This window comes from Streptomyces sp. NPDC048639, from assembly GCF_043199075.1.
In the GTDB taxonomy this organism is placed as follows: domain Bacteria; phylum Actinomycetota; class Actinomycetes; order Streptomycetales; family Streptomycetaceae; genus Streptomyces.
This window is the reverse complement of the sequence record NZ_JBICVP010000001.1, coordinates 285,701-343,371: the sequence shown is the minus strand read 5'-3', so window position 1 is coordinate 343,371 and position 57,671 is coordinate 285,701. Positions and strand designations below refer to the sequence as shown.

At 71.4% G+C, this 57,671-nt stretch carries 50 protein-coding genes and 1 riboswitch (1 of these 51 cut by a window edge); of the genes, 32 read left to right on the top strand and 18 right to left on the bottom strand.

Annotation, left to right across the window (positions count from 1 at the left end; genetic code table 11):
- From ACGFNH_RS01475 to thiO, 3 genes are all read right to left on the bottom strand, one after another.
- On the bottom strand, positions 1-665 hold the 5' portion of the coding sequence (locus tag ACGFNH_RS01475) for a thiazole synthase (RefSeq protein WP_393651466.1). The gene continues 118 nt to the left of window position 1, outside the view; the window shows 665 of its 783 coding nt (coding positions 1-665); it begins with the start codon at positions 663-665; its stop codon lies off the left edge, out of view.
- 89 nt (positions 666-754) lie between these two features.
- Complete coding sequence (gene thiS, locus ACGFNH_RS01470) at positions 755-955, bottom strand: sulfur carrier protein ThiS (protein WP_393650928.1); 201 nt, start codon at positions 953-955, stop codon at positions 755-757.
- Positions 952-2,172 carry a glycine oxidase ThiO gene (thiO, locus tag ACGFNH_RS01465; protein ID WP_393650927.1) on the bottom strand — a complete coding sequence of 407 codons (1,221 nt, stop codon included), beginning with the start codon at positions 2,170-2,172 and terminating at the stop codon, positions 952-954. The genes thiS and thiO overlap by 4 nt, the downstream gene beginning before the upstream one ends.
- Positions 2,173-2,183: 11 nt before the next feature.
- Positions 2,184-2,275, bottom strand: a riboswitch (TPP riboswitch).
- A 223-nt stretch (positions 2,276-2,498) separates the two neighbouring features.
- On the opposite strand from thiO, the gene ACGFNH_RS01460 reads away from it, so the two are divergent.
- From ACGFNH_RS01460 to ACGFNH_RS01440, 5 genes are all read left to right on the top strand, one after another.
- On the top strand, positions 2,499-3,671 hold the full coding sequence (locus ACGFNH_RS01460; RefSeq protein WP_393651465.1) for an NAD(P)/FAD-dependent oxidoreductase: 1,173 nt from the start codon (positions 2,499-2,501) through the stop codon (positions 3,669-3,671).
- An 89-nt stretch (positions 3,672-3,760) separates the two neighbouring features.
- On the top strand, positions 3,761-4,126 hold the full coding sequence (locus ACGFNH_RS01455; protein WP_393650926.1) for an Rv2175c family DNA-binding protein: 366 nt from the start codon (positions 3,761-3,763) through the stop codon (positions 4,124-4,126).
- 341 nt (positions 4,127-4,467) lie between these two features.
- Positions 4,468-5,130 carry a thiamine phosphate synthase gene (gene thiE / locus ACGFNH_RS01450; RefSeq protein ID WP_393650925.1) on the top strand — a complete coding sequence of 221 codons (663 nt, stop codon included), beginning with the start codon at positions 4,468-4,470 and terminating at the stop codon, positions 5,128-5,130.
- Between the two features lie 145 nt (positions 5,131-5,275).
- Positions 5,276-6,193: a methylenetetrahydrofolate reductase [NAD(P)H] gene (gene metF, locus ACGFNH_RS01445; protein WP_393650924.1), complete on the top strand. Its 918-nt coding sequence runs from the start codon at positions 5,276-5,278 to the stop codon at positions 6,191-6,193.
- Between the two features lie 35 nt (positions 6,194-6,228).
- A complete protein-coding gene (locus ACGFNH_RS01440) occupies positions 6,229-7,200 on the top strand; it encodes a hypothetical protein (protein WP_393650923.1) in 972 nt (323 codons plus the stop codon).
- Between the two features lie 59 nt (positions 7,201-7,259).
- Here the strand turns inward: ACGFNH_RS01440 and ACGFNH_RS01435 are convergent, their stop codons facing one another.
- The 4 genes from ACGFNH_RS01435 to ACGFNH_RS01420 all read right to left on the bottom strand — a co-directional run bounded on the left by ACGFNH_RS01435 (position 7,260) and on the right by ACGFNH_RS01420 (position 12,854).
- Positions 7,260-8,816, bottom strand: coding sequence for a phytoene desaturase family protein (locus ACGFNH_RS01435; RefSeq protein WP_393650922.1), 1,557 nt, complete (start codon positions 8,814-8,816; stop codon positions 7,260-7,262).
- Between the two features lie 372 nt (positions 8,817-9,188).
- A complete protein-coding gene (locus ACGFNH_RS01430) occupies positions 9,189-9,800 on the bottom strand; it encodes a TetR/AcrR family transcriptional regulator (RefSeq protein ID WP_393650921.1) in 612 nt (203 codons plus the stop codon).
- A gap of 44 nt (positions 9,801-9,844) precedes the next feature.
- Complete coding sequence (locus ACGFNH_RS01425; RefSeq protein WP_393650920.1) at positions 9,845-11,932, bottom strand: YhgE/Pip family protein; 2,088 nt, start codon at positions 11,930-11,932, stop codon at positions 9,845-9,847.
- The gene (locus ACGFNH_RS01420; RefSeq protein ID WP_393650919.1) at positions 11,904-12,854 is read right to left on the bottom strand and encodes an ATP-binding cassette domain-containing protein; all 951 of its coding nucleotides are present in this window, start codon (positions 12,852-12,854) and stop codon (positions 11,904-11,906) included. The genes ACGFNH_RS01425 and ACGFNH_RS01420 overlap by 29 nt, the downstream gene beginning before the upstream one ends.
- A gap of 286 nt (positions 12,855-13,140) precedes the next feature.
- Here ACGFNH_RS01420 and ACGFNH_RS01415 point away from each other — a divergent pair, with 286 nt between their 5' ends.
- From ACGFNH_RS01415 to ACGFNH_RS01405, 3 genes are all read left to right on the top strand, one after another.
- A complete protein-coding gene (locus tag ACGFNH_RS01415; protein ID WP_393650918.1) occupies positions 13,141-13,764 on the top strand; it encodes an SAV_6107 family HEPN domain-containing protein in 624 nt (207 codons plus the stop codon).
- A 136-nt stretch (positions 13,765-13,900) separates the two neighbouring features.
- A complete protein-coding gene (locus ACGFNH_RS01410; RefSeq protein WP_393650917.1) occupies positions 13,901-14,662 on the top strand; it encodes a methyltransferase in 762 nt (253 codons plus the stop codon).
- 514 nt (positions 14,663-15,176) lie between these two features.
- Positions 15,177-15,593 (top strand): DUF3040 domain-containing protein, encoded by a 417-nt coding sequence (locus tag ACGFNH_RS01405; RefSeq protein ID WP_393650916.1) that lies wholly within the window; start codon positions 15,177-15,179, stop codon positions 15,591-15,593.
- A gap of 623 nt (positions 15,594-16,216) precedes the next feature.
- Here ACGFNH_RS01405 and ACGFNH_RS01400 read toward each other — a convergent pair.
- The 4 genes from ACGFNH_RS01400 to ACGFNH_RS01385 form a co-directional block, all read right to left on the bottom strand.
- Entirely contained in the window at positions 16,217-18,685 is a 2,469-nt protein-coding gene (locus ACGFNH_RS01400; RefSeq protein ID WP_393650915.1) for a DUF3488 and DUF4129 domain-containing transglutaminase family protein, read from the bottom strand.
- A gap of 49 nt (positions 18,686-18,734) precedes the next feature.
- Entirely contained in the window at positions 18,735-20,087 is a 1,353-nt protein-coding gene (locus ACGFNH_RS01395; RefSeq protein WP_393650914.1) for a DUF58 domain-containing protein, read from the bottom strand.
- A complete protein-coding gene (locus ACGFNH_RS01390; protein ID WP_393650913.1) occupies positions 20,087-21,124 on the bottom strand; it encodes an AAA family ATPase in 1,038 nt (345 codons plus the stop codon). The genes ACGFNH_RS01395 and ACGFNH_RS01390 overlap by 1 nt, the downstream gene beginning before the upstream one ends.
- Before the next feature lie 194 nt (positions 21,125-21,318).
- Positions 21,319-21,870: a beta-class carbonic anhydrase gene (locus ACGFNH_RS01385; RefSeq protein ID WP_393650912.1), complete on the bottom strand. Its 552-nt coding sequence runs from the start codon at positions 21,868-21,870 to the stop codon at positions 21,319-21,321.
- Positions 21,871-22,246: 376 nt separating this feature from the next.
- On the opposite strand from ACGFNH_RS01385, the gene rsmH reads away from it, so the two are divergent.
- From rsmH to ACGFNH_RS01300, 17 genes are all read left to right on the top strand, one after another.
- The gene (gene rsmH, locus ACGFNH_RS01380; RefSeq protein WP_393650911.1) at positions 22,247-23,260 is read left to right on the top strand and encodes a 16S rRNA (cytosine(1402)-N(4))-methyltransferase RsmH; all 1,014 of its coding nucleotides are present in this window, start codon (positions 22,247-22,249) and stop codon (positions 23,258-23,260) included.
- Positions 23,257-23,643, top strand: coding sequence for a septum formation initiator family protein (locus tag ACGFNH_RS01375; RefSeq protein ID WP_393650910.1), 387 nt, complete (start codon positions 23,257-23,259; stop codon positions 23,641-23,643). The genes rsmH and ACGFNH_RS01375 overlap by 4 nt, the downstream gene beginning before the upstream one ends.
- A 34-nt stretch (positions 23,644-23,677) precedes the next feature.
- Positions 23,678-25,588 (top strand): peptidoglycan D,D-transpeptidase FtsI family protein, encoded by a 1,911-nt coding sequence (locus ACGFNH_RS01370; RefSeq protein ID WP_393650909.1) that lies wholly within the window; start codon positions 23,678-23,680, stop codon positions 25,586-25,588.
- A 12-nt stretch (positions 25,589-25,600) separates the two neighbouring features.
- The gene (locus ACGFNH_RS01365; protein WP_393650908.1) at positions 25,601-27,382 is read left to right on the top strand and encodes a UDP-N-acetylmuramoyl-L-alanyl-D-glutamate--2,6-diaminopimelate ligase; all 1,782 of its coding nucleotides are present in this window, start codon (positions 25,601-25,603) and stop codon (positions 27,380-27,382) included.
- Between the two features lie 62 nt (positions 27,383-27,444).
- Positions 27,445-28,875, top strand: a complete 1,431-nt coding sequence (gene murF / locus ACGFNH_RS01360) for a UDP-N-acetylmuramoyl-tripeptide--D-alanyl-D-alanine ligase (protein ID WP_393650907.1) — start codon at positions 27,445-27,447, stop codon at positions 28,873-28,875.
- Positions 28,872-29,942: a phospho-N-acetylmuramoyl-pentapeptide-transferase gene (gene mraY / locus ACGFNH_RS01355; protein ID WP_393650906.1), complete on the top strand. Its 1,071-nt coding sequence runs from the start codon at positions 28,872-28,874 to the stop codon at positions 29,940-29,942. The genes murF and mraY overlap by 4 nt, the downstream gene beginning before the upstream one ends.
- Positions 29,939-31,402, top strand: a complete 1,464-nt coding sequence (murD, locus tag ACGFNH_RS01350; protein ID WP_393650905.1) for a UDP-N-acetylmuramoyl-L-alanine--D-glutamate ligase — start codon at positions 29,939-29,941, stop codon at positions 31,400-31,402. The genes mraY and murD overlap by 4 nt, the downstream gene beginning before the upstream one ends.
- A 55-nt stretch (positions 31,403-31,457) precedes the next feature.
- Positions 31,458-32,945 (top strand): putative lipid II flippase FtsW, encoded by a 1,488-nt coding sequence (gene ftsW, locus ACGFNH_RS01345; protein WP_393650904.1) that lies wholly within the window; start codon positions 31,458-31,460, stop codon positions 32,943-32,945.
- 6 nt (positions 32,946-32,951) lie between these two features.
- Positions 32,952-34,046, top strand: a complete 1,095-nt coding sequence (gene murG, locus ACGFNH_RS01340; protein ID WP_393650903.1) for an undecaprenyldiphospho-muramoylpentapeptide beta-N-acetylglucosaminyltransferase — start codon at positions 32,952-32,954, stop codon at positions 34,044-34,046.
- 50 nt (positions 34,047-34,096) lie between these two features.
- Entirely contained in the window at positions 34,097-34,894 is a 798-nt protein-coding gene (locus ACGFNH_RS01335; RefSeq protein ID WP_393650902.1) for a cell division protein FtsQ/DivIB, read from the top strand.
- A gap of 278 nt (positions 34,895-35,172) precedes the next feature.
- A complete protein-coding gene (gene ftsZ / locus ACGFNH_RS01330) occupies positions 35,173-36,408 on the top strand; it encodes a cell division protein FtsZ (protein ID WP_393650901.1) in 1,236 nt (411 codons plus the stop codon).
- A 10-nt stretch (positions 36,409-36,418) separates the two neighbouring features.
- Positions 36,419-37,150, top strand: a complete 732-nt coding sequence (gene pgeF / locus ACGFNH_RS01325; protein WP_393650900.1) for a peptidoglycan editing factor PgeF — start codon at positions 36,419-36,421, stop codon at positions 37,148-37,150.
- Positions 37,151-37,160: 10 nt separating this feature from the next.
- On the top strand, positions 37,161-37,880 hold the full coding sequence (locus ACGFNH_RS01320; protein WP_393650899.1) for a YggS family pyridoxal phosphate-dependent enzyme: 720 nt from the start codon (positions 37,161-37,163) through the stop codon (positions 37,878-37,880).
- Between the two features lie 124 nt (positions 37,881-38,004).
- Entirely contained in the window at positions 38,005-38,616 is a 612-nt protein-coding gene (locus tag ACGFNH_RS01315; RefSeq protein WP_393650898.1) for a cell division protein SepF, read from the top strand.
- 61 nt (positions 38,617-38,677) lie between these two features.
- Positions 38,678-38,962, top strand: a complete 285-nt coding sequence (locus ACGFNH_RS01310; protein ID WP_365256042.1) for a YggT family protein — start codon at positions 38,678-38,680, stop codon at positions 38,960-38,962.
- Between the two features lie 46 nt (positions 38,963-39,008).
- Positions 39,009-40,082, top strand: a complete 1,074-nt coding sequence (locus ACGFNH_RS01305; protein ID WP_393650897.1) for a DivIVA domain-containing protein — start codon at positions 39,009-39,011, stop codon at positions 40,080-40,082.
- Positions 40,083-40,182: 100 nt separating this feature from the next.
- Complete coding sequence (locus tag ACGFNH_RS01300) at positions 40,183-40,611, top strand: hypothetical protein (protein WP_393650896.1); 429 nt, start codon at positions 40,183-40,185, stop codon at positions 40,609-40,611.
- A gap of 120 nt (positions 40,612-40,731) precedes the next feature.
- Here the strand turns inward: ACGFNH_RS01300 and ileS are convergent, their stop codons facing one another.
- On the bottom strand, positions 40,732-43,872 hold the full coding sequence (gene ileS / locus ACGFNH_RS01295; RefSeq protein ID WP_393650895.1) for an isoleucine--tRNA ligase: 3,141 nt from the start codon (positions 43,870-43,872) through the stop codon (positions 40,732-40,734).
- A gap of 518 nt (positions 43,873-44,390) precedes the next feature.
- A complete protein-coding gene (locus ACGFNH_RS01290) occupies positions 44,391-44,519 on the bottom strand; it encodes a hypothetical protein (RefSeq protein WP_393650894.1) in 129 nt (42 codons plus the stop codon).
- Between ACGFNH_RS01290 and ACGFNH_RS01285 the strand changes: the two genes are divergently transcribed.
- From ACGFNH_RS01285 to ACGFNH_RS01260, 6 genes are all read left to right on the top strand, one after another.
- Positions 44,506-45,600: a TraR/DksA C4-type zinc finger protein gene (locus ACGFNH_RS01285; RefSeq protein WP_393650893.1), complete on the top strand. Its 1,095-nt coding sequence runs from the start codon at positions 44,506-44,508 to the stop codon at positions 45,598-45,600. The two genes, ACGFNH_RS01290 and ACGFNH_RS01285, sit on opposite strands and share 14 nt — an antisense overlap.
- 82 nt (positions 45,601-45,682) lie before the next feature.
- Positions 45,683-46,255 (top strand): signal peptidase II, encoded by a 573-nt coding sequence (locus tag ACGFNH_RS01280; RefSeq protein WP_393650892.1) that lies wholly within the window; start codon positions 45,683-45,685, stop codon positions 46,253-46,255.
- A 108-nt stretch (positions 46,256-46,363) separates the two neighbouring features.
- Entirely contained in the window at positions 46,364-47,305 is a 942-nt protein-coding gene (locus ACGFNH_RS01275; protein WP_393650891.1) for an RluA family pseudouridine synthase, read from the top strand.
- Between the two features lie 53 nt (positions 47,306-47,358).
- Entirely contained in the window at positions 47,359-47,823 is a 465-nt protein-coding gene (locus ACGFNH_RS01270; protein ID WP_393651464.1) for a GNAT family N-acetyltransferase, read from the top strand.
- Between the two features lie 355 nt (positions 47,824-48,178).
- Positions 48,179-49,777 (top strand): Na+/H+ antiporter, encoded by a 1,599-nt coding sequence (locus ACGFNH_RS01265; protein ID WP_393650890.1) that lies wholly within the window; start codon positions 48,179-48,181, stop codon positions 49,775-49,777.
- A 60-nt stretch (positions 49,778-49,837) separates the two neighbouring features.
- The gene (locus tag ACGFNH_RS01260; RefSeq protein WP_393650889.1) at positions 49,838-50,584 is read left to right on the top strand and encodes an SDR family NAD(P)-dependent oxidoreductase; all 747 of its coding nucleotides are present in this window, start codon (positions 49,838-49,840) and stop codon (positions 50,582-50,584) included.
- A gap of 90 nt (positions 50,585-50,674) precedes the next feature.
- On the opposite strand, the gene ACGFNH_RS01255 is transcribed toward ACGFNH_RS01260, so the two are convergent.
- Positions 50,675-51,799, bottom strand: a complete 1,125-nt coding sequence (locus ACGFNH_RS01255) for a mechanosensitive ion channel family protein (RefSeq protein WP_393651463.1) — start codon at positions 51,797-51,799, stop codon at positions 50,675-50,677.
- Positions 51,800-51,925: 126 nt separating this feature from the next.
- Between ACGFNH_RS01255 and ACGFNH_RS01250 the strand changes: the two genes are divergently transcribed.
- Positions 51,926-52,504, top strand: coding sequence for a dienelactone hydrolase family protein (locus ACGFNH_RS01250; protein WP_393650888.1), 579 nt, complete (start codon positions 51,926-51,928; stop codon positions 52,502-52,504).
- A 148-nt stretch (positions 52,505-52,652) separates the two neighbouring features.
- Here the strand turns inward: ACGFNH_RS01250 and ACGFNH_RS01245 are convergent, their stop codons facing one another.
- The 4 genes from ACGFNH_RS01245 to ACGFNH_RS01230 all read right to left on the bottom strand — a co-directional run bounded on the left by ACGFNH_RS01245 (position 52,653) and on the right by ACGFNH_RS01230 (position 57,552).
- Entirely contained in the window at positions 52,653-53,675 is a 1,023-nt protein-coding gene (locus tag ACGFNH_RS01245) for a zinc metalloprotease (protein WP_393650887.1), read from the bottom strand.
- A 286-nt stretch (positions 53,676-53,961) separates the two neighbouring features.
- Positions 53,962-55,605 (bottom strand): alkaline phosphatase D family protein, encoded by a 1,644-nt coding sequence (locus ACGFNH_RS01240; RefSeq protein WP_393650886.1) that lies wholly within the window; start codon positions 55,603-55,605, stop codon positions 53,962-53,964.
- A 350-nt stretch (positions 55,606-55,955) separates the two neighbouring features.
- Positions 55,956-56,810: a thioredoxin domain-containing protein gene (locus ACGFNH_RS01235; RefSeq protein WP_393650885.1), complete on the bottom strand. Its 855-nt coding sequence runs from the start codon at positions 56,808-56,810 to the stop codon at positions 55,956-55,958.
- 61 nt (positions 56,811-56,871) lie between these two features.
- Positions 56,872-57,552: a hypothetical protein gene (locus ACGFNH_RS01230; protein ID WP_393650884.1), complete on the bottom strand. Its 681-nt coding sequence runs from the start codon at positions 57,550-57,552 to the stop codon at positions 56,872-56,874.
- Between the last annotated feature and the right edge of the window lie 119 nt (positions 57,553-57,671).

Genomic DNA, 57,671 nt, shown 5'->3' with positions numbered 1-57,671 from the left:
GCGTGCCGCATCGCCTCCGCCATCAGCAACGGCTCCTGGGCCCGGGTCACGGCCGACGCGAGCATGACCGCCGCGCATCCCAGCTCCATGGCGAGCGCCGCGTCCGAGGCGGTGCCCGCTCCCGCGTCGAGAATGACGGGGACGCGCGCGTGCTCGGTGATCAGCTGGAAGTTGTGCGGGTTGCGGATGCCGAGTCCGGAGCCGATGGGGGAGCCCAGCGGCATGATCGCGGCGCAGCCCGCGTCCTCCAGCTTCCGCGCCAGGACCGGGTCGTCGCTGGTGTACGGGAGCACGGTGAAGCCGTCGTCGACCAGGGTCTCCGCCGCGTCCAGCAGCTCGACCGGGTCGGGCAGCAGGGTCCGCTCGTCGGCCACGACCTCCAGCTTGATCCAGTCGGTGCCGAGCGCCTCCCGGGCGAGGCGGGCGGTGAGCACGGCCTCGCCCGCGGTGAAGCAGCCTGCGGTGTTCGGCAGGACGCGGATGCCGAGCCGGTTCAGTACGGACAGCACCGAACCGTGGACGGTCGGGTCCAGGCGACGCATCGCCACCGTGGTCAGCTCGGTGCCGGAGGCGACCAGCGCGCGCTCGAGCACCTCCAGGCTCGGCGCACCGCCCGTGCCCATGATCAGCCGGGAGGCGAACGCGCTGTCGCCGATGGTCAGCATGTCGGCACCGGGGGCCGCCCCGGTGCCGGTGCCCCCGGACGTGCTGTTGGCCGCCGTGTCGCGGAATGCGGTGTCGGTCATCGTCCGGATCAGCCTCCTTGGACCGCGGTGAGCACCTCGACACGATCGCCGTCGCCCAGCGCCGTGCCGGACCACCGGCCGCGCGGCACGACGGTCTCGTTCAGTGCGGCGGCGACACCCGACGGTGCCGTGGTCAGCGTTGCGACCACCTCGTCGAGGGTGGTCCCCGCGGGGACGTCCCGCGGCTCCCCGTTCACAGAGACGGTCATACGGGCAACTCCTGGAGTCGGCGGGGTGCGGACAGAAAACGCTGTGGGGTGAACGGGCGGGCCTCCTGGGGGAGTTCGCCGGTGGCCAGCACCTCGGCCATCGCATCGCCCGTGACCGGCGTGAGCAGCACGCCGTTGCGGTAGTGACCGGTCGCCAGATGCAGGCCCGGCAGCTCGGTCGGCCCCAGCAGGGGCGCGTTGTCCGGGGAACCGGGACGCAGCCCCGCGCGGGTCTCGACGAGCGGGAGTTCGGTGAGGCCGGGCACCAACTCGTGGGCGTCACGCAGCAGTTCGTAGACCCCTCCCGCGGTGACCGTGGTGTCCCACCCGAGCTCCTCGCTCGTGGCGCCGATCACCAGCTCACCGCTCTCCCGCGGTACGAGGTAGACCTGCCCGCCGCGCACCACGGCCCGTACGGTCCGCGACAGGAACGGCCGGTACGCCTCGGGAACGCGCAGCCGCAGCACCTGCCCCTTGACCGGCCGGACCGGCGGCACCACGTCCTCCGGCACTCCGTCGAGCTTCCCGCTCCGGCTCCCCGCCGCGAGGACGGTCTGCTCCGCGGAGAGTTCGCTGCCGTCGTCGAGCACCGCGCCCACGGCCCGGTCCCGTACGACCGTGAGCCGCCGGGTCCAGGAGCGGTGCAGCTCCACACCGGCGCGCTCGCAGGCCCGCAGGAGGGCGGCGGCGAGGCGGCGCGGGTCGGTCTGGTGGTCGCCGTCCACGCGGAGGCCGCCGCGTACGCCGGGCGCGAGCATGGGCTCCAGGCGGCGGCATTCGCGCCCGGTCAGCCACTGCGAGTCGAGCCCGTACCGGAGCTGGAGTGCGTGCAGCTCGCGCATATGGGCGCGGTCGTCGGCGTCCAGCGCGACGGCGAGGGTGCCGCAGGCGCGGTAGCCGATGTCCAGCCCGCTCGCCTCCCGCAGCTCGGCCGCGAAGTCCGGATAGCGCTCGGCGGAGGCGAGATTGAGCCCGAGGAGGGTCTCCTCGCCGTAGTGGAGCTCGGTGACGGCCGCCAGCATGCCGGCGGCGACCTGCGCGGCGCCGCCGCCCGGCGACGGATCGGCGACCGCCGTGCGCAGGCCCCGCTGGGCCGCGCGCCAGGCCGTGACGAGGCCGATGATCCCGCCCCCGACGACGAGGACGTCGTAGCCCGCGGGCGCGGGTCCGTCCCGCCCGCCAGGACCGTGTGAACTGCTGGTGTCGGATGCGTGCATGGGCGCCCGGCCCCTCCCTTCGCCGGCATGACCCGGATCAGGTTCGTACGGTCGGAGGCCGTCCAGCCTCCCTCTCAGCCCGGTGCGTCCGGGCTCCCGCGAGTGCTCTCGATCCGCCACCATAGTCCCTGGCTCCGACGGGGAGTAAGGGAGCGGCACCGGGTGTGCGCGGGGGGCGCCCGGCCCGCGGCACACTCCGGCGTACGTGATGCTGTGTCAGAGATCTCGACGCGCGCGTCTGCGGCCCGCCCCCGAAGCCGTCCTAGAGTGATCGTGTGAGCGATGACAAGCAGCCAGAGCAGCGGGTCGTGATCGTCGGCGCCGGAATGGCCGGGGTGCAGACGGCGGTCGCCCTGCGCGAGCGGGGCTGGAGGGGCTCGATCACACTGCTGGGGGCCGAGTCGCACGAGCCGTACGACCGGCCGCCGCTCTCCAAGGCCGTGCTCCTCGGCAAGGCCGACGGATCCGCCCTCGAGATCGACTTCCCGGCCCTGGGCATCGACCTGCTGCTGAGCCGACACGTCACCAGACTCCGCCCCGACCGGCACGTCCTGGAGACCGCCGACGGGCCCGTCCCGTACGACACGCTGGTCATCGCCACCGGCGCCGAACCGGTCACCCTCCCCGGCACCGAGGCCGAACCCGGCGTATACGTGCTGCGCACCCTCGACGACGCGGAGCGGCTGCGCCCCGTGCTCGAGGGCCGGCAGGAGGTCGTGGTGGTCGGCGCGGGCTGGATCGGAGCGGAGTTCGCGACCGCCGCGCTGGAGGCCGGCTGCCCGGTGACCGTCGTCGAGGCCGCGGACCGGCCGCTCGCCGGGGCCCTCCCGGCGGAGGTCGCCGAGCACATGGCCGCCTGGTACACGGACAACGGCGCCCGGCTGATCACCGGCGCCCGGGTGGCGGCGGTCGAGGCGGGCGCGGTGGTGCTGGAGGACGGACAGCGGCTGCGCGCGGACGCCGTGCTCGTCGGCATCGGGGCCCGCCCCACCACGGCCTGGCTGACCAACTCCGATGTGGAGCTGTGCCCGGACGGCTCCGTCCGTGCCGACGAGCGTCTGCGCACCTCGCAGCCCGACGTCTACGCGGTCGGCGACTGCGCGTCCTTCCCGTCCGGCCGCTACGGGGTGCGCCTTCTCGTGCACCACTGGGACAACGCGCTGCAGGGGCCGCGCACGGTCGCCGCGAACATCGTCGGCGAGGAGACCGCGGGATCCGTCTACGACCCGGTGCCCTACTTCTGGTCCGAGCAGTTCGGCCGGTTCGTGCAGTACGCGGGGCATCACTCCGGCGCCGACACCACGGTCTGGCGGGGCGACCCGACCAGCGCCTCGTGGTCGGTCTGCTGGCTGCGCGACGGGGTCCTGGTGGCGCTGCTGGCCGTGGGCCGGCCGCGGGATCTGGCGCAGGGGCGACGGTTGATCGAACAGGGCGCGCGGCTCGACCCGGAACGGGCCGCGGACCAGTCCGTACCGCTCAAGACGGCCGTCCTGGGCTGAGGCGGAGCCACCGGCGGAGGGCCGACGATCAGCCCCGCCCGGCCGCGCTCTGCTACCGGCTGTCAGTCCGGGATGGCAGGCTGGTGTCCGTGACCGAGATTGACACCAAGACCGATGCGCTTGTTCCCGCCTGGCTCACCCTCCCCGACGTCGCCGAACGGCTGGGCGTCGAGGTGACCCGTGTCAGGCAGCTCGTCAAGGAGGGCCAGCTCATCGCGGTCCGCCGCGGAGAGAACCGGGTTCTGCAGGTGCCGGCCGAATTCGTCGGTGACGGCAAGGTCGTCAAGGGCCTCGCCGGGACGCTGACGCTCCTCAGGGACGACGGCTTCACCGACGAGGAGATGCTGGAGTGGCTCTTCACGCCGGACCCGACCCTGCCAGGCACGCCGGCCCAGGCGCTGCGTGAGAACCGCGGCACGGAGGTGAAGCGCCGCGCCCAGGCGCTCGCCGTCTGACCGCATCGCACCGCAGGGCACCGCGCCCGCAGCGGGTCCTTCACCGCACCGGTGTCCGTACGCCCGGCCGCACGGCGTCCGGGCGCGAGCGTCCGGGCCTTGCCGCCCGGGCGTGAAGTACCGCCTGCCCGCAGCGCGGTGGCCTCCGGCGCGGTGAGGTGGGCCTCCCGCGCGGTGCGGCAGCTTCCCGTGCGGTTGCGCAGCCTCCCTGCGCGGCGCGGGGATGGACGCGCGCACGCGTCCTCCCCGGTGACCGCGCCTCGATGCCCCGACCGGCAACCCCGTACGGTGTGCGGGCCGGACCTCCGGCCCGCACACCGCCGACCCGGGGAGGGGAACCCATGGCCGCCGCAGCCCCCACCGCCCGCGACCAGCTCGCCGACGCCCTGCTCTATCTCTGCACCGACGCGCGCAAGCGCCAGGGCGATCTGCCCGAGTTCCTCGACGCGGTGCTGGCCTCCGGGGTGGACATCGTGCAACTCCGCGACAAGGGCATGGAGGCCGCGGAGGAGCTGGAGCATCTCGAGGTCTTCGCGGACGCCTGCCGCCGCCACGGCAAGCTCCTCGCCGTCAACGACCGGGCCGATGTGGCCCATGCGAGCCGCTCCGCCGTACTGCATCTGGGCCAGGGCGACCTGCCCGTGCCCGCCGCCCGCGCGCTCCTCGGCGACTCCGTGGTCATCGGGCGCTCCACGCACGCCGAGGCGGAGGTCGACGCGGCGGTGGCCGAGCCCGGTGTGGACTACTTCTGCACCGGTCCGTGCTGGCCCACCCCCACCAAGGCCGGCCGCCATGCCCCCGGTCTGCCGCTCGTGCGGTATGCGGCGTCGCTGGAGCCCGTACGGCCCTGGTTCGCGATCGGGGGCATCGACGCGTCCCGTCTGGACGAGGTGCTGGACGCCGGGGCGCGGCGGGTCGTCGTCGTCCGGGCGATCACGGACGCGGACGACCCCGGCGCGGCGGCGGCGGATCTGGCGAAGCGGCTGCGCGAACGCGGGGCGTGAGCGGAGCATCAGCAGGCCGTCACCGTCGCGGCGAGCGCGGTGCGTAACCGGACGGGTTGTCCGAGTGGTGGACGGGATCCGGGCCAACCCGGCATATCGTCGGCTTTTGTTGGGGCTGTGCCCGGCCGCTGGTTAACCTGCCCCTATGGCCCTTGGCACTGCGTCCACCAGAATGGACCGCGCGCGTACCGTCCGTGACCTGCTTGCCTCAGGCAAGCGGTCCTATTCCTTCGAGTTTGCCGCCCCGAAAACGGAGAAGGGCGAGCGGACCCTCTGGAACGCCATCCGCCGCATCGAGGCGGTCGCCCCCACCTTCGTCTCCGTGACGTACGGCGCGGGCGGCTCGTCCCGCGACGGCACCGTACGGGCCACCGAGCGCATCGCGACCGACACCACCCTCACCCCCGTCGCCCATCTCACCGCCGTCGACCACTCCCTCGCCGAGCTTCGCAATGTCATCGGCCGCTACGCCGACGCCGGGATCCGCAACATGCTGGCGCTGCGCGGGGACCCGCCGGGCGACCCGATGGGGGAGTGGGTGGCCCATCCCCAGGGTGTCCAGTACGCCGCCGATCTCGTCCGGCTCATCAAGGAGTCGGGCGACTTCTGTGTCGGCGTCGCCGCCTTCCCCGAGATGCACCCCCGCTCCGCGGACTGGGATTCCGACGTACGTCACTTCGTGGACAAATGCCGTGCGGGTGCGGACTTCGCGATCACGCAGATGTTCTTCTACGCCGACGACTACCTCCGGCTGCGGGACCGCGTCGAGGCCGCGGGCTGCAGCACGCCGATCATCCCGGAGATCATGCCGGTCACCAACGTCCGGCAGATCGAGCGATTCGCCCAGCTCAGCAACGCTGCCTTCCCGCCCGAGCTGGCGGAAAGAATCCTTTCGGTCAAAGACGACCCGGCGGCTGTACGCTCGGTGGGGATCGAGTACGCGACGGAGCTGTGCGCCCGGCTGATGTCCGAGGACATCCCCGGGTTGCATTTCATTACGTTGAACCACTCCACAGCGACTCTGGAAATCTACGAGAATCTGGGACTGTCCCAACAGTCCTGACGGCTAGGCCGAAAAGCGGCGGAAGAGGGGCGGACATGGGCTGGACGGTCCTCTACATCGCATTTGGCGTCGTCGCGCTGTGGTTGCTCGGCGAGGTCCTCCTGCAGTACAAGGCGCGACTGCGATGGCGCCTGCTCGCCTTCGTGGGCTTCCTCGGCGTGGTCATCGGCGTGCTGACGCAGTCGGTCGTCGTCATCGGGGCGGGCGCGGCCGCCTTCGCGGTCGGCCAGACCTACGTCACGCTCTCCTTCCGGCGCGGCTTCTCCACCGGCTGGGCGCTCCGCAACGGCATCGTCGAGAACCGGCGCCGCAAGGACGAGGAGGAGGACGTCGCCGAGTACGCCGACCCCACGCTCGAGGTCTCCGGTCTCGAAGCACCCGGGGACGAGCAGTACCAGCAGCAGTACCAGCCGTACGAGCAGTACCAGCAGGAGGCCGGGCAGGACCCCCGCGACGTCTACCAGCCGCAGCCGATGCCGGACGACACCGGCCAGTACGGCATCTACAGCGACGCGGCGTACGACGGTCTGGGCGCCGGCCAGGACAACCGCGGCGCGTACGCGGCGACCTCCGCCTACGCGACCACGCCCGCCTACGGCGACTACGGCCAGCAGCAGGACCCGCTGGGCGACCCGGGCAGCTATGCGGCCGCGGGGCAGTACGACTACGGGACGGGGCAGTACCAGGCGTACACCGACCCGTATCCGGGCACCGACACCGGCGCCCAGAACTACGACCCGTACGCGTCCTACGGCGGGCAGGGCTACGACTACGGCCAGTACGCCGACCCGTACGGCACCAACTCCCAGGGCCAGTACGGCGACACCCCGCCCGGCGGGGTGTGGGCGCCGCAGCAGGGCACCGGCGACCAGCAGCAGCCCGGCGAACTGCCGGACGAGCAGGCGTACCCGTACCAGCAGGGCTACGGCAACGGCTACGGGAACGGGAACGGGAACGGCTACAGCAACGGCAACGGAAACGGCTACGACGACCAGTACCGGTACTGACCGGGACACGGCACCGCGACGGGCGCGCGACGCGGCCCGAACCGGTCAGGGCGCGCCGCTCACTGTGAGCCGCGCCAGTCGTCACCCTCGACGATGAGTCCGGCCACCAGCGCGCCCGACATCCCGGCGTGCGCGAGCCCGCCGCCCGGGTGGTACCAGCCGCCGACCGTGTAGAGCCCCGGCAGCCGGGTGCGGTTGGCCGCGCGGAGCTGCTCCCCGCGAGCCCCCGCAAGGGAGGGCCCCGGCACGGCTCCGCCCGCCACCCCCGTCTCGTCGGCAGCGTCCGCGGGCGTACGGATCTCGCGCCAGAGGAGCCGCTCGCGCAGATCCGGTATCGCCGCCTCGGCGACCGAGACCATCCGCTCCGCGAAGTCCTCGGCGACGCCGTCGGCCGCCCAGTCGATCGCATCCGGTGCGTCCTCGGCATGGCCGGGCACGGTCACCGCCAGGGTGACCGCCTCGTGCGCGTCGTCGGGGCGCTGCGCGGGGTCGTCGGGGCGCAGCACCGTGACCGTCGGCCGTTCGCACGGGGCGCGCCGCGCGGCCGGGCCGCCGCCGGTGCCGAAGACCGAGGCCAACTCCGCGTCGCGGTCGGCCGTGTGCACCACGGTGCGGTGAGCGGCTCCGGAGGGCCGGGCACCCCGGAGAGCGAGCAGCACGGTGAAGCGGGCGCGGGGACGGCGCAGCCGGGGCAGCACGTCGCGCGCCTCGTACAGCCTGGTGAAGGCGACGGGGGAGTCGCCCACCATGACCGCGAGCACCCAGGGGTCCACGCCCGCGACGACCAGATCGGCGCCCACCTCGGTGCCGTCCACCAGCAGCAGGCCGGAGACCCGCCCGTCCTTCTCGGTGATGACGTCGACCTCGGCGCCGAAGGTGAACTCCACCTTCCGGGCCAGGCAGCGCTCGTAGAGGGAGTGCGCGAGCGCCCGCATGCCGCCGCGGACGTACCAGCTCCCGAAGGTCTGCTCCACGTACGGCAGGACCACGGCGCTCGGCGGGGCGTCGCGCGGATCGATCCCGTACGCCAGCGCGTGGCTCTCCAGCAGCGCACCCAGCCGCGGATCCTCCAGTTCCCGGTGGGCGACCTCGGCGAGCGTGCGGGCACCGCGGCGCAGCAGCCCCCGGCGCACGGCCGGGTACGGATCCCGGGTCAGCGTCCGCCAGTCGTCGTGCAGCGGCTCCTCCAGCAGCGGGCGGCGGGTGGCGTCCCAGACGTCCCGCGCGCGGTTGACCAGATCGCTCCAGCGCTCACCGGCGCCCGCGCCGAGCGCGGTGTCGAGGGCGGAGACGACGCCCGCGCGCGAGGCGTTCGGCAGCGAGACGTCGGTGCCGTCGGCGAAGACGTGCCGGCTCGCGGGGTCGACCTGGGAGAGCTCCACACAGCTCTCCAGCGGCTCCTTGCCGGTCTTGAGGAACAAGTCGCGGTAGACGGCGGGCAGATGGAGGAGGCCGGGGCCGGTGTCGAAACCGAACCCCTCGCGCTCGAAGCGGCGCACACCGCCCCCGTAGGTCTCCCCGCGTTCGTACACCGCCACCCGGTGGCCTGCCACGGCCAGCCTGGCCGCGGCCGCCATCGCGCCCATGCCGGCGCCGATCACCGCAATCCGTGCCATGGGACGAGACCCTACCGAGGCTCCCCGCGTGCGCGTGAGGACGGGAGCGGAGGGACTGAGTAGGGGTACCTATCCGCCGGGTTGAGTAGCCGCGCGGATGGGCGCCGACCTGCGCGAACGAAAGAGTGGACATCACGGAAGGGGCGCGGCGCCGGCACTGCCGGCACGGGGCGGCGGAACGGCGCGGCTCCCCGGACGGAGGGGAAATCGCGGGGGTGATGCCCGGGGCCACGGGGGGCCCGGGAGGAACGCCCGCGATACGGGGGAACGGGGGATCACGGGGGAAGCGCCGCCATGTCACGGCTCGGGGGGATCGAGCCGCGGCGGGCGGCGCTTGTCTTTGCTGTATACGGGACGGCCCCCCGTACGCCCCTATCCGCCGCTGACCCGGCCCTGGAGGAGCCGGGACAGCGCCGCGTGCACATCGTCCAGCGACCGCTCCGGCTGGAACGCCTGCCAGTCCAGTGCCGCCACCAGCACCATGCCCACCAGGGCCGCGGCCGTCAGCTGTACGTCGATCTCGTCGTTGAGCTCCCCGTTCTCGACGGCCTCGCGCAGCACGTTCTCCACCACCGCGACGGCCTGCTGCCGCACCACCATCAGCGTCGACTGCCAGGCGCGGTTGGTCCGCCACAGCTCGGCGACGTAGAGCTGGGTGAAGGCCGGGTAGCGGTCGATGAAGACCAGTCCGGCGCGGATCATCGCGTCCAGCGCGTCCACCCGGCTGCCGCCGCTCTCGGCCACCTCGTCCGCGGCCTGCTGCAGCGAGCCGGTGAGCAGGCCCACCCCGTGCCGCAACAGTTCCTCGAAGAGCTCGGTCTTGCTGGCGAAGTTGTAGTAGACCGTGCCCTTCGCGACGCCCGCGCGGTCGGCGATCTCGTCCACCGTGGTGGCGGAGAAGCCCTTCTCGGCGATGAGGGTGACGGCCGCCTCGTAGAGCTTCGCGCGAGTCGCCTGGCGGCGTCGCGTAGTGCTGCTGTTCATGCCGTCGATTCTGCCCGCCGCGGGGCGGGTTCCGGTGGCGGACATCACAGACTCAGCTCCGGGTGCAGCCGGTCGAGGGTCCACACCTGCTTGCGCCGGGCGGACCACGCCGTGAGGGCGAGCGCCCCGAGGGTGTACGCGAGCAGCACCGCGGTCCCCTGCCACACCGGCTCCAGCCCGCCACCGCTGATGAGGCGCCGCAGGCCCTCGACGACATGCGTCATCGGGAGGAACGGGTGGACGGCGTTGAAGAAGCCCGGACTCGTCTGCACGGGATACGTGCCGCCCGCCGAGGTGAGCTGGAGCATCAGCAGCGCCAGGACGAGGATCCGCCCCGCCGGCCCGAAGCGTGCGTTGAGCCACTGCACGATGGCGGCGAAGCAGGCCGTGGTCAGGAGCAGGAAGCCGACCGTGCCGGCCGCGCGCGCCATCTCCAGGCCGAGTCCCCAGTGCAGTACGGACATCAGGGCCCCCGTCTGCAGCATGCCGAGCGCGGCCACCGGCAGCCAGCCGGCCAGGGCGATGCGCCAGGGCGAGGAGCCGACGGCCAGCGCGCGGCGGTTCAGCGGCTGGATGATCATGTAGGCGACCATCGCGCCGACCCACAGGGACAGCGGGATGAAGTACGGGGCGAAGCCGGTGCCGTAGTTGGGCGCCTGGTGCATGGACTGCGAGGCGAGCTGCACGGGGTCGGACATCACGGCCGTACGGGCGTCCCGGTCCTGCTCGTCGTAGTCGGGGATCTTCTTCGCGCCGTCGTGCAGTCCGCCAGCCAGCTTGCCGGAGCCGTCCTCGAGCTTGAACATCCCGCCGCCGAGGGTGTTCGCGCCCTGCGACAGCTCCTTGATGCCGCTGTCGAGCTCGGTGGAGCCGTCCTGGGCGGAACCGAGGCCGGTGTGAAGGCGGTTGGCGCCCTTGGCGACCGCCTGGGCCCCCTTGTCGAGCGCGTTGACCTTCGCGACGGCGGAGTCGAGGTCCTTGCCCAGGGTGGGGGCGCGGTCGGCGAGGTCGAGGGCCATGCGGTTGAGGTCGTCGAGATGGGTGCCCAGCTCGTCCAGGTCCTTGTGGTCCTGGACCAGGTCGTTGAAGTCCTCCGCCGCGTCCGCCGCCTTGTCGGCCGCGTCCACCAGCTTCTTCTGGTCCGCGCAGTCGGCGAGGAGGTCGAGCTTGATCGTGCCCTTGCAGTTCTGCTCGTACCGTTCCGCCACCCGGTCGGATATCCGGCGGGTCTCCTCGGCCGCGGTGGCGGCCCGGGTGGGCAGGCTGTCGAGGTCCTTCTTGAGCACCCGGCTCGCCTCGGCGACGTGCCGGGCACCGGTGGCGATCTCGTCGCCGTGGTCCTTCAGGAACGGACCGGCTTTGTCCGCCGCCACGTTGACCTTGCCGGCCAGGGTGTGGGTGCCGTCGGCGACCTTCCGCGAACCGTCCTTGAGCTTGCGCGATCCGGTGTGCAGCTCGGTGACACCGTTCTTGAGGTCGCGGCTGCCGTCCTTCGCGTCCGTCAGGCCGTTCGCGAGCTTGTCCGTGCCCTTCTTGGCCTTGCCGATCCCGCCGTCGAGGGTGTCGGCGCCCTGCGCGGCCTTCTGCGTCGCCCCGTGGATGTCGGAGAAGGAGATGAAGATCCTGTCGAGGAAGGTCCGGGCGGACTTCACCGACGCCGCCGACCGCACCTCGGAGAACACACTCCGGGAGATCTGCCCGACGATGTAGTTGTTCGCATCATTGGTGCGGACCTTGAGCGCGCCGGTCTCCGGGTGGTCGCCCGAGCTCGACGCGATGCGCTTGCTGAAGTCGGAGGGCACGGTGAGGGAGAGGTAGTACGTACCCGACTCGACACCCTTGCGCGCCTCGTCCGCGCTCACCTCGTGCCACTCGAAGGTCTCACTGTCGCGCAGACCCTTGACGATCTCGTCGCCCGCGGTGACCTGGCGGCCCTGGGCGGTGGCGCCCTGATCGGAGTTGACGAGGGCGACGGGGATCCGGTCCAGGCGGCCGTACGGGTCCCAGAACGACCACAGGTACAGGGCTCCGTAGAGCAGGGGCAGGAGCAGCAGGGCCACGAGTGCGGCGCGCGGCAGCTTGCCCCTGCCGAAGCGCTTGAGCTCAAGCGCGGCCAGTTTCGGCGAACGCATCGGCCGCCCCCTCCTCGGTCTTGGTGTCCTTCGTGTGCGGGTGGCCCGGGGATGCTGCGTCGGCGTCCGAGCCGGCTCCTGCGTCGGCGTCCGGGTCGGCGTCCGTGCCGGGTGGGGTCCCGGCAGTTCTGTCGCTGTCGCTGTCGCCGTCGCCGTCGTCGGAACGGGCGCCGGGCCGTGCGTCCGCGGACTGCGGTGCGCCGTCGGCGAGTTCGGTGGACTCCGGTGCCGCGGTCGAGACGACCACCGCACCCTCCGGTGCCTGGCTGCAGACGGCCAGGACCGTCGTCCCCGCCTCCGTCACGGTGCGGAGCATCGCCCACGCCTGCTCGCGCTCGTCGTCGGAGAGCTTCATGTCCGTGTCGTCGACGGCCAGCAGACGGGGCCGCTCGATCAGCGCGAGGGCGACCGAGAGGCGCAGGGCCTCCAGCCGCTCCAGATCCCGTACGGCCGTGCGCGGACCCTTGGGGAGCGGGTCCAGGTCCAGGCCGGCCGCCGCGAGCGCGGCGTCGATCAAGTGCTGGGCTTCGCCGGCGCGTTCGTGACGGGGACGCAGCAGGGCGCGCAGCGAGCCGTTGAACCGCCGCTGCAGCAGGGCCCGTTCACGCATATGCTCCGTGACGGTGAGCGCCGGATCGAGCTCCGCGACACCCGGTACGTGACCGAGAGCGCTGATCCGGCGGACGTCGGCCATCTTCTGGGGCAGTCGCAGCCCGGCGACCTCGGCGTGGCCGGCGGCGGGGCGCATGCGCCCGGTGAGTGCGAGCAGAAGGCTGGTGCGGCCCGAGCCCGAGGGTCCCGTCACGGCGATGAGGGAGCCGGGTCCGGCGTTGAGGTCGATGTCCTGGAACGCCCATCCCCGTGGGCCTTTGACGCCGAACTTCACGGCCGTGACCGCCGCCCCGTGTGGGGTGCTGTCCACGGTACCCCTCCTTTGAACTGACTGGTCAGTGCAAAAGTATGCCGCATGGTGTGCGAAGGACGCACGGCGGGGTGGGGTGCGAGGCCGGGCCGGGTCGATGAGGCCGAGGCGGAGCGAGCGTGTGGCCACGGGCGCGGGGGGCCGAGGTCGGGCGCGGAGCGCGGCCGTTGACACCGCGGGCCGGAAACGCGGGTGGGGAAACTGCAGGTCGGAGCCGATTGTCAGTGGTGTGCCCCACGATGTGGGCATACGGCTAGGAGCCGTCCGCGACGACAGGAGGTTCGTCATGGTCAGTACGCCCGCCCGTCGCTCGAACCCCACTCCTGACTCGGGCACTGCGCCCGCCCTCCAGGCAGCGCGCCGCCGCGCGCCCCGTCCCGACTCCGCACAGAGCGGCTCCGCAGGCGATGTGCATCCCGTCGTCCGCCGCGATGCCGCACCGCCCGAAGCGCTCGGCCTGCTCGCCCAGGCCCACAAGGGCCTCGGTGAGGCGGCCGAGTTGGAGGACCCGAACGAGCGGTACGCCACCGCCCACCTCGCCGCGCTCCGCATAGCCGCCGCGGTGCTCGCGGTCCGGGGCAGGCCCGAGCCGCCGCCGCGCCGAGCGGGCGGAGGCGCCTCGCGGCGTCAACGGCGGCAGCCCATCCGCAGCGCCTGGGATGTGTTGCCCGAGATCGCCCCCGAACTGGCCGAGTGGAGCGCGCTGTTCGCGTCCGGCGCCGACCGCCGGGCCCGCGCCGAGGCGGGCATAGAGGGCGCGGCGAGCCACCGGGACGCCGACGACCTGCTGAGGGACACCGGGATGTTCCTGCGCATCGTCGAGCGGATGCTCCTGCTGCGCCCGGTGCTGCCGTCCTCGCGGAGCGGGGACGTCTCCGGCGCCGAGTGGGCGCCGGGCAGCACGGCCTGAAACGGGGCGCCGAGCAGCACGGTCGGAAAGGCGGCACGGCCGGAAAGCAATAGGCTCCGGAGGTCATAGGGTGGGAACCACCCGCAGTTCGCTTCCCGCCGTCCGCGGCGGTCCCCGCGCCGAGGAGCCACTCGCTGTGTCCGACCCGATGCGCCCCCGTGCCGCCCTCCGCACCGCCGTGGTCTGGGAGGTGCTCCGGGAGGCCCTGGACCGCCGGGTGAAAGCCGCCGGCCGGGAGAGTCTGGACGTCCTCGACACCGGCGGCGGTACCGGCAACTTCGCCGTGCCCGCGGCCCAGCTCGGCCACCGCGTGACCGTGGTCGACCCGAGCCCCAACGCGCTGTTCGCCCTTGAGCGACGAGCCGCAGAGGCGGGAGTCGCCGAGCGCGTGCGCGGTGTCCAGGGCGATACGCACGGCCTGTTCGACGTGGCCGAGCGCGGCGGCTACGACGTCGTGCTGTGCCACGGAGTGCTGGAGTACGTGGACGACCCCGCCGAGGGCGTGCGGAACGTCGTCGCGGCGCTCCGTCCCGCCGGCACCCTCAGCCTGCTCGCCGCGGGACTCGGCGGTGCGGTGCTCGCCCGCGCTCTCGCGGGCCACTTCACCGAGGCCCGGCACGCGCTCACCGACCCCGCAGGCCGCTGGGGCGAAGGCGACCCCGTACCCCGCCGGTTCACCCCGGAGCAGCTCACCGGCCTGCTCACGGCAACGGGACTGTCCGTCGGCTCGGTGCACGGCGTCCGGGTCTTCGCCGACCTCGTGCCCGGAGTGCTCGTCGACACCGAGCCCGGTGCCGTCGACGCTCTGCTCAAGCTCGAGGAAGCGGCCGCCGAACTCCCGGCCTTCCACGCGGTGGCCAGCCAGCTCCACGTGCTCGCCGAGCGGGACCGGGACTGAGCCCGTATCCTCCGCCACCCCGTCCCGCACAAGTGCCGCCTCCGGTCGCGCGCGTGACGGGTCCGGTGTCCCATGACGTGACGGATCCGGTCGCGCGTACGTGGCCGGATCCGCGGAGCGCTCTCTGCGGGTCCGCACTTCCGGACTCCTACGGGCAGGTCCGTACCGGTCCGCGCGGGCCCGTACCGGCTTGTACGGCAGGGGCCGGGGCGTCCGGTGCGTACTCCTCACGGAGGAGCCACGGACCCCAGTACAGCGCTCTGATCGGCAAGGATCGGCGGATGCAGTAGGCCACACGCCACCCGATCAGACGCATTGCCCCGTATGATCGGGGAACACGGTCTGGCATGGCGGACAGGGGGCCGGGGAATGGACGTCCCACCACCTGCGCCGCTGTGGCGGCCCGTCATGGCGAATTGGCGCAGAGGGGCGGGTTTCACGGGGGCGATTCCCTGCCTATCCTGAAAGGGTCGCACCCCGGTCGCCCCCCGCGACCGACGAGTAGGAGGACTCCGTGCCGCTCTCGGAGCACGAGCAGCGAATGCTCGAGCAGATGGAGCGAGCGCTGTACGCCGAAGATCCCAAGTTCGCGACAGCGCTTGAGGGAAGCGGGCTGCGCCAGTACACCCGGCGACGGGTCTACCAGGCGGTGGCCGGTTTTCTGGTGGGTATCGCGCTCCTCATGGCTGGAATGGTCGCGCAGCAGATCTGGATCAGCGTGGTGGGGTTCCTCGTCATGCTCGGGTGTGCCGTGCTCGCGGTGACCGGTTGGCGCAAAGCCCCCAAGCCCGGTGAGCAGGGCCAGACGCAGACGGCGGGCGGCAATGGCCAGGGTGGCCACTCCCGCCGTAGCCATCCGCGGCAGCGCCGGTCGCTGATGAACCGCATCGAGGACCGGTGGCAGCGCCGCCGCGACGAGCAAGGTCACTGACCTCGCCCCGACAAACTCCCGTGAAGGGTGGCCGCCAAAAGGCGGCCACCCTTCACGCATGCGGGCTCGCGTGCGGGGACTCGTGCGCGCGCCCGCGCGGGAGAGCCCCCAGGTACGGCGAGCCTGCGCGTGGTGCTGTCAGGCGTACGGGCCTGCGCGTGGTGCTGTCAGGCGTACGGGCCTGCGCGTGGTGCTGTCAGGCGTACGGGCCTGCGCGTGGTGCTGTCAGGCGTACGGGCCCGAGGGATGCCGTCAGGCGTACGGGCCCGAGGGATGCGGGGCGTCACGCGTACGGGCCCGAGGGATGCGGGGCGTCAGGCATGCGGGGCCTGCTCGCGAGGCCGCCAGGCGTACGCCCTGCGCGGGGTGCTTCAGGCGTACGGGCCCGAGGAACGCGGGGTGTCAGGTGTGCGGGGCCGCGTGTGGGGCACGCCGTCTCCGGACGACGCCTCGACCACACAGGTGGTGGAAGAGGGAGCCAAGCGCGCCACTCCCTTCGCGTAGCCCGCGGGGAAGCACCCCACGACCGCTCGGCCGGCTGCGGCCCAGGCCGCAGCCGGGCCTCGGCCCCGTCGGAGAGACCCTGGCGTCCCCGCTGCGCAGTGGTCGCTGCCGGGGCTGTCTCAGCTCCCCTGTCTGCTCGGCCTGAGCCGGCGCAGGGTCCGGGCCCAGCGCTCCGTGCCCCAACGAGCGGCCACCCCGGACCACCACCGGGAGAACGCCCACGCCACCCGCACGGCTGAGCGCGGTGCGAGCTGCGCCCGCAGCCGGGCGCCCCGGCCCGCCGCCGCATGCAGTCCGGTCCTCACCCGCCGTACGTGATCCGCGAGGTCCGGCGCCGGGCGCGGCTCGGGCGCGTACAGCACCTGCTCGACGGCGGCGGCCACACGCCGCGCCGACTCCGCCGACGCGGCGTCCAGGTCGCCGCTGACGGCGAGCCGGTCTGCCGCCTGCCGGGGCGTCTGGGTGTCGTCCGGCAGGATGCCGTAGTCCCATCCCGAGTCGATCAGCTCGCGCCAGGCCGCGAGGGTTCGGTCGGTGGTGGCTCCCGCCGCGTCGCCGCCTCCCTGCCCAGGGGTCTCCAAGTGCACGGTGGCGTCCCCGAGGGTGGGCCCGGCGCCGCTGAGTCTCCGTCGGCGGGTCCGCACCCGCCACAGCAGCGGCAGGGCGGGTACGGCCAGAAGCAGCATGCCCAGAGCCGTCCACGACAGGATCCGCCCCCACGGTGGCCCCTCGTCCGTGGGCCCGCCGCCGGCCTGTTCGGCGGGGATGCCGCAGTCGCCCACGCGCCGCTCGTCAGGGCTGCAGCTCTGCGACGGGGAAGGCTCGGCCGACGGCTCGGACGACGTGGACGGGACCGGGCGCTCCGGGTCGGTGCCGCCGCCCGAAGGCGCCTCCTCGACCGCGTAGTCGGGCACCGTGCCACGGGTGGGGGTCGGTTCGAAGCGGGTCCAGCCGACGCCCTCGAAATAGAGCTCGGGCCATGCGTGAGCGTCCTTCAGCCCGACCGACATGGTGCCGTCCGCCCGGGCGGCACCCGGGGTGAACCCGACAGCCACGCGCGCCGGGATGCCGAGGGTCCGTGCCATCGCGGCCATCGAGAAGGAGAAGTGGACGCAGAAGCCCTCCTTGTCCTTCAGGAATCGCGCGATCGCCTGGGTCCCGCTGCCCGCCGACACATCCGTGTCGTAGGTGAAGCCGCCGTTGGTGGAGAACCAGTCCTGAAGCTTGACGGCCCGCTCGTACGCGTTGGAGGCGCCCCCGGTCACGTCCCTCGCGGTGGCGGCCACCACCCCCGGCAGCGAGTCGGGCACCTGGGTGTACTCCCGCTTCACGTCGGCTGGCGCTTCCCCCGCGCGGGCGAGCTGCCGGGCCGTCGGCTCCACCAGCAGGCTGGTGACCCGGTATTGCGCGTCCCGCGTCGTCTGTCCCCGGTCGCCGACCAGGGTCCTGCCCTCCGGCTCGAACCGCCACCGTCCGCCGATGTCCACGCGGGACGCCGGGTAGGGGAGCGGCAGCCAGTTCTGCCGGTACCAGCCCGCCGCCGCGACCGTCGTCTCGACCACGCTCGTACGGACACCGGGGCTCAGCCCGGGTGGTGAGGGAAGCGTCGGCGGCACATCGGTGACCTTGCGCTCGGACGGTTTCCAGGACTTCCCGTCGAACCGGTCGAGGGCCACGATCCTCAGGTAGAGGTTCTGCGTGCTCGGGGCGTTCGTCCGGTAGCTCAGGACCTCCCGGTTCTCGGGCTGGTTGAGGCTGTTCTGCAACGACACCAACGGGTTCACCGCGGAGATGGTGCCGCCGCCCGGACCTACGCCCGAGCCGCTGGTCCGCGACGCCAGCAGTCCGCCGCTCAGTGACGGCAGCGCCGCGGGCACCACCAGAGCGATGCCGAGCGCAACGGCACCGATGCGCCGCCCTGTGCGCACGGGAGCGACCGCCGAGGCGGTGCTGTGCTCCAGCCCCGCCCCCAGGCGGCTGGGGGCGCGCGTACCTCCGGTGAACACCCGCCCCCACTGCGAGAGCTTGTCCCGACCCTCGGCGAGAAGCAGCAGCAGATAGCCGCAGGCCGCGATGAGGAACCACACCCAGCCCGCGCCACCCGGCGACAGCCCGGCGGCGACGGAGTAGAGCGCGAGCAGCGGCAGTCCGGCGGGCGCGGCACTGCGGTACGTCACGGCCAGGGCATCGACGACCAGCCCGATCAGCAGGACACCGCCGACCAGCAGCAGCCGTATGCCCGAGGTGACCGGCGCGGGAATCGCGTACTGGCTGACGTCCTCGCTGCCCTCGGCCAGGAGCTGGCCGAACTCGCGGAACACATCGGGGCCGGGCAGGATCCCGCCCAGCGCCTGCTCCCGGGCGAAGGCGATGGTCAGCACGAGCAGGGCCACGAGTGCCTGCACCGCGATGGTCATCGGCCGGGCCAGCGGCACTCTGCGGGTCAGCGCGCCCACTCCGGCCACGATGCCCAGCAGGAACGCCGCCTGCACGATCCACACGGCCGGTTCGACCAGCGGCAGCAGGGCGCACGCGGCCATCAGCGTGGCCACCGCCGCGCAGACCGTCAGCCGTCCCCGCCCGCTCATGCCCTGCCCTCGTCCTCGGTCATGCTCCGCCCCCGCACACGCCCCTCGTTCATCGCCTGCCCCCCGCCGGACCACCCGGCCACGCACCGGCGCCCAGGGGCTGCCCGTCGATCTCGCGCCACAGCCGCGGCAGGCGGTCGCCAGGATTGACCGGGACCACCGTCCAGCCGGCCTCGCGCAGCTGCCCGAGCCGCTCCTCGTACGCCTGGTCGGTGTCGCTCCGCCCGTCCCTGGACCAGGCCGGTCCGTCCAGGACGAACGCCACGGCCGCGCCGGCGCGCTGGCGCATCCGGGACACCACCGCGGTCTCCTCCTCGTCCAGGCCGCCGAGGAAGGCGACCACAAGACCTTCGCGCCCGTTCCGCAGCACGTCGTAGGCCGGGGAGAGCCCCGGCTCCTCGGAGTGGTCGATCACGGCGAGGGTGTCCAGCAGGAGCCCGGCCACATCCGAGGAGTCCCCGCCGAAGCCTCCGCCGTCGGGGCCCGGGACCGTGCTGCCGGTGTCGGTGAGCAGGCGTACGGAGAATCCGCGCTCCAGGAGATGGACCCCTACCGAGGCCGCGCCCGCCACCGCCCACTCGAATGCCGAGTCCGGACCTGCGCCCCGGTGTGCGCACCGCCGGGTGTCCAGGAGCACCGTGCAGCCCGTGCGCTGCGGCTGTTCCTCGCGGCGCACCATCAGCTCGCCGTAGCGGGCGGTGGACCGCCAGTGGACGCGGCGCAGGTCGTCGCCGTGACGGTAGCCGCGGGGGATCACGTCGTCGTCACCGGCCAGGGCCAGCGAACGCTGCCGCCCGTCGCCGTAGCCCGAAGCCTCCCCCGAGAGCCGGATCGCGGGCAGCGGCTCGGTTCGCGGGACCACGGTCAGCGTGTCGTACGAGCTGAAAGCGCGGTTCAGTTCGCACATCCCGAACGGGTCGGTGAGCCGGAGCTGCAGCGGCCCCAGCGGGTAGCGGCCGCGCAGATCGGACCGGACCCGGTAGGACACCTCGCGCTGCCCGCCGGGCTCCACGCGGTCCAGGACGAAGCGGGGCCGCGGCCCCAGCACATAGGGCACCCGGTCCTGCAGCATCAGCAGTCCGGTGGGCAGCCGCGAGACGTTGTCGACGCGCAGGTGCACGCGCGACTCGGCCGCGGCGGGCACGCGCGCGGGGGACAGCCGTCGGCTCCCGGACACCAGATACCGGGTGCGGAGCAGCACGCCGACGCAGACCAGAGGCAGCGCGGCCAGCAGGAGTCCGACCCGCAGCAGGTCGGACTGTCCCAGGATGTAGGCGCACACGGCCGCGGCGATACCCGCCGCCAGGAAGGACCGGCCCCGCGTCGTCAGCCCGGCGAGCGCGGAGCGCAGAGGGCCCGGGTCCTCCTCGGGGTGCGGTTCCGGCGGCGGTGCCGCGGACATCACAGCCCCCGAACGCCGGGCGGCCGGTGGCCGGATGACGGGTGGGTGTGCGGATGCCGCCACTGCTGCGACGCGGGGTCGGGCACCGGGGTCTGCTGGAGGATCTCGGCGACGACCTGCTCGGAGGTACGGCGGTTGAGCTGAGCCTGTGCGGTGGGCAGCAGCCGGTGGGCGAGCACGGCCACGGCCAGCGCCTGGATGTCGTCGGGCAGTGCGTACTCACGGCCGCAGAGGGCGGCGGCGGCCTTCGCCGCCCGCACTAGGTGGAGCGTGGCGCGCGGCGAGGCGCCGAGCCGCAGCTCGGGGTGGTTGCGGGTGGCCGTGACCAGGTCGACGGCGTAGCGCCGCACCGAGTCGGCGACATGGACCGTGCGCACAGCGTCGACCAGCTTCACGATCTCGTCGGCGTGCGCCACCGGCTGCAGATCGTCCAACGGGGAGGCGCCGCCGTGCACATCGAGCATCTCCAGCTCGGCCTCCGGGCTCGGGTAGCCGATCGACACCCGGGCCATGAAGCGGTCCCGCTGCGCCTCCGGCAGCGGATACGTGCCCTCCATCTCCACCGGGTTCTGCGTGGCCACCACCATGAAGGGGCTGGGCAGTTCATAGGTCTGCCCGTCCACGGTGACCTGCCGCTCCTCCAGCGACTCCAGCAACGCCGACTGGGTCTTGGGCGAGGCGCGGTTGATCTCGTCGCCGATCACGATCTGCGAGAAGATCGCGCCCGGCTTGAACTCGAAGTCCTTCCGCTGCTGGTCGAAGACGCTCACGCCCGTGATGTCCGAAGGCAGCAGGTCGGGCGTGAACTGGATCCGCCGCACCGAGCAGTCGATGGACCGCGCGAGTGCTTTGGCGAGCATGGTCTTGCCCACGCCCGGAACATCCTCGATGAGCAGGTGCCCCTCCGCGAGGAGCACGGTCAGCGAGAGCCGTACGACCTCCGGCTTGCCCTCGATCACGTTCTCCACCGACCTGCGGATCCGCTCCGCTGTGGTGGTCAGATCCGTGAGGCTCGCTCGATCGTCATAGGTCGTCACCCGGCCCTCCTCGGCCCGTTCTACGAGCCGGTGCCCTCTCGACGGACGCCGGCCCTCCCCGAAGTGTGCGCAGCGCATCCCGGGTGCCCGGGATGCGGTGTCACACCACGCATTCTTGCTGTCGATACGGCTTTACGTCACTCGGGTGTGGATAACCGGGGTCGGTATGTCGCGACCACTCGGCTATGCCCCGTTCATGACTGGGGGTCTATCTCACGCAGCAGGCCTGTGTGGACGTCGAAGACGAAGCCCCGGACGTCGTCGGTGTGCAGCAGGAAGGGCGAGGTCCGCACCCGCTGCATCGACTGCCGCACGTCCTGGTCCACGTCCCGGAAGGATTCCACGGCCCATGCGGGTCGCTGTCCGACCTCCAGCTCCAGCTCGTGCCGGAAGTCCTCGGTAAGGCTCTCCAGACCGCAGCCGGTGTGGTGGATGAGTATGACGCTGCGGGTGCCCAGCGCCCGCTGGCTGATGGTGAGCGAGCGGATCGTGTCGTCGGTGACGACCCCGCCCGCGTTGCGGACGGTGTGGCAGTCGCCGAGCTGGAGGCCGAGCGCCGCGTGCAGGTCGATCCGGGCGTCCATGCACGCCACCACGGCCACCTTGAGGACCGGACGGGCGTCCATCCCCGGATCGGTGAACTCGGCGGCGTAACTCCTGTTGGCCTCGACGAGACGGTCGGTGACGGTGCCGCCTCTGCGGGCGGTGCTTTCGGAGCCGGCGGAGCGGTGTGCGGATGTCGACATGCGTAAACGGTATGTCGTCACCCCGCCCGCGGCTCCCTGTGAGGTCGGGCATAGAGGGTCAACGCATGTCCCTGTGAGGTAACCCACAGGGCCGGTCCAGTGTCCTCCGGATGAGTGAAGAACCGGTTCTGCGGCGCGCAGGGCGAGTTGGTTGACCGAGGGGACGAGTGGACTAAAGTGACGCGAAGTGGGAGGCGTAATGCTCCCCTCGGAACCGATTCCCCAGGCGTGCGCGGTGCGTACGTACGGCTCGGCCTCCTCCCGCTCCCGGTCGTCTGACGTCACTTCCCCGGCGCCAGCAGACCACTTCCCCTTCAGAGCGGGCGGGGACCAGGCGGTACGTGTGCTCCGCGCACGCCGGACCTGAGAGGGGCGCATGAGCGAGACCCGGCATGTCCCGGTAATGCTCCAGCGATGCCTGGACCTGTTGGCGCCGGCTCTCGCCACGACGCCCGGCGGGGCTCCCCCCGCCGGTGGGGGCACCGCCGGTGGGGCCGGGGGGAGCAAGGGGCCGGTCGTCGTCGACTGCACCCTCGGCCTCGGCGGTCACAGCGAAGCGCTGCTGACCGCCTTCCCGGCCGCCCGGCTCATCGGCCTGGACCGTGACCCGGAGGCGCTGAAGCTCGCCGCCGAACGGCTCGCCCCGTTCGGCGACCGCGCCACCCTCGTCCACGCCGTCTACGACGAGTTGCCCGATGTCCTCGAACGCCTCGGCGTGCCGGGCGTCCAGGGCGTCCTGTTCGACCTCGGCGTCTCCTCGATGCAGCTCGACGAGGCGGACCGCGGATTCGCATACGCCCAGGACGCCCCGCTCGACATGCGGATGGACCAGACGACCGGCATCAGCGCGGCGGAGGTCCTCAACACCTACCCGCCCGGCGAACTCGTCCGCGTCCTGCGGGTGTACGGCGAGGAGAAGTTCGCCAAGAAGATCGTGGAGGCGGTCGTCCGGGAGCGGCAGCGCGAGCCGTTCAGCAACAGCGCCCGGCTCGTCGAGCTGATCCGCGAGGCCCTTCCGCAGGCCGCCAAGCGCACCGGCGGCAACCCGGCCAAGCGCACGTTCCAGGCGCTGCGCATCGAGGTCAACGGCGAACTCGCCGTCCTGGAACGGGCGATCCCCGCCGCGGTAGCCTCGCTCGCCGTCGGTGGCCGGATCGCCGTGCTCGCGTACCACTCGCTCGAGGACCGCATGGTCAAGCAGGTCCTCGCGGAGGGCGCGGCGAACACCGCACCGCCCGGACTGCCCGTGGTGCCCGAGCAGTACCAGCCACGCCTGAAGCTGCTCACCCGCGGTGCCGAACTGCCGACGGAGGAGGAGATCGCCGAGAACCGGCGCGCCGCCCCCGCCCGCCTGCGCGGCGCCGAGCGCATCCGGGAGGACGTGGCGTGAAGCGTGCCGTCCGCGGCAGGGCCGCGCGCCTCGCGCGGCTGGTGCCGACGCGGTCGGGGCCGGCTCCCCGGATGCCGTTCGTGCTTCTCGTCGTGCTGCTCCTCGGCAGCGGGCTGATCACGCTGCTGCTGCTCAACTCCTCGCTGAACCAGGGCTCGTTCAGGCTCAGCAAGCTGAAGAAGGAGACCACCGAGCTGACGGACCGGCAGCAGGCGCTCCAGGAGGAGGTCGACGGCTACTCCGCGCCGGACGCCCTGGAGCAGCGGGCGCGCGAACTCGGGCTCGTGCCGGGCGGAAGCCCTGTGTTCCTGCTCCCCGACGGCACCGTCCGGGGTTCGCCGTCCGCCGCGCCCGGCCAGTACGTACCGAGGGCCACGCCGTGACCGGGGCCCTCGCCTCTTCCCGGGAGGCCACCGTATGACCCCGCCGCAGGAGCCCCCGCGCCGCCGTGCGCCCGGACCCCCGAGGCCGCGCGGAGGGGCGCGCGGCCCGGCCCGGCGCCCTGCGCGCGCGCCCCAGCTGATCCGGCTCGCCGCGCACCGCCCCCGCCTCCGGCTGGTCAGCCTCGGCCTGACCGTGGTGCTGCTGTCGTTCGTCGTGCGCCTGCTCCAGGTGCAGGCCGTGGACGCAGGGGCGTACGCGGCCAAGGGCGACGTCAACCGCTACGTCACCCACACCCTCGCCGCCGAGCGCGGCTCCATCACCGACCGCACCGGTGTCGCCCTCGCGACGACCGTGGACGCGTACGACATCACCGCGGACCCGCTCCTGTTCACGCCGGAGCAGAGCAAAGTCGCGGACGCGCCTCAGCAGGCCGCGGCCCTCCTCGCACCCGCCCTCGGCAAGGACGAGAAGGAACTCGCGGAGAAGCTCGCCAAGCCCCGGACGCGGTACACGGTGCTGGCCCGCCGCCAGTCGCCGCAGGTCTGGAAGCAGATCAGCGACCTCAAGCGCGCCTTCGAGGAAAAGAAGAGCAGCGGCAAGGGCCACAACGTCCTCGCCGGCGTCTTCCAGGAGCCGCACAGCAAGCGGGTCTACCCGAACAAGGATCTGGCCGCCGGTGTGCTCGGCTTCGTCAATTCCGAGGGCCGGGGCGGCGGAGGGCTCGAGGGCCTGTACGACCGCAAGCTCGCGGGGAAGAACGGCAAGATCACCTACGCCCAGTCCGGCGGCCGCCAGGTCCCCACCGTCGGCACCCAGGAGCAGCCCGCGGTCCCCGGCTCCGACGTCGAGCTGACCCTCGACCGGGACATCCAGTGGGCCGCGCAGAAGGCGATCAGCCAGCAGGTCCAGGAGTCCGCCGCCGATCGCGGTTACGTCATCGTCCAGGACACCCGCACCGGTGAGGTCCTGGCCATGGCCAATGCCCCCGGCTTCGATCCCAACGACCTCTCCGCCGCGGGCGGCCGGTCCCTGGGCAACGCCGCGCTCCAGGACGCGTACGAGCCCGGCAGCACCAGCAAGGTCATGTCCATGGCCGCCGTGCTGGAGGAGGAAGCGGCCGCCCCGGGAACCCACGTGGTCGTCCCCAACCGGCTGCACCGCGCCGACCGGCTCTTCGCCGACGACATCGACCACCCCACCTGGCAGCTCACGCTCAACGGTGTCCTGGCCAAGTCCAGCAACATCGGCACGATCCTCGCCGTCGAGCAGCTCGGCAAGACGCGCAAGGAGACCAACCGGGTGCTCGACTCGTACCTGCGGAAGTTCGGGATCGGGCGGGAGTCCGGGCTCGGCTTCCCCGGGGAGACGCCCGGCATCCTGGCCAGGCCGGGGGACTGGAGCGCTTCGCAGCAGTACACGATCCCGTTCGGCCAGGGCCTCTCCGTCAACGCCGTCCAGGCCGCCTCGGTGTACTCCACGATCGCCAACGGCGGCCGGCGGGTCGCGCCGACGCTCGTCCGCGGCACGCGGGGCCCCGACGGCCGCTTCACCCCGGCCACCGCACCCGACTCGACACGTGTGGTCAGCAAGGACACGGCGACCGCGGTCACGCACATGCTGGAGTCGGTCGTGGACGACGAGGAGGGGACGGGTGCCAAGGCCCGTATCCCCGGCTACCGCGTCGCGGGAAAGACCGGCACCTCCAACCGAGTGGACCCGGACACCGGTCGCTACCGTGGATACACCGCCTCCTTCGCGGGCTTCGCGCCCGCGGACAAGCCGCGGATCACGGTCTACTGCGCCGTGCAGAACCCGACCAACGGCAGCTACTACGGCGGCCAGGTCTGCGGCCCCGTATTCAAGCGCGTCATGGAGTTCGCGCTGAAGTCCCTGCAGGTCGCCCCGACCGGCGAGAAGCCCGCGCGGCTCCCGGTCACGTTCTAGCGAGGGGGAGCCGTGACGATCACGCCCGATTCCGGAAACCAGGACGCGTCCCGGACCTTGTTTCGCGACAGCACGGCCGCGCCGGGTACGCTCACCGCCGTGCCACATGCTGATCAGTCCCCCACTGTCCCGGAGAACGTCACCGCGACCTATCCGGGACCACCCCGTCCTGAGCAGGTCCGCCCGACACCGCTCGTGGCCCTGGCGGATCAGCTCGGCATCACGGCCCCTCCCTCACCCGCCGGCACCCCCGGCGCGGACACCGTGTGTCCCCGGCTCGTCGCCGAGCCGGGCGTGGACGCGAAGGTCACCGGCATCACCCACGACTCCAGGGCCGTACGCCCCGGCGACATCTACGCCGCGCTGCCCGGAGCCCGCTTCCACGGAGCCGACTTCGCCGCCCAGGCCGTCGACCTCGGTGCCGCCGCGATCCTGACCGACCCCGTGGGGGCCGACCGCGCCGCCGCCACCGGCCTTCCCGTCCTCGTCGTGGACCACGCGCGCGGCCGGATGGGCGCCCTGGCGGCCGCGATCTACGGCGAGCCGGGCCGCGATCTACTGCAGATCGGCATCACCGGCACCTCCGGCAAGACCACCACCGCGTACCTCATCGAAGGCGGTCTGCGGGCCGCCGAGAAGCAGCGCGAGGCCGCTGCCGGGGCGGCGGCCGGAGGACCTCGTACGCCCGCGCTCACCGGGCTCATCGGCACCGTCGAGTCGCGGATCGGCGACGAGCGGCTCAAGAGCGAGCGCACCACCCCGGAGGCCACGGACCTGCAGGCGCTCTTCGCGGTGATGCGCGAGCGCGGCGTCCACTCGGTCGCCATGGAGGTCTCCAGCCACGCGCTGGTGCTGGGCCGGGTCGACGGCACCGTCTTCGACGTCGCCGTCTTCAACAACCTCTCGCCCGAGCACCTGGACTTCCACCCGGACATGGAGGACTACTTCGCGGCCAAGGCCCAGCTGTTCACGCAGGCCCGCAGCCGCGTCGGCGTCGTCAACCTCGACGACGAGTACGGCAAGCGCCTCGCCGAGGAGTCCGCCGTCCCCGTCACCACCTTCTCCGCCGAGGGGCACCCCGACGCCGACTGGCGTGCCGACGACGTCGAGGTCGGCCCGCTCGGATCGACGTTCACCGCGCTCGGTCCGAACGGGGAGTCCGTACGGGCCGCCGCCCCGCTCCCCGGCCCGTTCAACGTCGCGAACGCACTGGCCGCCCTCACCGCCCTCGTCGTCGCCGGTGTCGAGCCGCAGACCGCCGCCGACGGCGTCGCGGCCGTTCCGGGCGTCCCGGGCCGGCTGGAGCGCGTGGACGCCGGCCAGCACTACCTCGCCGTCGTCGACTACGCCCACAAGCCCGACGCCGTCGAGTCCGTCCTGCGCGCCCTGCGCAAGGTCACCGACGGCAAGCTGCACGCCGTGCTCGGCTGCGGCGGCGACCGCGACCCGCACAAGCGCGGCCGGATGGGCGCCGCGCTCGCCCGGCTCGCCGACACCGCCGTCCTCACCTCCGACAACCCGCGCTCCGAGGACCCGCTCGCGATCCTCGCCGCCATGCTCTCCGGCGCCTCCGAGGTGCCGATCCACGAGCGGGGCACCGTCCTCATCGAGGAGGACCGGGCTGCCGCCATCGCGGCCGCGGTCGCACGCGCCGAGCCCGGCGACACCGTGCTCGTCGCCGGCAAGGGGCACGAGCAGGGGCAGGACATCGCCGGTGTGGTGCGCCCCTTCGACGACCGGAAGGTGCTGCGCGAGGCCATCGAGTCCGCCGAACACCCGAAACTCCAGGGATGACACAACGCCATGCGCGCACCGAACACCAGCCGGAAATCTCCCAGCCGTGACGGAGGTGACCGGTGATCGCCCTCTCCCTCGCCGAGATCGCCCAGGTGGTCTCCGGGCGGCCGAGCGACATACCTGACCCCGACCGGCAGGTGACAGGACCCGTCGTCATCGACTCCCGGGAGGTACGGCCCGGCAGCCTCTTCGCCGCCTTCCCCGGTGAGCGGGTCGACGGACACGACTACGCGCAGCGCGCCGTCGAAGCGGGAGCAGTCGCCGTACTGGCCACCCGCCCCGTCGGCGTGCCCGCGATCCTCGTGGACGACGTCGTCGCCGCCCTCGGCGCCCTCGCACGCCATGTCGTGCAGCGCCTGGGCGCCACGGTCGTGGCCCTCACCGGCTCGTCCGGGAAGACCAGCACCAAGGACCTGATCGCCCAGCTCCTGGAGCGGATCGGGCCCACCGTCTACACGCTCGGCAACTTCAACAACGAGATCGGTCTGCCGGTCACGGCCCTGCGCGCCGAGGACGGCACCCAGCACCTCGTCCTGGAGATGGGCGCCCGCGGCGTCGGCCACATCCGCTATCTCGCCGAGCTCACCCCGCCCCGGATCGGGCTCGTCCTCAACGTCGGCACCGCCCACATCGGCGAGTTCGGCGGTCGTGAGCAGATCGCCCAGGCCAAGGGGGAGTTGGTCGAGGGCCTGCCCCCGGAGGACCAGGGCGGCGTCGCCGTGCTCAACGCCGACGACCCTCTCGTACGCGCCATGGCCTCCCGCACCAAGGCCCGTACGGTGCTGTTCGGCGAGGCGGGGGAGGCCGACATCCGTGCCGAGGACGTCGGCCTCACGGCCACCGGGCAACCCACGTTCACGCTTCGCACACCGACCGGGTGCAGCACTGTGACCATGCGCCTGTACGGTGAGCACCACGTGTCGAACGCGCTCGCCGCGGCCGCCGTCGCCCACGAGTTGGGCATGCCCGCCCACGAGATCGCCCAGGCGCTCTCCGAGGCGGGACAGCTCTCCCGCTGGCGGATGGAGGTCACCGAGCGCTCGGACGGCGTGACGGTCGTCAATGACGCCTACAACGCGAACCCCGACTCCATGCGAGCCGCCCTGCGCGCGCTCGTCGCCATGGGAGCAGCCTCCCGGGAGAAAGGGGGCCGCACATGGGCGGTCCTCGGTCCTATGGCCGAGCTCGGCGACGAGTCGCTGGCCGAGCACGACGCTGTCGGACGGCTGGCCGTCCGGCTCAACGTCAGCAAGCTCGTGGCGGTGGGGGGCCAGGAGGCCGCCTGGCTCGACATGGGCGCCAAGAACGAGGGTTCGTGGGGTGAGGAGTCGGTGCACGTGTCCGACGCGGAGGCGGCGATCGACCTGTTGCGCACTGAGCTGCGCCCGGGGGATGCCGTGTTGGTGAAGGCATCCAGGTCGGCCGGCCTGGAACGGATCGCGCAGGCCCTCCTGGAGGGTGCCGGCGAGGGCGAGGTCGCCGGTCGATGAGGCAGATCCTCTTCTCCGGAGTCATCGGGCTCTTCCTCACCCTGGTCGGTACTCCGCTGCTGATCCGCCTGCTGGCCCGCAAGGGATACGGGCAGTTCATCCGCGACGACGGTCCGCGAGACCACCACAGCAAGCGCGGCACCCCGACCATGGGTGGTATCGCCTTCATCCTGGCCACGCTCATCGCGTACGTCCTGACGAAGGTGATCACCTCCAGCGAGCCGACCTTCTCCGGCGTGCTCGTGCTCTTCCTCATGACCGGCATGGGCCTGGTCGGCTTCCTGGACGACTACATCAAGATCGTCAAGCAGCGGAGCCTCGGCCTGCGCGCCAAGGCGAAGATGGCCGGCCAGCTCATCGTCGGTATCGCCTTCGCGATCCTCTCGCTCAACTTCGCCGACTCGCGCGGCCAGACGCCCGCCATCGACAAGCTGTCGTTCACCCAGGACTTCGGGTGGGCGCTGGGCCCGGTCATCTTCACCATCTGGGCGCTGTTCATGATCCTCGCGATGTCGAACGGCGTGAACCTCACCGACGGTCTCGACGGCCTGGCCACCGGCGCCTCCGTGATGGTCTTCGGCGCGTACACCTTCATCGGCGTGTGGAAGTACCAGGAGTCCTGCGCCAACGCCGCCACGCTCACCAACCCCGGCGCGTGCTTCGAGGTCCGCGATCCGCTCGACCTCGCCGTCGTCGCCTCCGCCCTCATGGGCGCGTGCTTCGGCTTCCTGTGGTGGAACACCTCACCCGCCAAGATCTTCATGGGCGACACCGGTTCGCTCGCCCTCGGCGGCGCGCTCGCGGGCCTGGCGATCTGCTCCCGTACGGAGTTGCTGCTCGCCCTGCTCGGCGGACTGTTCGTCCTCATCACCATGTCCGTGGTGATCCAGGTCGGGTCCTTCCGCCTCACCGGCAAGCGGGTCTTCCGGATGGCGCCGCTGCAGCACCACTTCGAGCTCAAGGGCTGGACCGAAGTGCTCGTGGTGGTCAGATTCTGGATCATTCAAGGTATGTGCGTGATCGTGGGTCTCGGGCTCTTCTACGCGGGCTGGGCGGCCGACAAGTGACCAGGCAGGACACGGGGGCACCTCCCGGCGGCAGCTGGGGGAGAGTCACCGTCGCGGGCCTCGGTGTGAGCGGCGTGAGCGCCGCCCGCGCCCTGGCCCGCCTCGGGGCCGTCGTCACGGTCGTGGACGGCGGCGACGGGGAGCGGCAGCGCGAGACCGCCAAGTCCCTTGAGGGCGAGGGGATCACCGTCCGGCTCGGCGACGGTGCCACGCTCCCCGAGGCCACGGAGCTGGTCGTCACCTCGCCCGGCTGGAAGCCGGACAGCCCGCTGTTCCTGGCCGCGGCCGAGGCCGGTGTCGACGTCGTCGGCGACGTGGAGATCGCCTGGCGGCTCCGTCGGCCCGGGGCCGCCCCCTGGCTCGCCGTCACCGGCACCAACGGCAAGACCACCACCGTCCAGATGCTCGCCTCGATCCTGACGGCCGCCGGGCTGCGTACGGCCGCCGTCGGGAACATCGGCACCCCGATCATCGACGTGGTACTCGCCCAGGGGCAGGAGGGGGCCGAGCCGTACGACGTCCTGGCCGTGGAGCTCTCCAGCTACCAGCTCCACTGGGCGCCCTCCGTACGCCCCCACTCCGCCGCCGTCCTCAACCTCGCGCCCGACCACCTCGACTGGCACGGCTCGATGCAGGCGTACGCCGCCGACAAGGGCAGGATCTTCGAGGGCAACCAGGTCGCCTGCGTCTACAACGCCGCCGACCCGGCCACCGAGGAACTGGTCCGCGCCGCCGACGTCGAGGAGGGCTGCCGCGCCATCGGCTTCACCCTCGGCACCCCGGCGCCCTCCCAACTCGGCGTCGTCGAGGGCATTCTCGTCGACCGCGCCTTCGTGGAGAACCGCCACAGCAGCGCCCAGGAACTGGCCGAGGTCTCCGACGTAAGGCCGCCCGCCCCGCACAACATCGCCAACGCGCTGGCCGCCGCCGCTCTCGCCCGCGCCTACGGCGTCGAGCCCGGGGCAGTACGCGACGGGCTGCGCGCCTTCAGCCCCGACGCGCACCGCATCGCCCATGTCGCCGATGTCGACGGCGTCGCGTACGTGAACGACTCCAAGGCCACCAACACCCATGCCACCGAGGCGTCTCTCGCCTCGTTCGAGCACATCGTGTGGATCGCCGGCGGCCTCGCCAAGGGAGCGACGTTCGACGAGCTCGTCGCCGGTGCCAGAGGCCGGCTGCGCGGTGCGGTTCTCATCGGCGCCGACCGGGCCCTGATCCGCGAAGCGCTCGCGCGACACGCCCCCGAGGTCCCGGTCGTGGACCTCGACCGGACCGACACTGGGGCGATGACCGCGGCGGTCCGGGAGGCGTCGCGGCTCGCCCGGCCGGGAGACACCGTCCTGCTGGCCCCGGCCTGTGCCTCCATGGACATGTTCGTCAACTACGGCATGCGCGGGGACGCCTTCGCCGAAGCCGTACGCGGACTGCGAACGGCCGGCGGCGAACAGGGGCAGTAGAGCCGGAGCGTCCCCGCCGTGCAAGTATCCGGCGCACCAGACATACGGAGGGGACATGACGGCCGAGCAGCCCGGTACCGCCGCGGACGGCCGGTCGCGACCGGTGGCGGTTCTGCGCGGCCGCATCGCCGCCGTCCGCCGTCTGAGCACGGCCGCGGCGGGAGCCGGCGGCCCGCTGGTGGCGCTGCGCGAGCGCACGGCCGCGCCCCGCCCCGTACGGCCGAGGCCGGCGCGACCGGGCGGAGCCGGTGCCCGTACCCCGGCGCGACCCCCGCGCGGCAGCGCGCTGCGCGGGCTGCAGCAGCTCCCCACCCGCCTCCGGCGTGCCTGGGACCGTCCGCTCACCGCGTACTACCTGATCCTCGGCGGGAGCCTCCTGCTCACCGTGCTCGGTCTGGTGATGGTGTATTCGGCGTCGATGATCCAGGCCCTGCAGTCCGGGCTCGCGCCCACCCACTACTTCCGCAAGCAGCTCGTCGCCGCGGTCCTCGGTGCCGGGCTGCTGCTGCTCGCCTCCCGGTTGCCGGTACGCGCCCACCGCCTGCTGGCGTATCCACTGCTGGCCGTCTCCGTCTTCCTGATGACCCTGGTGCAGGTGCCGGGGATAGGGCACACCGTCAACGGCAACACCAACTGGCTGCAGCTCGGCGGCCCGTTCCAGCTCCAGCCCAGCGAGTTCGGCAAACTCGCGCTCGTCCTGTGGGGCGCCGATCTGCTCGCCCGCAAGCAGGACCTGCGCCTGCTGACCCAGTGGAAGCATCTGCTCGTCCCGCTCGTCCCCGCGGCGTTCATGCTCCTCGGGCTGATCATGCTCGGCGGCGACATGGGCACCGCGATCATCCTCACCGCGATCCTCTTCGGCCTGCTGTGGCTGGCCGGGGCGCCCACGCGGCTCTTCGCGGGCGTGCTCGCGGGCGCCGGCGTTCTCGGGATCATCCTCATCACCACGAGCCAGAACCGGATGGCACGGCTCGCGTGCCTGGGGGCCACCGAGCCTGGCGAGGGCGACCGCTGCTGGCAGGCCGTGCACGGGATCTACGCCCTGGCCAACGGCGGATGGTTCGGCTCCGGGCTCGGTGCGAGTGTGGAGAAATGGGGTGAACTCCCGGAACCGCACACCGACTTCATCTTCGCCGTGACCGGGGAGGAACTCGGCCTGGCGGGGACGCTGTCGGTGCTCGCACTCTTCGCGGCTCTAGGCTATGCGGGTATCCGCGTGGCCGGACGCACGGAGGACCCCTTCGTGAGGTACGCCGCGGGAGGTGTGACCACCTGGATCACGGCTCAGGCCGTGATCAACATCGGTGCGGTGCTCGGTCTGCTGCCGATCGCCGGCGTCCCGCTCCCGCTGTTCTCCTACGGAGGGTCCGCTCTGCTGCCGACCATGTTCGCCGTCGGGCTGCTGATCGCGTTCGCGCGAGCCGAGCCCTCGGCCCGCGTGGCCCTGGCCACGCGGCAGCCGGCGTTCCGGAGGAAGCTGGCGGGTGTGAGACGGAAGACGATGCGACGGCGCGCCAGGAGGCGGCCGTCCGGAGAGCGGTGAATTTCGGTGCATGTCGTACTAGCCGGTGGGGGGACCGCCGGTCACATCGAGCCCGCGCTCGCCCTCGCGGACGCCCTGCGCAGGCAGGACCCGACCGTAGGGGTCACAGCCCTCGGCACTGAGCGCGGACTGGAGACCCGGCTCGTACCCGAGCGGGGGTACGAACTGGCGCTGATCCCGGCCGTACCGCTGCCCCGCAGGCCCACGCCGGAGCTGATCACCGTCCCCGGCCGGCTGCGCGGCACCATCAAGGCGGCCGAGAAGGTCCTGGAGCGGACCAAGGCCGACTGCGTGATCGGCTTCGGGGGCTATGTCGCCCTGCCCGGGTACCTGGCCGCCAAGCATCTGGGCGTACCGATCGTCGTCCACGAGGCCAACGCCCGCCCCGGCCTCGCCAACAAGATCGGCTCGCGGTACGCGCACCAGGTCGGCGTCGCCACCCCCGACAGCAAGCTGCGCAACGCCCGCTACATCGGCATCCCGTTGCGCCGCTCCATCGCCACCCTCGACCGGGCCGCGGTGCGCCCGGAGGCCCGTGCCGCCTTCGGTCTCGACCCCAACCTGCCGACGCTGCTGGTCTCCGGCGGCTCGCAGGGAGCCCGCCGCCTCAACGAGGTGGTGCAGGCGGTCGCCCCCGCGCTCCAGCGCTCCGGCGTCCAGATTCTCCACGCGGTCGGCCCGAAGAACGAAATGCCGCATGTGGACAACATGCCGGGAATGCCCCCTTATGTCCCGGTACCGTATGTGGACCGGATGGACCTCGCGTACGCCGCGGCCGACATGATGCTCTGCCGCGCGGGCGCGATGACCGTCGCCGAACTCTCCGCGGTCGGACTTCCTGCCGCCTACGTGCCGCTGCCCATCGGCAACGGCGAGCAGCGGCTCAACGCCCAGCCTCTGGTCAAGGCGGGCGGCGGCCTGCTGGTCGACGATGCCGAGCTGACGCCGGAGTGGGTGCAGAACCAGGTGCGCCCGGTGCTGTGCGACCCGCACCGGCTGTACGAGATGTCCCGCGCCGCCGCGGAGTTCGGCCGCCGGGATGCCGACGACCTGCTCGTCGGCATGGTGTACGAGGCCGTGGCCGCGCGTCACAGGGCGTGAGGCCGTAACGGCCCGGGGTTTCCCCGGGCCCCCGGAAGGAGCCAGGGAGCGTGGCCGGACCGACGACCGCCGATCGTGGTGCCAGGAAGTCAGCGCCGTCCGGCCCGCCCCGGGTGCCCAGGAAACGGAAGTTCCGGTTCCTGTTGCCGGGTCGCCGCTTCCTCCTCGTGACCCTGGCCCTGGTGGTGCTCGTCGTCGCGGCCGGAGTCTGGGTCGTCTACGGCTCGAAGTGGTTGCGGGTGGACACGGTGAGCACCCGGGGAACCCGGGTTCTCACACCCCGTCAGGTGACGGAGGTGGCGGCCGTACCGCTCAACACCCCGCTCATGTCCATCGACACGGAGGGGATCGCTGCCCGGCTCCGCGCGAAGCTGCCGCGTATCGGCGCGGTGGACGTCGTACGGGTCTGGCCCGACGAAATCCGACTGAAAGTAACGGAGCGCAAACCGGAAGTCCTTATTGAAAAGGGCGGAAAGTTCATCGAAGTGGACAGTGGCGGAGTTCGCTTCGCGACCGTTCCCGAGGCGCCGAAAGGCGTTCCGCTTCTGGAATTGGATGCGAGCCGTTCGCCGAGTCTTCGGAGATTCGGCCCGGAGAGGCTCGAGCGGGAGGCGGTCCGGGTCGCGGCCGGACTCCCGGAGGTGATTCGACGTGACACCCGGGTCGTCCGAGTCAGTTCATATGACTCCATCACGCTGGAACTGACGGGGGATCGGACCGTGGCGTGGGGAAGCAGCGAACGCGGAGCCGCCAAGGTGGAGACACTTCTCGCACTCATGAAAACGGCGCGGGGCGCCGAGCACTTCGATGTCAGTGCTCCTACCGCCCCTGTGGTGTCAGGGAGTTGACGTTTGGAGCGGCGCGCCAGCACCCTGGTTGGCTAGCACATGGCGTGATCACATAGGGTGAAAAGAAAAACGGGAGGTTCGGCGTGTTCGTTGAACGCGCAGCACTTGTCGACTTAGTGTCTCGTTCGAAGAGTCCACAGGGCAGACACAACTGGTAACCCTAAACTTGACCGTTAGGGTTCGGGTCGGCTTTGGACCGTCCCAAATCGGCATGCGTCCGCGCTCCGCGAAAAATCGCGGGAGGCCGGACACGTAACTCGAGGCGAGAGGCCTTCGACGTGGCAGCACCGCAGAACTACCTCGCAGTCATCAAGGTCGTCGGGATCGGCGGCGGTGGCGTCAATGCCATCAACAGGATGATCGAGGTCGGTCTCAAGGGCGTCGAGTTCATCGCGATCAACACCGATGCACAGGCCCTGCTGATGAGCGACGCCGACGTCAAGCTCGACGTCGGCCGCGAACTCACCCGCGGACTCGGCGCCGGCGCCAATCCCGACGTCGGCCGCAAGGCCGCCGAGGACCACCGCGAGGAGATCGAAGAGGTCCTCAAGGGGGCCGACATGGTCTTCGTGACCGCAGGTGAGGGCGGCGGCACCGGTACCGGTGGCGCACCGGTCGTCGCGAACATCGCGCGCACGCTGGGCGCCCTGACCATCGGCGTGGTCACGCGCCCGTTCACCTTTGAGGGCCGCCGCCGCGCGAACCAGGCCGAAGACGGCATCGCGGGGCTGCGCGACGAGGTCGACACCCTCATCGTGATCCCGAACGACCGCCTGCTGTCGATCTCCGACCGCCAGGTGAGTGTGCTCGACGCGTTCAAGTCCGCGGACCAGGTCCTGCTCTCCGGTGTCCAGGGCATCACCGACCTCATCACCACTCCCGGCCTCATCAACCTCGACTTCGCCGACGTCAAGTCCGTGATGTCCGAGGCCGGATCCGCCCTCATGGGCATCGGCTCGGCCCGTGGCGACGACCGCGCCGTGGCCGCCGCCGAGATGGCCATCTCCTCGCCGCTGCTGGAGGCGTCCATCGACGGCGCCCGCGGTGTGCTGCTCTCCATCTCCGGTGGCTCGGACCTCGGTCTGTTCGAGATCAACGAGGCCGCTCAGCTCGTCAGCGAGGCGGCCCACCCCGAGGCGAACATCATCTTCGGCGCGGTCATCGACGACGCCCTCGGCGACGAGGTCCGCGTGACCGTCATCGCGGCGGGCTTCGACGGCGGCCAGCCGCCGTCCAAGAACCGCGACAAGGTTCTCGGTACGAGCAGCGGTCGCGAGGAGTCGTACCAGGGCGGCAACCGTCCGTCCTCCTCCGACACCGGCAGCCGCCCCTCCTTCGGAGGGCTGGGCGCCGTCGCCCCGCGCGACGCCGACGAGGCCGAGCCGGAGCGCAACGAGCCGGCCCCGGTCAGCGAGGTGCCGTCGCCTCCGGTCGCCCCGCCGCAGGTGCCGTCGGCCCGCCCGTACCAGGACAGCCAGGCCGAGGAGCTGGACGTCCCGGACTTCCTGAAGTAACCGGCCCGACGTGATAGGGCACCAGCATCGAACGAGCGGCGCGCACTTCGCCTTCACCGACCGGTGGGGCGGGGTGAGCGCCGCTCCTTATGAGCAGCTCAACCTCGGTGGCGCGGTCGGCGACGACCCCGGCGCCGTACGGGCGAACCGCGAACTCGTCGCGAAGGAGCTGGGCCTGGTCCCCGGCGACGTCGTCTGGATGAACCAGGTGCACGGGCGGGACGTGGCCGTCGTCGACGGTCCGTGGAAGCCGGACGAGAAGATCCCGAGCGTGGATGCGCTGGTGACCACCCGCCGCCGCCTCGGCCTCGCCGTTCTCACCGCCGACTGCACCCCCGTTCTGCTGGCCGACCCGGTGGCGGGCGTCGCCGCCGCGGCGCACGCCGGGCGTCCCGGCATGGTGGCAGGCATCGTCCCGGCGACCGTGGAGGCGATGTTCGCCCTCGGCGCGGAAGCGTCGCGGATCACCGCCGTCATGGGGCCGGCGATCTGCGGGCGGTGCTACGAGGTGCCGGAGGACATGCGGGCGGAGGTGGCGCGGGACGTCCCGGAGGCGTGGTCGACCACCAGCTGGGGAACCCCGGCTGTGGACGTCACGGCCGGCGTGGTCGCTCAACTTGCCCGGTTTGGCGTTGAGATGTGCGAGAAGAGTCACATCTGCACGCTGGAATCGACCGATTACTTCTCCTACCGGCGTGATCGCACGACCGGTCGGCTGGCCGGCCATGTCTGGCTGGACTGATGGGACTCGCATGACTGACCGCAGGGCTCAACTCGCCGAGAACCTGGCGCGGGTGGAGGAACGTATCTGCGCGGCCTGCGCCGCCGCGGGCCGCAAGCGGGAAGAGGTGACCCTCGTCGTGGTCACCAAGACCTACCCCGCGAGCGATGTCCGGCTGCTCGCGGAGCTGGGCGTGCGCCATGTCGCGGAGAACCGGGACCAGGAGGCGGCGCCCAAGGCGGCCGAGTGCTCCGGGCTCACCCTCGACTGGCACTTCGTAGGGCAACTTCAGACGAACAAGGCGCGTTCCGTGGTGAGTTACGCCGATATGGTGCAATCCGTGGACCGTAGGCGACTTGTCAACGCCCTCTCGGGTGCGGCCGTACGTGCCGGCCGCGAGGTCGGCTGTCTCATCCAAGTCGCCCTGGACGCAGGGGAAGGGGACGCCGTGGACAGGGGCGGGGCCGCGCCGGAGGAGGTGCCGGAGATCGCCCGCGCGATCGCCGGTGCGGAAGGGCTGCGCCTGGGCGGTGTGATGACCGTCGCACCCCTCTCCGGCGTGTACGAAGGCCGTCAACGGGCGGCATTCGAGAGGCTGATGGAAATCTCCGCACGCCTGCGCGTGGAGCATCCTGCTGCGAACATGGTCTCGGCAGGTATGAGCTCGGACCTCGAGGACGCCGTGGCGGCCGGAGCGACACATGTACGCGTCGGCACTGCGGTACTCGGAGTCAGACCCCGGCTCCGGTAACGTCGCCAAGCAAGTCGGACCACAGTAGAAAATATGGTCATTTCCGTCAATAGGCGGTCAGGCCGAGTGGATCCACGGCAACCGGTGACGGAGCCGATCCACCACAGAGCGGAGGACGCAGAGCATGGCCGGCGCGATGCGCAAGATGGCGGTCTACCTCGGCCTCGTGGAGGACGATGGGTACGACGGCCGGGGCTTCGACCCCGATGATGATTTCGAACCCGAGCCGGAGCCCGAGCGGCCTCGCCGACAACACCAGTCCCATCAGTCCGAACGGACACAACAGGACGAATCGGTACGTGTCGTCCATACCCCGGCTCCCCGTGAGCCATTGGCTCTTGCCGCGGAAAGCGGACGACCCGCGCGTATCGCCCCCGTGGCGTCCATCACACCTGAACGTCAGAATTTGGAGAAGAACGCCCCGGTGATCATGCCCAAAGTCGTGTCCGAGCGTGAGCCCTACCGCATCACGACTCTGCACCCCCGGACGTACAACGAAGCCCGTACCATCGGGGAACACTTCCGTGAGGGCACCCCGGTGATCATGAATCTGACGGAGATGGATGACACCGATGCGAAGCGACTTGTCGACTTTGCGGCTGGATTGGTGTTTGGTCTTCACGGCAGTATCGAGCGAGTGACGCAGAAGGTCTTCCTCTTGTCGCCTGCTAACGTCGATGTCACGGCGGAGGACAAGGCCCGTATCGCAGAGGGCGGGTTCTTCAACCAAAGCTGAGACGCAACACCGGTCACGAGGCCGCGAGGCCCGGCACGAGTAAGGGGAGAGGCACCGCGAGATGGACATCGCACTCCAGGTGATCTACATCGCGCTGTACTGCTTCCTCATCGTGTTGATCTTCCGGCTGGTCATGGACTACGTCTTCCAGTTCGCCCGCTCGTGGCAACCCGGGAAGGCCATGGTGGTGGTCCTCGAAGCCACCTACACTGTCACTGATCCGCCACTCAAGCTTCTGCGGCGGTTCATACCGCCGCTGCGTCTCGGGGGCGTGGCGCTCGACCTGTCCTTCTTCGTACTGATGATCATCGTCTACATCCTGATCACCGTCGTGAGCCGGCTGTGAACGATACGGTCTGCCGATATGCCGACGACTACGTTGAGGTGAAGAGATGCCGTTGACCCCCGAGGACGTTCGGAACAAGCAGTTCACGACCGTCCGCCTCCGAGAAGGCTATGACGAGGACGAGGTCGATGCCTTCCTCGATGAGGTCGAAGCCGAACTGACCCGGCTGCTGCGGGAGAACGAGGACCTGCGCGCCAAGCTGGCCGCAGCGACCCGTGCCGCCGCGCAGAACCAGCAGCAGGGTATGCGCAAGCCTCCGGACCAGCAGGACCGAGGCGGGGCCCCCGTGCCCGCCGCCATATCGGGCCCGCAGCCGGTGCCGCCGCAGCAGCAGATGGGCCCGCCCCAGCTGCCCGGTGGAGCACCCCAGCTGCCTGCCGGTCCCGGTGGCCACGGCCCCCAGGGGCCGCACGGTCCCGGTCCCATGGGCCAGGGCGGTCCCATGGGTGGTCCGATGGGCGGCCCCGGTGGTCCCGGTGGTCCGCACCTGCCGCAGCAGGGTCCCGGTGGCGACAGCGCCGCCCGCGTCCTCTCGCTCGCGCAGCAGACCGCGGACCAGGCGATCGCGGAGGCCCGTTCCGAGGCCAACAAGATCGTCGGTGAGGCTCGTAGCCGTGCCGAGGGCCTGGAGCGGGACGCCCGCGCCAAGGCCGACGCGCTGGAGCGGGACGCCCAGGAGAAGCACCGCGTCGCGATGGGCTCCCTGGAGTCCGCCCGCGCCACGCTGGAGCGCAAGGTCGAGGACCTGCGCGGCTTCGAGCGGGAGTACCGCACGCGTCTGAAGTCGTACCTGGAGAGCCAGCTCCGTCAGCTCGAGAACCAGGCCGACGACTCGCTGGCTCCGCCGCGGACCCCGGCCACCGCATCCCTGCCGCCGTCCCCGTCGATGGCGGGTGCAGGTGCCGGCATGGGCGGCCACACCATGGGCGGCAACCAGTCCATGGGCGGTCACGGTCACGGCCACGGCCCGGGTGGCGGTGGCCCGTCGTACGGCGGCCAGCAGCAGATGTCCCCGGCGATGACGCAGCCGATGGCGCCGGTGCGGCCGCAGGGCCCGCAGCCGATGCAGCAGGCACCGTCCCCGATGCGGGGATTCCTCATCGACGAGGACGACAACTGACGGAACATCGCGCAATGAGCGCGTAGCAGTCGGCAGATCAAGGGCCGGGCCCCGGGGCGAATCCCGGGGCCCGGCCCTTTTCTGCGCTAACGTCCCCACCATGGGCGACGGCTACCAGCAGGCGAGCGCCGAGACGCGGCGGCGATGGGGCATGCTCGCGGAGGATGTGTCGACCGAGCTGGCCGCGGCGGGGCTGCCGGTCGTTCCCGGGATGGACGCACGCGTCAGCGCGGGCGTCCGCGTGGCGATCGACCCGGGAAGTGACGCCACCGGAGGCGTCTACGTGGAGTGGCGGATCCATCCGTGGCTGTCGTCCGCGATCACTCGGTGCACTCTCCAACACCAGGCCGAGGCACCGGTGGTGCGCTACGGGGCCCATGTTGCGGATGTGATGCGGGAGGCGATCCGCCAGATCCTCACCACGGGCGGCTTCACCGTGTACGAGAGCCCCAACGCGCTTGTCGCGCACATGCTCTACGTGGCGTCCGGTCCCCGGGGCACGCTCTCGGAGCGCCTCCAGCTCGGCTGAGGCCCTCGGGCGTACGGGACACGTACGGGACACGTACAGGACCACGTACTGGATACGTCGGGATACTGATGCGAGGAGGCGGCGCGCCCCGGCCGGGACGCGCCGCCTCCTCGCTCCGTGCTACGCCTCGGTCTTGCGGAGGCGGAAGGTGAGGCCGAGGCCCGCGTCCTCGAACGGGTCGCCGTACGAGGAGTCCGCCTCACCCGGTGCGAAGTCCGTGGCGAGCACCTCGTCGGAGATGAGCGCGGCGTGGTCCGCGAGTGCCGTACGGACCTCCTCGTCCGCGGACTCCCAGCGCAGCGCGATCCGGTCGGCCACGTCGAGACCGCTGTTCTTGCGCGCCTCCTGGATCAGCCGGATCGCGTCACGGGCCAGCCCCGCACGCCGCAGCTCCGGGGTGATCTCCAGGTCGAGCGCCACGGTCGCACCCGAGTCGGAGGCCACCGACCAGCCCTCGCGCGGGGTTTCGGTGATGATGACCTCCTCCGGCGAGAGGGAGATCGTCCCGCCGTCCACCTCCACCGATGCCGTGCCGTTGCGGAGCGCGATCGACAGCGCGGCGGCGTCCGCCTCGGCCACGGCCTTCGCGACCGCCTGGACTCCCTTGCCGAACCGCTTGCCCAGCGCGCGGAAGTTGGCCTTGGCCGTGGTGTCGACCAGGGATCCACCGACCTCGGACAGTGAAGCGAGTTCGCTGACGTTGAGCTCTTCGGCGATCTGGGCGCGCAGTTCGGCTCCCAGGGCCTCGAAGCCGGCCGCCGCGACCAGGGCACGGGACAGCGGCTGACGGGTCTTCACACCCGACTCGGCACGCGTCGCACGCCCCAGCTCCACCAGCCGCCTCACCAGCACCATCTGGCGCGAGAGTTCGGGGTCGATGAGCGCGGTGTCGGCGGCCGGCCACGGCGACAGATGCACCGACTCGGGTGCGTCCGGCGTCACCGGAACGATCAGGTCCTGCCACACCCGCTCCGTGATGAACGGGACGATCGGCGCCATCAGTTGGGTGATCCGCTCGATCACCTCGTGAAGCGTCCGCGCCGCGGCCTTGTCGCCCTGCCAGAAGCGACGGCGGGACCGGCGTACGTACCAGTTGGACAGATCATCGACGAAGGCGGACAGCAGCTTGCCGGCGCGCTGGGTGTCGTACGCCTCCAGGGCCTGGGTGACCTGGTCGGTGAGAGCGCCCAGTTCGCTCAGCAGCCAGCGGTCGAGCAGCGGGCGCTCGGCCGGGGCCGGGTCGGCGTCGCTGGGTGTCCACTGGGACGTCCGGGCGTACAGCGCCTGGAAGGCGACCGTGTTCCAGTACGTCAGCAGGGTCTTGCGGACGACCTCCTGGATGGTTCCGTGGCCCACGCGGCGGGCCGCCCAGGGCGAGCCGCCGGCCGCCATGAACCAGCGGACCGCGTCGGCCCCGTGCTGGTCCATCAGCGGGATCGGCTGGAGGGTGTTGCCCAGGTGCTTGGACATCTTGCGGCCGTCCTCGGCGAGGATGTGGCCGAGGCAGACCACGTTCTCGTAGGACGACTTGTCGAAGACGAGCGTGCCGACCGCCATCAGCGTGTAGAACCAGCCGCGGGTCTGGTCGATGGCCTCGGAGATGAACTGCGCCGGGTAGCGCTTCTCGAAGATCTCCTTGTTGCGGTACGGGTAGCCCCACTGCGCGAACGGCATCGAGCCCGAGTCGTACCAGGCGTCGATCACCTCGGGGACCCGCGTCGCGGTCAGCGAGCAGCCCTCGGCGGTGCAGGTGAAGGTGATTCCGTCGATGAACGGGCGGTGCGGGTCCAGGCCGGACTGGTCGGTGCCGGTCAGCTCGGACAGCTCGGTGAGGGAGCCGACGCAGGTGAGGTGGTCCTCCTCGCAGCGCCAGATCGGCAGCGGTGTGCCCCAGTAGCGGTTGCGGGAGAGCGCCCAGTCGATGTTGTTGTTGAGCCAGTCGCCGAAGCGGCCGTGCTTGACCGCCTCCGGATACCAGTTGGTGTGCTCGTTCTCCCGGAGGAGGGCGTCCTTGATCGCGGTGGTGCGGATGTACCAGGACGGCTGCGCGTAGTAGAGCAGCGCGGTGTGGCAGCGCCAGCAGTGCGGATAGCTGTGCTCGTACGGCAGGTGCTTGAAGAGCAGGCCGCGGGTGTGCAGATCGGCGACCAGCGCCTCGTCGGCCTTCTTGAAGAACTGGCCGCCGACGAGGGTGATGTCCTCCTCGAAGGTGCCGTCGGGGCGGACCGGGTTCACCACCGGCAGCCCGTACGCGCGGCAGACCTTGAGGTCCTCCTCACCGAAGGCGGGGGACTGGTGGACCAGGCCGGTGCCGTCGTCGGTGGTCACATACTCGGCGTTGACCACGAAGTGGGCGTTCTCGATCTCGACGAGCCCGAAGGGGCGCTCGTAGGTCCAGCGCTCCATCTCGCGGCCGGTGAACGTCTGCCCGGTGGTCTCCCAGCCTTCGCCGAGCGCCTTCTCCAGCAGCGGTTCGGCGACGACCAGCTTCTCCTGGCCGTCCGTCGCCACCACGTACGTCACGTCGGGGTGGGTGGCGACCGCGGTGTTGGAGACCAGAGTCCACGGGGTCGTCGTCCAGACGAGCATGGCCGCCTCGCCCGCGAGCGGGCCGGAGGTCAGCGGGAAGCGGACGTAGACGGAGGGGTCGACGACCGTCTCGTAGCCCTGCGCCAGCTCATGGTCGGACAGGCCCGTGCCGCAGCGGGGGCACCAGGGGGCGACGCGGTGGTCCTGGACGAGCAGACCCTTGCCGAAGATCTCCTTCAGCGACCACCAGACCGACTCGATGTACTCCGGGTCCATGGTGCGGTAGGCGTCGTCGAGGTCGACCCAGTAGCCCATGCGCGTGGTCAGCTCGGCGAAGGCGTCGGTGTGACGGGTGACCGACTCGCGGCACTTGGCGTTGAAGGCGGCGATGCCGTACGCCTCGATGTCCCGCTTGCCGGTGAAGCCGAGCTCCTTCTCGACCGCCAGCTCGACCGGCAGGCCGTGGCAGTCCCAGCCGGCCTTGCGGCCGACGTGGTAGCCCTGCATGGTCCGGAAGCGGGGGAAGACGTCCTTGAAGACGCGGGCCTCGATGTGGTGGGCCCCGGGCATGCCGTTGGCGGTCGGGGGGCCCTCGTAGAAGACCCACTCGGGGCGGCCCTCGGTCTGCTCCAGGCTGCGGGAGAAGACCTTGGCCTCGCGCCAGAAGTCGAGCACGGCGTGCTCGAGCGCGGGCAGGTCGACCTGGGCGGGCACCTGGCGGTACTGCGTCATCGGATCTTCCTCCGGCGGACATCACGTCTGTAGAAAAATGCAGTCCGTCGGAGGGACGAGAGCACGGGCTCCCGCGGTACCACCCTCCTTGGCGGTGAGCACTGCTCTCACCGCCCCCTCATTGGGGCCGCGAAGCCGGTTCTACTCGCTCGCGGACCGCCGGCCACTGGGCCGCTGCCGCGGAGCTTTCTTCCGGCGACTCCGGGGTGATCTTCACGTCGCGCTCGCCCCCGGGCTCGCACCGTCCCCGGGTCGCTCATGGCTGCGTACGGCGCTACTCGTCCCCTTCCACGCCTTTCGCTGCGCCCAGTGTACGGGGCATCGCCCACCGCGGCCGACCGGATTTCCCGTGACCCGAATGGCGACATGGCGCACGACGGAGTCCGGGCGGCGGATTACGGCGCGGGGAGTGGGGCACAACGGATGCAGACCCGCCCGGATGGTGTGGCAGCGGTGGTTTGCCCCGTTGCCGCCGTCCTGGAGTCGATTTATCGTCCCAGCACGACTCGCGTGCAAGATCACATATGTGAAGGGGCCGCGACCATGGTGGCGAAAAAGTCCGCCGTGAAGAAGTCGGCGTCGGCCGGATCGCCCGGCACGCCGTCCAGGAAATCGTCGGCGAGGAAGAGCACCGTGAAAACGACCACGCGAGTAGCGAAGACGGCGACGGAGAAGAAGCCGCAGGGAGCGGCGGCCACGACCGCGCCCCCGAAGAAGTCGGCTGCGAGGAATGCCCTGGCGAAGAAGACCGCCGTGACGACCGGCTCCAAGAAGACGGCACCGAAGAAGACCGCGCCGAGGAAGACGGCGGCCCGGGGCTCCGCATCCGATCAGTCCGAGCCGGAGAAGCCCGGCTCGGAGCCGGTCACCGCGGCCGAGGAGCTCACGCCGGGCACCTCCGGGACCGGGAGGACCGCGGCCAGGGCCACGGCGAAGAAGACTGCTGCGAAGAAGAGCGCGGCGAAGAAGAGCGATACGAAGAAGACCACGGCGAAAAAGACGGCCACGAAGAAGACCGCCGCGAAGAAGACCGCACCGAAGGCCGCGGCCGAGGGCAAGGCGGCGCCGGTACAGGAAGCCGTGGAGGAAAAGGCCGGAACCGCGGTGCCGGCGAAGTCCGCGGCCCGGAAGTCCACGGCGAAGAAGGCCGCATCGGCGAAGAAGGCGGCATCGGCGAAGAAGGCGGCGCCGGCCGCCCGCAGACCCGCCGCGAAGAAGACGGGAGCCGGATCGGTGGCTGCGAAGAAGACCGCGGGCCGGGCGTCCGCCGCGGCGAAGGCCCCCGCGGCCGCCGCTTCCACCGCGTCCCCCGCGCTCGCCACCAAGGCTGCGCCCGGCGATCTCGCCGTACGCCCCGGAGAGTCCCCCTGGACACCGGAGGAGGTGGCGGCGGCCCGCGACGAGCTGCGCGAGGAGGCCGAGCGCCTGCGCGACGAGCTCCTCGCCTCCGATGCGGCGATCACCGGCCTGATGCGCGACTCCGGCGACGGCGCCGGGGACGACCAGGCCGACACCGGCACCAAGAACATCACCCGCGAACACGAGCTGTCGCTCGCCGCCAACGCACGGGAGATGCTCATGCAGACCGAGCGTGCGATCGAGCGCCTCGACGCCGGCACCTACGGGCTCTGCGAGTCGTGCGGCAACCCGATCGGCAAGGCGCGGATGCAGGCCTTCCCGCGCGCGACCCTGTGCGTGGAATGCAAGCAGAAGCAGGAGCGGCACTGAGTGGCCGCACGTGTGTGCCGTACTCTCGTCCTCAGTTCGGCCGGGCACGTTCCGGCCCGGGGACACAGGCTGAGGGACTGACGTGGCAGAGGCGGAGCGGACGATCGGTACTCCAGGGTTCGAGGAGGGGGCGCCGGAGCCGGACCAGGTCGGGGAGCCCGCGTCCAAGGGCAGGCGGCGGATCGCTGTCCTGCTCGGGGTCGCCGCCTTCGCGTACGCCCTGGACCTGGTCAGCAAGATGATCGTGGTGGCCCGGCTGGAGCACCATCCCCCGATCGAGGTCGTGGGCGACCTGCTCAAGTTCGAGGCGGTGCGGAATCCGGGTGCCGCGTTCGGCATCGGCGAGGCCCTGACCATCGTCTTCACCGTCATCGCGGTCACGGTGATCGTCGTGATCGCACGGATCGCCCGCAAGCTCTACAGCGTGCCGTGGGCCATCGCCCTCGGACTGCTGCTCGGTGGTGCCTTCGGCAATCTCACCGACCGCATCTTCCGCTCGCCCGGGCTCTTCCACGGCGCCGTGGTGGACTTCATCGCGCCTGCCCACTTCGCGGTGTTCAACCTCGCCGACTCCGCGATCGTCTGCGGCGGCATCCTGATCGTGATCCTCTCCTTCCGCGGACTCGACCCGGACGGCACCGTCCACAAGGACTGAGCCGGGCGGGCACGAACGGCACCGGTCGGAGCCGGTCGTCCGGGGGCGTACGAGCGGGTGTGCGAGTAGGCGTACGAGTCGCTGCCCGCAGTCCGGCATACTCGACGGGTGAGCACGCTTCCCGAGATCCGCACACTGCCCGTACCCGACGGCCTGGAGGGTGAGCGCGTCGACGCCGCCATCGCCCGCATGTTCGGCTTCTCCAGGACCAAGGCCGCCGAGCTCGCGGCCTCGGGGAAGGTCCAGGTCGACGGCGCCACCGCGGGCAAGTCCGACCGCGTGAGCGGCGGTGCCTGGCTCGAGGTGGAGATGCCGCAGGCCGCGCCGCCCGTCCAGATCGTCGCCGAGCCCGTCGAGGGCATGGAGATCGTGCACGACGACGACGACATCGTCGTGATCATGAAGCCCGTCGGCGTCGCCGCCCACCCCAGCCCCGGCTGGAGCGGCACGACCGTGATCGGCGGGCTGGCCGCGGCCGGCTACCGGATCTCCACCTCGGGTGCCGCCGAGCGCCAGGGGATCGTCCACCGCCTCGACGTCGGTACGTCGGGCCTCATGGTCGTGGCGAAGTCCGAGCGCGCGTACACCACTCTCAAGACACAGTTCCGGGAGCGCACGGTCGACAAGCGCTACCACGCCCTCGTCCAGGGCCACCCGGACCCGCTGAGCGGCACCATCGACGCCCCCATCGGGCGCCACCCCCAGCACGACTACAAGTGGGCCGTGACGGCCGAGGGCAAGCCGAGCGTCACGCACTACGACCTGATCGAGGCGTTCCGCTCCGCCAGCCTCCTCGACATCAAGCTGGAGACCGGCCGCACCCACCAGATCCGGGTCCATATGGCCGCCCACCGCCACCCCTGCGTCGGCGACCTCACCTATGGCGCCGACCCCACCCTCGCCAAGCGGCTGAAGCTCGGCCGCCAGTGGCTGCACGCGGTGAGGCTCGGCTTCGAGCACCCGTCGGACGGAAGCTGGGTGGAGTTCGAGAGCACCTACCCGGAGGACCTGCAGCGGGCGCTGGACATCGTCCGCTCGGAAAGCGCGTGACCGCGGGCGCGTCCTCCCTGTCCGATGCGTCAACTCCCGGGGCACCGCGCGGGCTGCCGTACGAGGCGCGGGTCGCCGAGGGCGACGGCGACCGTGACGCCTGCTTCGCGGTGCGCACGGAGGTCTTCGTCGGCGAGCAGGGCGTGCCCGCCGCGCTCGAGTCCGACGCGGACGACCGCGGCGCCGTGCACGTCCTGGCCGTCGGCCCCGACGGGCCGCTGGGTGCCGGACGGCTGCTGCACGGTCCGCCCGCCGCGGCCAGGAACGGCGGTGACGAGCGCGTCGGCGTGCTCGGCCGCCTCGCCGTCACGCGAGCGGCGCGGCGCCTGGGGGTCGGCGCCGCGCTGGTGCGGACCATGGAGGGGGAGGGACGGCGGCTCGGCCTGAGCGCCATCGACCTGCACGCGCAGGAGTCGGCGACCGGCTTCTACGAACGGCTGGGGTACACGGCCTACGGCGAGGAGTTCCGGGAGGCGGGCATCGCCCACCGGTCGATGCGCAAGCCGCTCCAGCCGTAGGCGAAGCCGCCGTACGCCGCGTCGCGAAGAACCGTTCGGCCGCATCCATGTGAATCGCTCCCGGGCAGTGCCTGGGGAAGCCGGCGGGGCGAAGCCTCGGCCGGACGGACGCCGGGATGGGGCAACTGAGGCGCCCGGACGCCCGGACGCCCGGACGCCCGGACGCCTGGACCCGTGATCCCCGGCTCGCGTCCGTCCGGCGCCCGAGCCGTAGGGGGCCGAATCCGAGCCGCGCTGAGCAACCCGTACTGGTGGGACCGCGTCCGCGGACCGGACGCCGGGGCGGTCCGTTCCGCGCCCATGGCACGCTTGGTCCGCTGATCATCCGTTCCTGACCTCCCGGAGCGTGCCGACCGTGGACCAACTGGCCCTGCTGTTCGCCCTGCTCCTGGGAGCCCTGGTCACGGTCCCGCTCGGCGAGCGGCTCGGCGTGCCCCCGCCGGTGCTCATGACGCTCGGCGGGATCGTCAGCGCGCTGCTGCCGTTCGTACCGAACGTCGAGGTGCCGCCCGAGTTGATCCTGCCGCTGGTCCTCCCGCCCTTGCTGTACGCGTCCGTGCAGCGCACGTCCTGGCGGCAGTTCGCGGCCAACCGGAGGCCGATCTTCCTGCTGGCCGTGGCGCTGGTGTTCGTCACCACGGCCGCGGTCGCCGCGGTCGCGCACGCCGTCGTCCCGGGGCTGCCGATCGCGGCCGCCTGCGTGCTCGGCGCGCTCGTCGCACCGCCCGACCCGGTGGCCGCGACCGCGGTGGCCGGGAAGCTCGGGCTGCCGCGCCGTATGGTGTCGATCCTCGAGGGCGAGGGCCTGTTCAACGACGTCACGGCCATCGTGCTCTACCACGTGGCGCTCGGCGCCGCGGTGGGCGGCACCTTCTCGGTGCCGGGGGCGATCGGTGAGCTGGTGCTGTCCGCGGTGGTCGCCGTGGCGGTCGGCCTGGGCCTCGGCTGGGCGACGCACAGGCTCATGGCGGTGCTGGGCGAGGCCACGCTGCAGATCGGCCTGACGCTTCTCGTGCCGTTCGTCTCGTACGTCCTCGCCGAGGAGTTCGAGGGGTCGGGCGTGCTCGCCGTCCTCACCACCGCGCTGTTCCTCGCGGAGTACGCGATGGACCCCGACGACGTCGTCGGGCGGCTCGCCGGGGACACCTTCTGGAACGTCGTCGACACCCTGGTCACCGGTGTCGCCTTCGGCCTCATCGGCCTGGAGCTGCACAACGTCTTCGGTACCGCGACGGGCCGTTGGGGCCAGATGCTCGGTGCGGCCGCCGCCGTGGTCGGGGTCGTCATCGTGGTCCGGCTGCTGTACCTGCTGCCCGCCGCCTGGGCCGCGCGGCGCATGCACCGCCGCTCGGACGTCGAGGAGGACATCCCGCTGACCTGGCGGGAGACCGTGATCATGTGGTGGGCCGGGATGCGCGGGGTCGCCTCGGTCGCACTGGCGCTCGCGATCCCCTTCACGGTCGACGACGGCGGGGGGTTCCCCGCCCGTGACGAGATCGTCTTCATCGCGTTCGGCGTCGTGCTCACCACCCTGGTGCTGCAGGGCCTGACCCTGCCCTGGCTCGTCAACCGGCTCGACGTACGCCATGACACCGACGTCGAGCGCGAGCAGGAGCGCCGTCTGGCTGTCCGTGTCGCCAAGGCGGCCAAGCGGCGGCTGCGCGAGATCGAGGAGGTCGAGGAGCTGCCGGAGGAGTTGTCCGAGCAGATGCTCCGCCGCGCCTACGACCTGGCCTCCCGTATCTCGCCCGACATCGTCGACGAGGAGCGGCGCGAGTCCCACCGCAAGCGCACCCAGCGCGTCCGGCGGGTTCAGCGGATCCAGGGCGAACTGCTGTCGGCGGCCCGCCACGAGGTGCTCGCGGCGCGCAGCGAACCGGGCGCGGACCCCGAGGTCGTGGACCGCGTCCTGCGCCAGCTCGACATGCGGAGCCTGCGCAGCGGCCCGCCGTAGGATCGGAGACCTGATCTCTACGGATCGCTGGGATCTCTCAGGACGAGGAGATGGGCAAGGATGTCGCGCACAGTCGTCATCAGCGGTGGCGGTACGGGGATCGGGCTCGCGACGGCGAGGACCTTCGCCCGGGACGGCGACAGCGTGGTGCTCATCGGGCGGCGCGCGGATGTCCTCGAACGGGCCGCGGCGGAGATCCCGGGAGCGTTCCCCTGCCCCGCCGATCTGACCGATCCGCATGCGGTGGCTCGCGCCGCGCACCTCGTGTGCGAGGAGTTCGGCGCCGTCGACGTCCTCGTCAACAACGCGGGCGGCAACGGCGGCCTCGAAGCCCCGGCTGGTGCCGAAGACCCGCTGGCCGCCACCGCCTACGACTGGACGCTCAACTTCCGCCTCAACGTCCTCACCGCCGTGCTTCTTACCGAGGCGCTCCGCGACCACATGGCCTCGCCCGGCGGACGGGTGCTCTTCCTCAGCTCGATCGCAGCCCTGCGCGGGTCCGGCGCCCATGCGTACGGCTCCGCCAAGGCGGCGCTGCACCCGTACGCGTTCGCGCTCGCACGGGATCTCGGGCCGCGCGGCGTGACCGTGAACCTCGTCGCGCCGGGCTACGTCGAGGAGACCGGGTTCTTCGGCGGCGAGCTGCCGGAGGAGCGGCGCCGCAAGGTGATCGACGAGACGCTCAACCACCGGGCCGGACACCCGGGAGACGTCGCCGGGACGCTGCACTGGCTCGCCTCCCCGGCGGCCGACCACATCACCGCCCAGGTGATCCACGTCAACGGCGGTGCGGAGCGCGGGCGTTAGCCGGCCTCCGGGGCAGTCCGCCCTGGCGAGAGCCGGGGGCAGCCCGGCCGCGGAGGAGACCGCGCCGGCCCGACCGGCCGTGCGGGGACGTCAGCGGAAGGCGCCGTCCCCCGCGCTCGTTCCGCCGGGACCGTCCTCCCCTTCGTCCTTCTTGTGCTCCGGACCGCGCGAGCCCGTGCCGTAGGTCTCCTGCACCGTGGCCGTGACAATGCGCGGCAGTGCGTACGGGTGCTCCTCGCGCAGCCAGGCGACCATCCGCTCCCGCACCTCGCAGCGCACCGCCCACACCGTGTCCGCGTCCCGGGCCGTGACCAGGGCGCGCACCTCCATCGTGGTCGGGGTGGTGTCGGTGACGACCAGGCTCCAGTCGCGCCCGTCCCAGGCCGGGCACTCCTGCACGATCTCGTGCAGCCGCTCCCGCATGAGGTCGACCGGCGCGGCGTGGTCGAGCTGGAAGAAGACGGTGCCGGTCATCTGCGGGCCGCCGCGCGACCAGTTCTCGAACGGCTGGCTGGTGAAGTACGAGACCGGCATGGTGATCCGGCGCTCGTCCCAGGTCTTCACGGTCAGAAAGGTGAGCGTGATCTCCTCGACCGTTCCCCACTCGCCGTCCACCACGACCGTGTCGCCGATGCGGACCATGTCGCCGAAGGCGATCTGCAGCCCAGCGAAGAGATTGCCCAGGGTGGACTGGGCGGCGATACCGGCGACGATGCCGAGGAGACCGGCCGAGGCGAGCATGGAGGCGCCGACCGTCTGCATGGCCGGGAAGGTCAGCAGCATCAGGGCGATGCCCAGCACGCCGACGACCGCGGTCACCACGCGCTGGATGAGGGTGACCTGCGTGCGGACCCGCCGTACGCGGGCGGCGTCCCGGGTCCCCGTCGCGTACTTCGAGTACGCCGACTCCACGATCGCCGCCGAGATCCGGATGAGCAGCCAGGCCGTCGCACCGATGAGGGTGATCGTCAGTGCCTGGCCGATGCCCTTGCCGTGCGCGCGGGCGATGTGCGCCTGATCGTAGGTGCTGCGCACCAGGGCGGCGCACAGCACGACCTGGAGGGGTACTCTGCACCGGCGCAACAGGCCCCACAGCGGGGTCTCCGGGTGCCTGGCGTCGGTTCTGCGCAGAATTACGTCGACGATCCAGCCGATGACGACGGTCACTGCCACCGAGCCGCCGAACACGAGCACCGGACGCAGCACGTCCTCCATGGACACTTCAGCTCCCTTCGGGTGGTCGGCCGGGCGCCGTCATGGCACCCACGGCTGTCCACGTACCCACGAAGGTAGCTGGCACGATGTGAGATGAGAGATACACCGAGAGGGAAGTGACCAGCCGTGGCGTCCTCGACAATCGTCCTCTTCCACTCGGCCTACGGGCTGAGGCCCGCGGTGCACGCGGCGGCCGACCGCCTCCGGGCGGCGGGCCACGAGGTGCATGTGCCGGACCTGTACGACGGCCTCATCGCGGAGACCGTCGAGGAGGGCATGGAGATCAAGGACGAGATCGGGCAGCACGAGCTGCTCAAGCGCGCGATCACGGCCTCGGCGCCCTTCTCCGAGCGGGGCCTGGTCTACGCGGGCTTCTCGCTCGGGGGCTCGATCGCGCAGAACCTGGCGATAGCGGACGGCAAGGCGCGCGGGCTGCTTCTGCTGCACGGCACCTCCGACCTCGCGGAGAGCGCCTCGGTCGACGAGCTTCCGGTGCAGCTCCATGTCGCCGACCCGGACCCGTTCGAGCCGGACGATTGGCTGAACGCGTGGTATCTGAGGATGCGGCGGGCCGGCGCGGAGGTCGAGGTGTTCCGGTACGCCGGTGCCGGCCACCTCTACACCGACCCGGATCTGCCGGACCACGACGCGGAGGCGGCGGAGGCCACGTGGTCGGTGGCGCTGGGGTTCCTGGACGAGCTGTAACGACGAGCGGTGGGTGCGGTCGGGCGGGGCCGGTCCGTTCCGCCTGTCCGTGGTCCCCGGGCGCGCACGGTCGCGAACGCACGGCTGCCTGCCGCACATGGCGTGTGCGGCAGGCAGCGATGGAGAAGGGGTGCGTGTCAGACGGTGATCAGCTCGCGCGGTAGGCCAGCCAGGACTCCGTCATGCGCTCCACCTGACCCGGCGTGAACTGCGTCATGCACGAGTCGTACGTGTAGTCCATGAAGTTCTTGATCGGGTCCAGGCCCTCCGCGCCGCAGGTGTCGCGGCCCACCGGGCACTCGAAGGCCGGGCTCGCCTCGGCCGGAGTGTCGGCGACCATGTCGCCGGTGTCCGAGCAGCCGTCCTGGAAGGTGTGCCACAGGCCCATCCAGTGGCCGACCTCGTGGGTGGCGGTGTCACCCTCGTCGTAGTTGGTCGCCGAGCCGCCCGGCAGGGACTCGTCGAGGACGACGACACCGTCCATCTTCGGGTCGTCCGGGTACCAGTCGGGGAAGGTCGCCCAGCCGAGCAGACCGCCGCCGAGGTCCGCGGAGTAGATGTTCAGGGCGCTCGAACCGCCCTTGCGGAGCTTGGTCTTCATGGCGCGCTCCTGGGCGCCGTCGGGCTCGAGCTGGTTGTACCACTCGGCATTGTCCGTGTAGTCGGTCTTGACCAGCTTGAACTTGAACTGGCTGGCGGTGTTGCCGTCGCCCTTGCCCGCGAACGCCTCGTTGAGCACGGTCATCTGACCGTCGACGTCGGCCGCGGTCAGCTTGCCGGTGGCGCCGTCGTGGACGACGTGGAAGTACACGGGGATGGTGGTGGCGGCCGCGGCCTTCGCCGCCAGCATCCGGCCCTGCGGGGACTTACGGAGCTGCTCGACCCTGCGGTCGAGTCTCTTGTCCATGGCCTTCGCCTCGGCGGCGCTCACCTCGCCGGGCTCGTGCGCACCGGGTCTGCCGTACTTGCTGTTCGGGTCGGCCACGCGCGCCGCGGCGCCCGCAGCGCTTCCGTCGGCACAGTTTTCGGCCGTGGCCGCAGCCCTCTCCTGGGGCGCGGTCGCAGCGCCGGCAGGAGCGGACAGCGGGGCGAAGGCCATGGCCCCCGCCACCAGAGCGGTGCCGATGAAGCGGTTGCGAAGGCGCGGGGATATACGGGCAGTTGGGCGCATGTGGGCTCCTCGCCAGCACGGTGACGGGTGGAATTTCCGCCCGTCGCCGGGAGATTACGAGGCTGTGTCAGATCTTCAGCAGATTCGATCTGGCCCAATCAATAAGTGGGGCAATTGTGGACGTTGGTGAGAGATCTTCTGACAACTTCCCCACTATGAGACACATCGGTTACGACGGAAGTAGCGGAGGTGAGTGGCATGCCCCGGTTTGTTCCCGGAACGCACCACTCACCGCGACCGCTCAAGACCTGTCGTATACGAGATTGATATGGCCGAAAGTTTGCCCTTAGCGGACCGGAGAGTCGACCCTTTCGACCTTCTGAGTACCGGACTTGGTCCGATATGAACGTTTCCACTCCGCCGAGGCGTCGCGGTCGCTCTTGTCGGAGACCACGTAGTAGTCCATCTGCGTCCGCTCGGCGGTGACGTCGAGGACGCCGTAGCCGTGCGAGTCCAGGTCCACCCACTTCACGTGGCGGTTGGCCGCCTTGATGATCCCCGCGGCGACGAGCGAGACCGTCTGCGCAGGTACGTGCAGGATGTCGTCCAGGTTGTCCGAGGTCACCGACGTCACCACGAACTCCGTGGCCGCGGACGCCGAGAGCGGGTACGTGGCCGCCTTCACCGGCACGTCGTTCGCCCAGGCCATGTGGATGTCGCCGGTCAGGAAGACCGTGTTGGTGATGCCCCGGTCGCGCAGATGCGCGATCAGTTCGCGCCGGTCGTCGGTGTAGCCGTCCCACTGGTCGTTGTTGAACGCCAGTCCCCCCTTGGGCAGCCCCAGCAACTCGGCTATCGGCTCCAGCAGATGAGCCGGCAGGGAGCCGAAGGCGAACGGGGAGATCATCACCGAGGTGCCGACCAGCTTCCACGAGGCGTCGGAGGAGGCCAGCCCGTTCTTCAGCCAGTCGAGCTGGGCCCGGCCGGTGATCGTACGGTCCGGATCGTCGACGCCGCCGCTGCCGGTCTTCGCCTGCTCCGACCGGAACGAGCGCAGGTCGAGCAGATGCAGATCGGCGAGCTTGCCGAAGCGCAGCCGCCGGTAGGTGGTCCCCTCGGTGGAGGTGCGCACCGGCATCCACTCGAAATACGCCTGCTTGGCGGCGGCCATGCGCTGAGCCCAGGCGCCCTCACCGTCCGCGGTGTGGTTCTCGGCCCCGCCGGACCAGGCGTCGTTGGCGAACTCGTGGTCGTCCCAGATCGCCACCACCGGGTGCACGGCGTGCAGCGTCTGGAGGTCGGGGTCGGTCTTGTACGTGGCGTGCCGGACGCGGTAGTCGGTGAGGCTGACGATCTCGTGGACGGGGGAGTGGGGACGGACGACGTACTTCGGCTCGGGGTACTGGCCGGTGCCGTACTCGTAGATGTAGTCGCCGAGGTGGAGCACCGCGTCGAGGTCGGTGCGGGCGGCGAGATGGCGGTACGGGGAGAAGTAACCGGACTCCCAGTTGGCGCACGAGACCACCCCGAACCGGACGGAGTGCGCGGCGTCGTCGTGCGCGGGCGCGGTGCGCGTCCGGCCGACGGGGGAAGTGGAATCGCCGTGGCTGAACCGGAAGAAGTACGCGGTGGCCGGGCGCAGTCCGCGGACGTCGACCTTCACGGTGTGGTCGGACGCGGCACGGGCGCTCGTACTGCCCTTGGCGACGACCTTGGTGAAGGACTTGTCCTCGGCGATCTGCCAACCGACCGTGACCTCCGGCCCCTGGCCGGAGCCGGGCATGGCCTCGGGAGTGGGCGTGACACGGGTCCACAGGAGCACGCCGTCGGGGAGGGGATCGCCCGATGCGACGCCGTGCAGGAAGACGGGGGCCGCGTTGTTGGCGGCCATGGCGCTGGCGGTTCCGACAAGCGGAATCAGCGCGGCGGAGGCGGCAGCGGCCTTGACGACCGTGCGGCGCGTTGTGTTGTTAGGTAGGAGATCGGTCACGGCCGATCAGATTACTGGCGCGTACGGTCGTTGGGGAGTGTGTTGCCGCCCCCTTCTTGTCGTGTTCACCGCAGGGGCACCCGGGCGTCCGGAACGACGCCCGAATACGCTCGTGGCCCCCGGCACTTGAGAGTGCCGGGGGCCACGATGAGCGACCGTCGGTCTCGGAGGCAGAAGGCCTCGCATGCCACTCGCCGCATGGTGGACGCATCCCCTTCACGCCCGCCGCACGCCAAGAGCCGCCTCTCGCGGCGATCCGTTCGCGCAGGGCGGTCGAGCCGAGCGACATGCGGTGAACGCGAACGGGCGGAGCCGCGTTGATGAACGGCGACTCCGCCGGCGTCGCAGGGTCAGCCCTTCTGCTGGAGCGCCTTCTCGTATGCGGCGTCGAACTGCTCGGGCGTCACGATGGGGGTGCCCTCTTGGGCGCCCTCGACCGTCATCTTCACCCCGTTGACCTTGAAGCTCGGTGTGCCGGTCACGTCCTTGGCGTCGTTGAAGCGGTCCTTCATCGCCAGTGCCCACCTGTCGTAGGTGCCGCCCTTCACCGCCTTCTCGAAGGCCGCGTTGCCCTTGAGCGCATCGACCTTCTTGGCGATCTTCAGCAGGTAGGCGTCGTCGGCGAACTTGTCCTCGGTCTCCTCCGGGTGGTTGCCGGGGGCGAACAGCGCCTTCTTGTACTCCAGGAAGGCATCGGGGCCGACATTCAGAGCTGCTCCCAGCGCGCTGAGAGCGTTCTTGGAACCGGACCCCTTGATCTGCGGGTTCTCATCAAGGAAGGCACCCAGGGTGAACTGCAGCTTGTACTTGCCGTCCTTCACGTCCTTGGTGACCTTGTCCCCGGAGGCCTGCTCGAAACTCGCGCACACCGGGCAGCGCATGTCCTCGTACACCTCGACGGTGTTCTTGGCCTTCTTGTCGCCTATGACGACGACCGTGCCTTTGTCACCGGAGGTGTTGGCCGGCTTCGCGAAGGATTCCTTCTTCGCGGCGGCCACCCAGTCGTCGTTGCTGACCTTGCCGCTTCCGCCGCCCATGTTGCTGACGGCGATGCCGATACCGGCGGCTATGCCGAGGACGGCGACGATCGAGCCGCCGACGACGAGCTGGCGGCGGATCTTCTCGCGCTTCGCCTGGCGGGCGCGCTCCTCGCGGAGGCGCTCGCGCGCGGCTGCCTTGTTGGCCTTGCTGTTGCGGTTGCTCATGAGGTTCCTTCTGCTCCGTGATGGTGGGGGGACTGCTGTGCCGGGTGGGCTCCGAGAGGTCTCAGAGGGCCACGGGGCACGGCGGTCCGCGCCGCAGTACGGAGTGGGCGAGCAGCGGCTGGACACGGGTGGCCGGCGCCCGCCGTACGGTGCCGAACGCCCGGCGCGCGGGGCCGTTCTGCGCTCGTACCGTCGCGAAGGCGATCAGCAGCGGCCGGAAGGCGAAGGCCCCGAGCGCGCGCAGCAGGCGCACCAGGGCGCTCTCGCCCCGCCGCAGCCAGGCCGCGGCGACGAGGCCGACCGCGACATGGGCGGCCAGCAGCAGCCAGGGGGTGGCCGGGTCGCTCGCGGCCGTCAGCGTCGCGGCGGGCTGCCGGCTCGCCATGTGGGCGAGCGGTGTGCCGAAGTCGCCGCCGCTGCACAGCAGATCCACGCCGACCGAGCGCAGCGAGCCGGCGACCGGACCGCCGGCCTGGCCGTAGCAGGCGTGCTGGCCGGTGGTGAAGACCGTGTCCGCGGCCAGCTCCAGCGGGATCAGCAGGGCGGCGATGGCGCCGTATCCGCGCTCGCGTCCGGCCAGGGCCCATGCGATGGCGAAGACGCCGACGGAGAGCCCGGCGACGGTGGTGACCGGGAGCGGGACACCTGAGAGCAGGACGTGCGAGGCAGCCGACAGCGTGACGCACAGCGCCGTGAACAGCGCTGCGCGCAGTGTTCTCAACTGAGCCCCGGATATGTCCATCGCCGCAGAGTGTGCCATGCCCGCTGGTAAGGGGCGACTAAACGAGCCCTCGGTTTCCCAGGGGCCCGTCGTCGGCGCTCCCGTGGCGTACGCGGTCCTGCGCGTGGGCCGCGTCACAG

Bases quoted from the DNA above. Each gene is read 5' to 3' on its own strand.
- ACGFNH_RS01415 (WP_393650918.1), top strand. From the start codon at position 13,141: ATGGTCAGTACGCCCGCCCGTCGCTCGAACCCCACTCCTGACTCGGGC.
- ACGFNH_RS01435 (WP_393650922.1), bottom strand. From the start codon at position 8,816: ATGGCACGGATTGCGGTGATCGGCGCCGGCATGGGCGCGATGGCGGCC.
- ileS (WP_393650895.1), bottom strand. From the start codon at position 43,872: ATGACGCAGTACCGCCAGGTGCCCGCCCAGGTCGACCTGCCCGCGCTC.
- ACGFNH_RS01315 (WP_393650898.1), top strand. From the start codon at position 38,005: ATGGCCGGCGCGATGCGCAAGATGGCGGTCTACCTCGGCCTCGTGGAG.
- ACGFNH_RS01310 (WP_365256042.1), top strand. From the start codon at position 38,678: ATGGACATCGCACTCCAGGTGATCTACATCGCGCTGTACTGCTTCCTC.
- mraY (WP_393650906.1), top strand. From the start codon at position 28,872: ATGAGGCAGATCCTCTTCTCCGGAGTCATCGGGCTCTTCCTCACCCTG.
- ACGFNH_RS01245 (WP_393650887.1), bottom strand. From the start codon at position 53,675: ATGCGCCCAACTGCCCGTATATCCCCGCGCCTTCGCAACCGCTTCATC.
- metF (WP_393650924.1), top strand. From the start codon at position 5,276: ATGGCCCTTGGCACTGCGTCCACCAGAATGGACCGCGCGCGTACCGTC.
- ACGFNH_RS01385 (WP_393650912.1), bottom strand. From the start codon at position 21,870: ATGTCGACATCCGCACACCGCTCCGCCGGCTCCGAAAGCACCGCCCGC.
- ACGFNH_RS01370 (WP_393650909.1), top strand. From the start codon at position 23,678: ATGACCCCGCCGCAGGAGCCCCCGCGCCGCCGTGCGCCCGGACCCCCG.
- ACGFNH_RS01440 (WP_393650923.1), top strand. From the start codon at position 6,229: ATGGGCTGGACGGTCCTCTACATCGCATTTGGCGTCGTCGCGCTGTGG.
- ACGFNH_RS01320 (WP_393650899.1), top strand. From the start codon at position 37,161: ATGACTGACCGCAGGGCTCAACTCGCCGAGAACCTGGCGCGGGTGGAG.
- ACGFNH_RS01260 (WP_393650889.1), top strand. From the start codon at position 49,838: ATGTCGCGCACAGTCGTCATCAGCGGTGGCGGTACGGGGATCGGGCTC.
- ACGFNH_RS01300 (WP_393650896.1), top strand. From the start codon at position 40,183: ATGGGCGACGGCTACCAGCAGGCGAGCGCCGAGACGCGGCGGCGATGG.
- ACGFNH_RS01235 (WP_393650885.1), bottom strand. From the start codon at position 56,810: ATGAGCAACCGCAACAGCAAGGCCAACAAGGCAGCCGCGCGCGAGCGC.
- rsmH (WP_393650911.1), top strand. From the start codon at position 22,247: ATGAGCGAGACCCGGCATGTCCCGGTAATGCTCCAGCGATGCCTGGAC.
- ACGFNH_RS01400 (WP_393650915.1), bottom strand. From the start codon at position 18,685: ATGAGCGGGCGGGGACGGCTGACGGTCTGCGCGGCGGTGGCCACGCTG.
- ACGFNH_RS01305 (WP_393650897.1), top strand. From the start codon at position 39,009: ATGCCGTTGACCCCCGAGGACGTTCGGAACAAGCAGTTCACGACCGTC.
- ftsW (WP_393650904.1), top strand. From the start codon at position 31,458: ATGACGGCCGAGCAGCCCGGTACCGCCGCGGACGGCCGGTCGCGACCG.
- ACGFNH_RS01430 (WP_393650921.1), bottom strand. From the start codon at position 9,800: ATGAACAGCAGCACTACGCGACGCCGCCAGGCGACTCGCGCGAAGCTC.
- ACGFNH_RS01460 (WP_393651465.1), top strand. From the start codon at position 2,499: ATGGCCGGGGTGCAGACGGCGGTCGCCCTGCGCGAGCGGGGCTGGAGG.
- thiE (WP_393650925.1), top strand. From the start codon at position 4,468: ATGGCCGCCGCAGCCCCCACCGCCCGCGACCAGCTCGCCGACGCCCTG.
- ACGFNH_RS01395 (WP_393650914.1), bottom strand. From the start codon at position 20,087: ATGTCCGCGGCACCGCCGCCGGAACCGCACCCCGAGGAGGACCCGGGC.
- ACGFNH_RS01230 (WP_393650884.1), bottom strand. From the start codon at position 57,552: ATGGACATATCCGGGGCTCAGTTGAGAACACTGCGCGCAGCGCTGTTC.
- thiO (WP_393650927.1), bottom strand. From the start codon at position 2,172: ATGCACGCATCCGACACCAGCAGTTCACACGGTCCTGGCGGGCGGGAC.
- ACGFNH_RS01255 (WP_393651463.1), bottom strand. From the start codon at position 51,799: ATGGAGGACGTGCTGCGTCCGGTGCTCGTGTTCGGCGGCTCGGTGGCA.
- ACGFNH_RS01425 (WP_393650920.1), bottom strand. From the start codon at position 11,932: ATGCGTTCGCCGAAACTGGCCGCGCTTGAGCTCAAGCGCTTCGGCAGG.
- thiS (WP_393650928.1), bottom strand. From the start codon at position 955: ATGACCGTCTCTGTGAACGGGGAGCCGCGGGACGTCCCCGCGGGGACC.